General features: G+C 62.9%; 57 protein-coding genes, 2 tRNA genes and 1 pseudogene (1 of these 60 running past the window's edge). 18 read left to right on the plus strand and 42 right to left on the minus strand.

What is annotated here, in order from left to right:
* A pseudogene (locus Q0L30_RS01795) lies at positions 1 to 188 on the plus strand (ABC transporter ATP-binding protein); the annotation flags it as partial.
* 108 nt (positions 189 to 296) lie between these two features.
* Here Q0L30_RS01795 and Q0L30_RS01800 read toward each other — a convergent pair.
* The 3 genes from Q0L30_RS01800 to Q0L30_RS01810 form a co-directional block, all read right to left on the minus strand.
* Positions 297 to 773 (minus strand): GNAT family acetyltransferase, encoded by a 477-nt coding sequence (locus Q0L30_RS01800; RefSeq protein ID WP_296650393.1) that lies wholly within the window; start codon positions 771 to 773, stop codon positions 297 to 299.
* Between the two features lie 19 nt (positions 774 to 792).
* Positions 793 to 1,977, minus strand: a complete 1,185-nt coding sequence (locus Q0L30_RS01805; RefSeq protein WP_296650396.1) for an acetylornithine transaminase — start codon at positions 1,975 to 1,977, stop codon at positions 793 to 795.
* Between the two features lie 313 nt (positions 1,978 to 2,290).
* A complete protein-coding gene (locus Q0L30_RS01810; RefSeq protein ID WP_296650398.1) occupies positions 2,291 to 3,322 on the minus strand; it encodes a CDP-6-deoxy-delta-3,4-glucoseen reductase in 1,032 nt (343 codons plus the stop codon).
* A 75-nt stretch (positions 3,323 to 3,397) separates the two neighbouring features.
* Between Q0L30_RS01810 and Q0L30_RS01815 the strand changes: the two genes are divergently transcribed.
* Entirely contained in the window at positions 3,398 to 4,531 is a 1,134-nt protein-coding gene (locus Q0L30_RS01815) for an NAD-dependent epimerase/dehydratase family protein (protein ID WP_296650401.1), read from the plus strand.
* A gap of 34 nt (positions 4,532 to 4,565) precedes the next feature.
* Here the strand turns inward: Q0L30_RS01815 and Q0L30_RS01820 are convergent, their stop codons facing one another.
* From Q0L30_RS01820 to hemN, 17 genes are all read right to left on the minus strand, one after another.
* Positions 4,566 to 4,754 (minus strand): hypothetical protein, encoded by a 189-nt coding sequence (locus Q0L30_RS01820; RefSeq protein WP_296650403.1) that lies wholly within the window; start codon positions 4,752 to 4,754, stop codon positions 4,566 to 4,568.
* A gap of 220 nt (positions 4,755 to 4,974) precedes the next feature.
* Entirely contained in the window at positions 4,975 to 5,679 is a 705-nt protein-coding gene (locus Q0L30_RS01825) for a pseudouridine synthase (protein ID WP_296650406.1), read from the minus strand.
* 433 nt (positions 5,680 to 6,112) lie between these two features.
* Entirely contained in the window at positions 6,113 to 6,442 is a 330-nt protein-coding gene (locus Q0L30_RS01830; protein ID WP_296650408.1) for a hypothetical protein, read from the minus strand.
* A 1,038-nt stretch (positions 6,443 to 7,480) separates the two neighbouring features.
* The gene (locus tag Q0L30_RS01835; RefSeq protein WP_296650411.1) at positions 7,481 to 8,029 is read right to left on the minus strand and encodes a DUF6680 family protein; all 549 of its coding nucleotides are present in this window, start codon (positions 8,027 to 8,029) and stop codon (positions 7,481 to 7,483) included.
* A gap of 438 nt (positions 8,030 to 8,467) precedes the next feature.
* On the minus strand, positions 8,468 to 9,661 hold the full coding sequence (locus Q0L30_RS01840) for a PIN domain-containing protein (RefSeq protein ID WP_296650412.1): 1,194 nt from the start codon (positions 9,659 to 9,661) through the stop codon (positions 8,468 to 8,470).
* Positions 9,662 to 10,262: 601 nt separating this feature from the next.
* A complete protein-coding gene (locus Q0L30_RS01845) occupies positions 10,263 to 11,519 on the minus strand; it encodes a phage major capsid protein (protein ID WP_296650414.1) in 1,257 nt (418 codons plus the stop codon).
* Between the two features lie 117 nt (positions 11,520 to 11,636).
* Positions 11,637 to 11,894: a hypothetical protein gene (locus Q0L30_RS01850; protein ID WP_296650416.1), complete on the minus strand. Its 258-nt coding sequence runs from the start codon at positions 11,892 to 11,894 to the stop codon at positions 11,637 to 11,639.
* 71 nt (positions 11,895 to 11,965) lie between these two features.
* The gene (locus Q0L30_RS01855) at positions 11,966 to 12,178 is read right to left on the minus strand and encodes a hypothetical protein (RefSeq protein WP_296650419.1); all 213 of its coding nucleotides are present in this window, start codon (positions 12,176 to 12,178) and stop codon (positions 11,966 to 11,968) included.
* Positions 12,175 to 12,615, minus strand: a complete 441-nt coding sequence (locus Q0L30_RS01860; RefSeq protein ID WP_296650423.1) for a hypothetical protein — start codon at positions 12,613 to 12,615, stop codon at positions 12,175 to 12,177. The genes Q0L30_RS01855 and Q0L30_RS01860 overlap by 4 nt, the downstream gene beginning before the upstream one ends.
* Positions 12,612 to 13,949, minus strand: a complete 1,338-nt coding sequence (locus Q0L30_RS01865) for an AAA family ATPase (protein WP_296650426.1) — start codon at positions 13,947 to 13,949, stop codon at positions 12,612 to 12,614. The genes Q0L30_RS01860 and Q0L30_RS01865 overlap by 4 nt, the downstream gene beginning before the upstream one ends.
* Positions 13,946 to 14,125: a hypothetical protein gene (locus tag Q0L30_RS01870; protein ID WP_296650428.1), complete on the minus strand. Its 180-nt coding sequence runs from the start codon at positions 14,123 to 14,125 to the stop codon at positions 13,946 to 13,948. Before Q0L30_RS01870 ends, Q0L30_RS01865 begins: the two co-directional genes overlap by 4 nt.
* A gap of 226 nt (positions 14,126 to 14,351) precedes the next feature.
* Positions 14,352 to 14,615: an XRE family transcriptional regulator gene (locus tag Q0L30_RS01875; protein WP_296650431.1), complete on the minus strand. Its 264-nt coding sequence runs from the start codon at positions 14,613 to 14,615 to the stop codon at positions 14,352 to 14,354.
* Positions 14,616 to 14,759: 144 nt separating this feature from the next.
* On the minus strand, positions 14,760 to 15,077 hold the full coding sequence (locus Q0L30_RS01880) for a transcriptional coactivator p15/PC4 family protein (protein WP_296650433.1): 318 nt from the start codon (positions 15,075 to 15,077) through the stop codon (positions 14,760 to 14,762).
* Between the two features lie 3 nt (positions 15,078 to 15,080).
* Entirely contained in the window at positions 15,081 to 15,284 is a 204-nt protein-coding gene (locus Q0L30_RS01885) for an AlpA family transcriptional regulator (RefSeq protein ID WP_296650436.1), read from the minus strand.
* Positions 15,285 to 15,586: 302 nt separating this feature from the next.
* Complete coding sequence (locus tag Q0L30_RS01890; RefSeq protein ID WP_296650438.1) at positions 15,587 to 16,792, minus strand: integrase arm-type DNA-binding domain-containing protein; 1,206 nt, start codon at positions 16,790 to 16,792, stop codon at positions 15,587 to 15,589.
* A gap of 191 nt (positions 16,793 to 16,983) precedes the next feature.
* A tRNA-Leu gene (locus tag Q0L30_RS01895) sits at positions 16,984 to 17,068 on the minus strand.
* A 104-nt stretch (positions 17,069 to 17,172) separates the two neighbouring features.
* Positions 17,173 to 18,558, minus strand: a complete 1,386-nt coding sequence (gene hemN / locus Q0L30_RS01900; RefSeq protein ID WP_296650440.1) for an oxygen-independent coproporphyrinogen III oxidase — start codon at positions 18,556 to 18,558, stop codon at positions 17,173 to 17,175.
* 210 nt (positions 18,559 to 18,768) lie between these two features.
* Between hemN and Q0L30_RS01905 the strand changes: the two genes are divergently transcribed.
* The 3 genes from Q0L30_RS01905 (at position 18,769) to Q0L30_RS01915 (ending at position 20,643) form a co-directional block, all read left to right on the plus strand.
* Positions 18,769 to 19,071: a YkgJ family cysteine cluster protein gene (locus tag Q0L30_RS01905; protein WP_296650441.1), complete on the plus strand. Its 303-nt coding sequence runs from the start codon at positions 18,769 to 18,771 to the stop codon at positions 19,069 to 19,071.
* A gap of 55 nt (positions 19,072 to 19,126) precedes the next feature.
* The gene (locus Q0L30_RS01910) at positions 19,127 to 19,714 is read left to right on the plus strand and encodes a DUF1439 domain-containing protein (RefSeq protein WP_296650443.1); all 588 of its coding nucleotides are present in this window, start codon (positions 19,127 to 19,129) and stop codon (positions 19,712 to 19,714) included.
* 80 nt (positions 19,715 to 19,794) lie between these two features.
* Entirely contained in the window at positions 19,795 to 20,643 is an 849-nt protein-coding gene (locus Q0L30_RS01915) for an undecaprenyl-diphosphate phosphatase (RefSeq protein ID WP_296650444.1), read from the plus strand.
* Positions 20,644 to 20,700: 57 nt separating this feature from the next.
* Here the strand turns inward: Q0L30_RS01915 and trmB are convergent, their stop codons facing one another.
* The 4 genes from trmB to Q0L30_RS01935 all read right to left on the minus strand — a co-directional run bounded on the left by trmB (position 20,701) and on the right by Q0L30_RS01935 (position 23,352).
* Entirely contained in the window at positions 20,701 to 21,516 is an 816-nt protein-coding gene (gene trmB, locus Q0L30_RS01920; protein ID WP_296650447.1) for a tRNA (guanosine(46)-N7)-methyltransferase TrmB, read from the minus strand.
* 276 nt (positions 21,517 to 21,792) lie between these two features.
* A complete protein-coding gene (locus Q0L30_RS01925; RefSeq protein WP_296650449.1) occupies positions 21,793 to 22,002 on the minus strand; it encodes a hypothetical protein in 210 nt (69 codons plus the stop codon).
* A 208-nt stretch (positions 22,003 to 22,210) separates the two neighbouring features.
* A tRNA-Gly gene (locus Q0L30_RS01930) sits at positions 22,211 to 22,285 on the minus strand.
* Positions 22,286 to 22,443: 158 nt separating this feature from the next.
* The gene (locus Q0L30_RS01935; protein WP_296650452.1) at positions 22,444 to 23,352 is read right to left on the minus strand and encodes a restriction endonuclease; all 909 of its coding nucleotides are present in this window, start codon (positions 23,350 to 23,352) and stop codon (positions 22,444 to 22,446) included.
* Between the two features lie 198 nt (positions 23,353 to 23,550).
* On the opposite strand from Q0L30_RS01935, the gene Q0L30_RS01940 reads away from it, so the two are divergent.
* Both Q0L30_RS01940 and Q0L30_RS01945 read left to right on the plus strand, forming a co-directional pair.
* Positions 23,551 to 23,790 carry a hypothetical protein gene (locus tag Q0L30_RS01940; protein ID WP_296650456.1) on the plus strand — a complete coding sequence of 80 codons (240 nt, stop codon included), beginning with the start codon at positions 23,551 to 23,553 and terminating at the stop codon, positions 23,788 to 23,790.
* Entirely contained in the window at positions 23,787 to 24,062 is a 276-nt protein-coding gene (locus Q0L30_RS01945; protein WP_296650460.1) for a hypothetical protein, read from the plus strand. The genes Q0L30_RS01940 and Q0L30_RS01945 overlap by 4 nt, the downstream gene beginning before the upstream one ends.
* A gap of 334 nt (positions 24,063 to 24,396) precedes the next feature.
* Here Q0L30_RS01945 and Q0L30_RS01950 read toward each other — a convergent pair whose 3' ends face one another.
* From Q0L30_RS01950 to Q0L30_RS01965, 4 genes are all read right to left on the minus strand, one after another.
* Positions 24,397 to 24,768, minus strand: coding sequence for a type II toxin-antitoxin system VapC family toxin (locus Q0L30_RS01950; RefSeq protein WP_296650462.1), 372 nt, complete (start codon positions 24,766 to 24,768; stop codon positions 24,397 to 24,399).
* Positions 24,765 to 24,962 (minus strand): type II toxin-antitoxin system VapB family antitoxin, encoded by a 198-nt coding sequence (locus tag Q0L30_RS01955; RefSeq protein ID WP_296650465.1) that lies wholly within the window; start codon positions 24,960 to 24,962, stop codon positions 24,765 to 24,767. Before Q0L30_RS01955 ends, Q0L30_RS01950 begins: the two co-directional genes overlap by 4 nt.
* Positions 24,963 to 25,125: 163 nt before the next feature.
* On the minus strand, positions 25,126 to 25,689 hold the full coding sequence (locus tag Q0L30_RS01960; RefSeq protein ID WP_296650467.1) for a YggT family protein: 564 nt from the start codon (positions 25,687 to 25,689) through the stop codon (positions 25,126 to 25,128).
* Positions 25,690 to 25,737: 48 nt separating this feature from the next.
* Positions 25,738 to 26,058 (minus strand): EthD family reductase, encoded by a 321-nt coding sequence (locus tag Q0L30_RS01965; protein ID WP_296650470.1) that lies wholly within the window; start codon positions 26,056 to 26,058, stop codon positions 25,738 to 25,740.
* Positions 26,059 to 26,724: 666 nt separating this feature from the next.
* Between Q0L30_RS01965 and Q0L30_RS01970 the strand changes: the two genes are divergently transcribed.
* Positions 26,725 to 26,886: a hypothetical protein gene (locus tag Q0L30_RS01970; protein ID WP_293040787.1), complete on the plus strand. Its 162-nt coding sequence runs from the start codon at positions 26,725 to 26,727 to the stop codon at positions 26,884 to 26,886.
* A 406-nt stretch (positions 26,887 to 27,292) separates the two neighbouring features.
* Complete coding sequence (locus tag Q0L30_RS01975; RefSeq protein WP_296650472.1) at positions 27,293 to 27,589, plus strand: hypothetical protein; 297 nt, start codon at positions 27,293 to 27,295, stop codon at positions 27,587 to 27,589.
* A gap of 136 nt (positions 27,590 to 27,725) precedes the next feature.
* Here the strand turns inward: Q0L30_RS01975 and Q0L30_RS01980 are convergent, their stop codons facing one another.
* The 3 genes from Q0L30_RS01980 to Q0L30_RS01990 form a co-directional block, all read right to left on the minus strand.
* A complete protein-coding gene (locus tag Q0L30_RS01980) occupies positions 27,726 to 28,394 on the minus strand; it encodes a LysE family transporter (protein ID WP_296650476.1) in 669 nt (222 codons plus the stop codon).
* A gap of 152 nt (positions 28,395 to 28,546) precedes the next feature.
* Positions 28,547 to 30,019 (minus strand): NAD-dependent succinate-semialdehyde dehydrogenase, encoded by a 1,473-nt coding sequence (locus tag Q0L30_RS01985; protein WP_296650478.1) that lies wholly within the window; start codon positions 30,017 to 30,019, stop codon positions 28,547 to 28,549.
* A gap of 111 nt (positions 30,020 to 30,130) precedes the next feature.
* Complete coding sequence (locus Q0L30_RS01990; protein WP_296650480.1) at positions 30,131 to 31,699, minus strand: UbiD family decarboxylase; 1,569 nt, start codon at positions 31,697 to 31,699, stop codon at positions 30,131 to 30,133.
* A 640-nt stretch (positions 31,700 to 32,339) separates the two neighbouring features.
* Here Q0L30_RS01990 and Q0L30_RS01995 point away from each other — a divergent pair.
* On the plus strand, positions 32,340 to 33,476 hold the full coding sequence (locus tag Q0L30_RS01995) for a lytic transglycosylase domain-containing protein (RefSeq protein WP_296650482.1): 1,137 nt from the start codon (positions 32,340 to 32,342) through the stop codon (positions 33,474 to 33,476).
* Between the two features lie 115 nt (positions 33,477 to 33,591).
* Here Q0L30_RS01995 and Q0L30_RS02000 read toward each other — a convergent pair whose 3' ends face one another.
* The 4 genes from Q0L30_RS02000 to ribBA form a co-directional block, all read right to left on the minus strand.
* A complete protein-coding gene (locus Q0L30_RS02000; RefSeq protein ID WP_296650485.1) occupies positions 33,592 to 34,785 on the minus strand; it encodes a pyridoxal phosphate-dependent aminotransferase in 1,194 nt (397 codons plus the stop codon).
* Positions 34,786 to 34,881: 96 nt separating this feature from the next.
* Complete coding sequence (nusB, locus tag Q0L30_RS02005; protein WP_296650488.1) at positions 34,882 to 35,316, minus strand: transcription antitermination factor NusB; 435 nt, start codon at positions 35,314 to 35,316, stop codon at positions 34,882 to 34,884.
* A complete protein-coding gene (gene ribH, locus Q0L30_RS02010; protein WP_293034262.1) occupies positions 35,313 to 35,825 on the minus strand; it encodes a 6,7-dimethyl-8-ribityllumazine synthase in 513 nt (170 codons plus the stop codon). The genes nusB and ribH overlap by 4 nt, the downstream gene beginning before the upstream one ends.
* 67 nt (positions 35,826 to 35,892) lie before the next feature.
* Positions 35,893 to 37,059, minus strand: a complete 1,167-nt coding sequence (ribBA, locus tag Q0L30_RS02015; protein WP_296650493.1) for a bifunctional 3,4-dihydroxy-2-butanone-4-phosphate synthase/GTP cyclohydrolase II — start codon at positions 37,057 to 37,059, stop codon at positions 35,893 to 35,895.
* A gap of 293 nt (positions 37,060 to 37,352) precedes the next feature.
* Between ribBA and Q0L30_RS02020 the strand changes: the two genes are divergently transcribed.
* From Q0L30_RS02020 to Q0L30_RS02035, 4 genes are all read left to right on the plus strand, one after another.
* Entirely contained in the window at positions 37,353 to 37,631 is a 279-nt protein-coding gene (locus tag Q0L30_RS02020) for a type II toxin-antitoxin system RelE/ParE family toxin (RefSeq protein WP_296650496.1), read from the plus strand.
* An 11-nt stretch (positions 37,632 to 37,642) separates the two neighbouring features.
* Positions 37,643 to 37,948 carry a HigA family addiction module antitoxin gene (locus Q0L30_RS02025; RefSeq protein WP_293039117.1) on the plus strand — a complete coding sequence of 102 codons (306 nt, stop codon included), beginning with the start codon at positions 37,643 to 37,645 and terminating at the stop codon, positions 37,946 to 37,948.
* A 112-nt stretch (positions 37,949 to 38,060) separates the two neighbouring features.
* Positions 38,061 to 38,849, plus strand: coding sequence for a hypothetical protein (locus Q0L30_RS02030; protein WP_296650502.1), 789 nt, complete (start codon positions 38,061 to 38,063; stop codon positions 38,847 to 38,849).
* A gap of 400 nt (positions 38,850 to 39,249) precedes the next feature.
* Complete coding sequence (locus tag Q0L30_RS02035; RefSeq protein WP_296650504.1) at positions 39,250 to 40,806, plus strand: methyl-accepting chemotaxis protein; 1,557 nt, start codon at positions 39,250 to 39,252, stop codon at positions 40,804 to 40,806.
* A gap of 220 nt (positions 40,807 to 41,026) precedes the next feature.
* Here Q0L30_RS02035 and Q0L30_RS02040 read toward each other — a convergent pair whose 3' ends face one another.
* On the minus strand, positions 41,027 to 41,773 hold the full coding sequence (locus Q0L30_RS02040; RefSeq protein WP_296650620.1) for a glucose 1-dehydrogenase: 747 nt from the start codon (positions 41,771 to 41,773) through the stop codon (positions 41,027 to 41,029).
* A gap of 326 nt (positions 41,774 to 42,099) precedes the next feature.
* On the opposite strand from Q0L30_RS02040, the gene Q0L30_RS02045 reads away from it, so the two are divergent.
* On the plus strand, positions 42,100 to 42,354 hold the full coding sequence (locus Q0L30_RS02045) for a hypothetical protein (RefSeq protein ID WP_296650507.1): 255 nt from the start codon (positions 42,100 to 42,102) through the stop codon (positions 42,352 to 42,354).
* Positions 42,355 to 42,506: 152 nt separating this feature from the next.
* Here the strand turns inward: Q0L30_RS02045 and Q0L30_RS02050 are convergent, their stop codons facing one another.
* The 3 genes from Q0L30_RS02050 to hemL all read right to left on the minus strand — a co-directional run bounded on the left by Q0L30_RS02050 (position 42,507) and on the right by hemL (position 45,690).
* Entirely contained in the window at positions 42,507 to 43,142 is a 636-nt protein-coding gene (locus Q0L30_RS02050; protein WP_296650509.1) for a riboflavin synthase, read from the minus strand.
* 45 nt (positions 43,143 to 43,187) lie between these two features.
* Positions 43,188 to 44,321, minus strand: coding sequence for a bifunctional diaminohydroxyphosphoribosylaminopyrimidine deaminase/5-amino-6-(5-phosphoribosylamino)uracil reductase RibD (ribD, locus tag Q0L30_RS02055; RefSeq protein ID WP_296650512.1), 1,134 nt, complete (start codon positions 44,319 to 44,321; stop codon positions 43,188 to 43,190).
* 79 nt (positions 44,322 to 44,400) lie between these two features.
* Entirely contained in the window at positions 44,401 to 45,690 is a 1,290-nt protein-coding gene (gene hemL, locus Q0L30_RS02060) for a glutamate-1-semialdehyde 2,1-aminomutase (protein ID WP_296650514.1), read from the minus strand.
* Between the two features lie 437 nt (positions 45,691 to 46,127).
* Here hemL and Q0L30_RS02065 point away from each other — a divergent pair, with 437 nt between their 5' ends.
* The gene (locus Q0L30_RS02065) at positions 46,128 to 47,363 is read left to right on the plus strand and encodes a Bcr/CflA family multidrug efflux MFS transporter (protein WP_296650519.1); all 1,236 of its coding nucleotides are present in this window, start codon (positions 46,128 to 46,130) and stop codon (positions 47,361 to 47,363) included.
* A gap of 103 nt (positions 47,364 to 47,466) precedes the next feature.
* Here the strand turns inward: Q0L30_RS02065 and Q0L30_RS02070 are convergent, their stop codons facing one another.
* The 3 genes from Q0L30_RS02070 to zwf all read right to left on the minus strand — a co-directional run bounded on the left by Q0L30_RS02070 (position 47,467) and on the right by zwf (position 51,654).
* On the minus strand, positions 47,467 to 49,383 hold the full coding sequence (locus Q0L30_RS02070; RefSeq protein ID WP_296650521.1) for a bifunctional transcriptional regulator/glucokinase: 1,917 nt from the start codon (positions 49,381 to 49,383) through the stop codon (positions 47,467 to 47,469).
* The gene (pgl, locus tag Q0L30_RS02075; RefSeq protein ID WP_296650524.1) at positions 49,364 to 50,065 is read right to left on the minus strand and encodes a 6-phosphogluconolactonase; all 702 of its coding nucleotides are present in this window, start codon (positions 50,063 to 50,065) and stop codon (positions 49,364 to 49,366) included. Before pgl ends, Q0L30_RS02070 begins: the two co-directional genes overlap by 20 nt.
* A gap of 122 nt (positions 50,066 to 50,187) precedes the next feature.
* A complete protein-coding gene (zwf, locus tag Q0L30_RS02080; protein ID WP_296650528.1) occupies positions 50,188 to 51,654 on the minus strand; it encodes a glucose-6-phosphate dehydrogenase in 1,467 nt (488 codons plus the stop codon).
* A gap of 576 nt (positions 51,655 to 52,230) precedes the next feature.
* Between zwf and Q0L30_RS02085 the strand changes: the two genes are divergently transcribed.
* Positions 52,231 to 53,481 carry an ABC transporter substrate-binding protein gene (locus Q0L30_RS02085; protein ID WP_296650530.1) on the plus strand — a complete coding sequence of 417 codons (1,251 nt, stop codon included), beginning with the start codon at positions 52,231 to 52,233 and terminating at the stop codon, positions 53,479 to 53,481.
* Between the two features lie 120 nt (positions 53,482 to 53,601).
* Positions 53,602 to 54,422 carry the 5' portion of a carbohydrate ABC transporter permease gene (locus tag Q0L30_RS02090; RefSeq protein ID WP_296650533.1) on the plus strand. 121 nt of this gene lie beyond the right edge of the window, so 821 of the gene's 942 nt are visible here — the first part of the coding sequence; the start codon lies at positions 53,602 to 53,604; the stop codon falls past the right edge of the window.

Raw genomic sequence — 54,422 nt, forward strand, 5'->3', positions numbered from 1 at the left:
TCTTCGAAGTCGTGCGCACGATCTCGCAGGAGGGCATCACGGTGCTGCTGGTCGAGCAGAACGCGCGACTCGCGCTGCAGGCGGCGCACCGCGGTTACGTGATGGATTCGGGTCTCGTCACGATGGAAGGCGACGCGAAGCAGATGCTCGACGATCCGAAGGTGCGGGCCGCCTACCTGGGCGAATAACGCATCTGTCGACGTTGTAAATGCAAAGCCGCATTGGGCCTCGCGCCCATGCGGCTTTTTTTCATCGGTGCGCGGTGCGCGCGCTATGCGTTGGTGGGCGTGGCCGCCTCAAGGCTCCAGCCGCTTGCCGAGGCTCACGACGGCATCGGCGCGATAGCCGAGCGACGCGTAGAACGCGAGCACCTCGGCCTTGTCGTGCAACACCTGCAGGTTGAGCTTCGGGCAGCCGCGCGCGAGCAGCGCGGCTTCGGCGTGCTGCACGAGCCGCGTGCCGATGCCGAGCCGCCGCGCGCCGGGATCGACGGCGAGCGAGTACAGCCAGCCGCGATGGCCGTCGTAGCCCGCCATGACCGTGCCGACGATCGCGCCGCTTTCGTCGCTTTTGTCGCGTTCGGTGCTTTCGTCACCGTCACCGCGCGTAGCGACGAAGAACAGTTCCGGCTGCGTGCCGAGCTTGTTCTCGATCGACAGGCGCGGGTTGCGGTGAGGCCGGCTCGTGTCCTGATACTCGGGAAACGCCTGCATCCAGAGGCCGATCACCGCATCGGCATCGCCGGGTGAGAAGGGGCGGATCGTGACGGTCATCGGGCGCGGCCTCCCTGGCTTACAGCGAGTCCAGCACCGAGCGCAGCATCGCCATCATCTGGTCGATCTCTTCGTTCGTCACGTTGAGCGCGGGCATGAAGCGCAGCAGATTCGGGCGCGCGGCGTTGAGCAGCAGTCCGTCCGGCTGCATGACGCGCGCCTTTTCGACGATCTGCGGGCCGATATCCTTGCCGAGTAGCAGCGCGCGCAGCAGACCTTCGCCGCGCTCGCCTTCGAACCCGCGCTCCGCCGAAAGTTCGAGCAGTTTTTCACGCAGATATTGGCCGCGTGCGCGCACACCTTCGAGGAAACCGGGCGCAACCAGTTGCGAGATCACCGAATAGCCGACGGCCGTCATCAGCGGATTGCCGTTGTAGGTGCCGCCCTGATCGCCGGCTTCGAATACGCAGGCGTCGTTCTTCGCGAGCAGGGCCGCGAGCGGCACGCCACCGCCGATGCCCTTGCCGAGCGTCATGATGTCCGGCTCGATGTCCGAGAGTTCATGGGCGAACAGCGTGCCCGCGCGGCCGCAGCCGCTTTGCACTTCGTCGACGATCAGCAGGATACCGTGCTTTTTCGTGAGCGCGCGCAATTGCTGCATGAATTCGCGCGTTGCAGGGATCACGCCGCCTTCGCCCTGGATCGGTTCGAGCATCACGGCGACGGTCTTGCGCGTGACGAGCTTTTCGACCGATGCGATGTCGTTCAGGTCCGCCTTCGGAAAACCCGGCACCTGCGGCGCGTAGATCGTGTCCCAGCCGGCCTTGCCGCTCGCCGACATCGTCGCGATCGTGCGGCCGTGGAAGCTGTGATCGAACGTGATGACTTCGTACGCACCGTCGCGATGCTTCTTGCCCCACTTGCGCGCGAGCTTGATTGCGCCTTCGTTGGCTTCCGCGCCGCTATTGGCGAAGAACACCTTGTCGAAGCAACTATGTTCGGTGAGCAGGCCCGCGAGCTGTGCCATCGGTGCGTTGTAGAACGCCGGCGACGGATTGATGAGCAGGCGCGACTGCTTGTCGAGCGCTTCGATCATGCCTTCGTTGCAATGCCCGAGGCTATTGACGGCCCAGCCCTGAATAAAGTCGAGATAGCGCTTGCCTTCGTTGTCGTAGAGCCACGACCCCTTGCCGTGCGTGAAGACGATTTCGGGCCGGTTGGTGATGTACATCAGCGACTCGATCGGGTACTCGGAAAAATTCATGGCAGCGGGCTCCGCGCTCAGGACAGGAAACAGGGTTGGGAAAGCAGCCGCGGCGAAGCGGCGAGAAAAAACGAAAAGCCACGGCTGAGCGTGGCTTTTGCGATTCGAACTACATGCGCGTGAAAGTGAGACGCGCGTCCGCGATCAAGCCAGACCCAGCGAAGGGGGCGAGCGTCGACGTCGCAGAGCGGACTGGATGTGGTTCATGGGCGCAAGAATACGATATGCGCGACGGCGCTGTAAACCGTCAATTTGCGGGCGGCCGAAGAAATATTCGTGACGGCCGCCGCGCAAATCGGGCTGCAGGCGAGCTTCAGACCGGATTGGCGAGGTCCGCGGCGCTCGTGAACGAATCCGCGAAGAATTCGTTTTCCGGCAGGCCGTGGTGCTGCGAGAAGTCGCGCTGCGCCGATTCGACCATGACGGGCGCGCCGCACGCGTAGACCTGATAGCCGGACAGATCCGGCAGATCGTCGATCACCGCGCGGTGCACGAAACCCGTGCGGCCGGTCCACGCGTCGCTCGCCGCGGGCTCGGAGAGCACCGGCACGAAGCGGAAGTTCGGAACGTCCTTCGCCCACTGTTCGGCGAGATCCATCAGGTACAGATCCTTCTTCTCGCGCGCGCCCCAATAGAGCGTCATCGGGCGCTCCAGCTTCTGGTGAATGGCGTGCTCGACGATCGCCTTGATCGGTGCGAAGCCGGTGCCGGAGGCGAGCAGCACGATCGGCTTGTCCGAGTCCTCGCGCAGGAAGAAGGTGCCGAGCGGCGCCTCGAAGCGCAGGATGTCGCGCACCTTCAGCTGCTTGAACACGTGGTCGGTGAACGTGCCGCCCGGCATGTGGCGGATGTGCAGTTCGAGCGGTCCGTCCTCGTGCGGTGCGCTCGCCATCGAGTAGCTGCGGCGCGTGCCGTCCTTGAGGATGAATTCGAGGTACTGGCCCGCGAGGTACTGCAGACGCTCGTTTGCGGGCAGTTGCAGCTTCAGGACGATGACGTCGTCGGCTTTGTGCTCGATATCGGCGATTCGCGTGGGCAGCTTGCGCACCTGCACGTCGCCGACGCCCGCCACTTCGCGGATATCGATCTGGAGGTCCGACTGCGCGGTCGCGCAGCAGAAGAGGGCCATGCCGCGCGTCTTCTCGTCGTTCGAGAGCGCCGATGCGGCGTGCGCGCCTTGCTCGATTTCGCCGTTGACGACCGAGCCCTTGCACGAGCCGCACGCGCCGTTCTTGCAGCCGTACGGCAGACCGATGCCCTGACGCAGGGCGGCGTTGAGAACGGATTCGTCCGGCTCGACCTGGAATTGTCGGCCGCTTTGCTTGAGCGTTACGTTGAAAGCCATATTCGAGTAAAGGGTGAGTCCTGGATTCCTGAGGGCCGCCGCCTGCCTGCGCCGACGGCTTAAAATGGGTCCACCATGATTGCTACACGAACCTTGCGCCGTGCGCGCATCCTGATCGTCGGTTGCGGCGACGTCGGCTTGCGCTGTGCGGCGCTATTGCATTCCCCGCGCGTGTTCGCGCTCACGAGCCAGCCGGCGCGCGTTGCGCCGCTACGCGAAGCGGGCACGATACCGGTGCTCGGCAACCTCGACGTGCGTGCGAGTCTTGCGCGCCTCGCGGGGCTTGCGCCCGTGGTGCTGCATCTCGCGCCGCCCGAAACGTCCGGTGAAGACGACATGCGCACGCGCCGGCTGATTGCAGCGCTGAGCGCACGCCGCCGCTCGGCGGCGCGACCGGCCGGTACAGGCACGCACCTGCTTCGCGCCGATGCGGCCATGACGCTGCGGCCAGGGCTGCGCGGGGCGGCAAGGCCGTACGACACGGTCTCGAAGGCCCGAATGCGCGCAACCGCCGCGTCGTTCGTGCCCTCCAGCGCATGCGTGACGCGCGTGCCGGGATGCGGCAAAGCGAGGCATATTGTATCTGAGCACCCTGTCGGACGTGTGCCTCTTCACGCTGGCCGGCTACGGCTCGTTTACGCGAGTACGACGGGCGTGTATGGCGACTGCCAGGGCGCGCGAATCGACGAGACGCGCCCGGTGCGGCCCGCCAACGCGCGCGCGAAGCGTCGCGTGGCAGCCGAGCGGCTGCTGCGCCGGGCGACTGCGCGCGGTGCGCTCGTTGCCACGATCGCGCGTATTCCGGGTATCTACGCGGCCAATCGCCTGCCGCTTGCGCGGCTTGCGAAGGGCACACCCGCACTTGTCGAAGGCGACGACGTCTACACGAGCCATATCCACGCCGACGATCTCGCCGCGATCATGGTGCGGCTTGCGACGCATGGCCGGGCGTCGCGCGTGATTCACGCGTGCGACGACAGCGAGCTGAAGATGGGAGCGTGGTTCGATCGCGTCGCGGACACGTTCGGTGTGGCACGCGCGCCGCGCGTGAGCCGCGCCGAGGCCGAGCAAAGGCTCGATCCGGTGCTGCTTTCGTTCATGCGGGAATCGCGCCGGCTTGCGAATGACCGGCTCAAGCGCGAGTTGCGAATGCGGCTGCGCTATCGGACTGTCGACGACTTTCTGCGCACGCTGCCACCGCACCCTTGAGAGTGGGCGCGGCGGCATGGCGCAAGCGTGCCGTTCACGTGATTGCCGGCAGCGCCTCGAGCAGGAGGAAGCAGAGCAAGGCGCCGATGAGGGCACCGATCAGGTTCGGTTGATATTGATGCCGCCAATACATCGAAGCGGCCAGAGCGCCGATCAAAACCATCCCGAACACTACAAACGCCATCAACAGAGCGGGGATTTGGAATGTGCCGTTAATGATCATGCCGCCCCTCCTTGCATCGCTTGTAATCATTGTTTAAACGAGTATAGGGCGGAACGTCAGGAAGGGCATGCTGCAGCGCGGTGTAGATGACCGCTGTCCGTGCGTGATGGTGCCGCACTTCACGGTGCGGCGGCGGGGTGCAGTGCGCAAGGGCTTAGCTGCTTTTCAGCCGCTTCTCGCCCGTTTCTTATCCGCTTCTCAGTCGCTTTTCATCCTCTTCTTAGGTGGTACGCAGTGCGTCGATCTGGGCCGCGTCGAGCCATTGCCAGGTGCCCGGTGCCAGATCCGCAGGCAAGGCAAGGCCGCCGATGCGCTCGCGATGGAGCGCTTCGACACGGTTGCCCGCCGCCGCGACCATGCGCTTGACCTGGTGATACTTGCCTTCGAGCACCGTGAGTTCCAGCTCGCGTTCGCTGCGTGCGCGCGCCGCGACAGCCGCGATGGGCTCGCGTTCGCCGTGCAGGAGGACGCCGCTGCGCAGCGCGTCGAGCTGCGTGTCGTCGAGTGCGTGACGGGTCGTCGCGACGTACACCTTGGGCACCTTGCGCTTGGGTGACGTGAACGCGTGGACGAACTGGCCATCGTCGGACAGTAGCAGCAGGCCGGTCGTGTCCTGGTCGAGCCGCCCGACGCACTGGACGCCGCGCGTCGCGAACTGCTCCGGCAGCAGATGAAACACGCTCAGATGGTGCTGCGGGTCGCGCGAGCATTCATAGCCCTCGGGCTTGTTCAGGACGAGGTACGCGCGCTCGTGAAACGGCCAGACCTCGCCATCGACGCTGAACGTGAGCTCTGCGGTGTCGAATGACGCGAGCGGATCGGTGCAGGGCACGCCCGCGACGGCGACGCGCGCATCGGCGACGAGCGCCCGACACTGTCGACGCGAGCCGAAACCCTGGGAGAAGAGAATGCTTTCGAGATTCATGAAGACCGGCAGACGACGTCAAACCGCTGCATTCTAACCGGCTCGGCTGCTGTGACGCTGTGCGCGATGTTTCTCGTGTATGGCTGCGATTTTCCGAATCTCGACTTCCACTTGCAATACGCGGCCGGCGTGCGCGCCGGGCGCACGCTATTGGCGCATAGCAAGCGCAAGTCGGCTTTATCTTCAGTTTCGTTCTGCTGAATAACGGATGAACCGGATTCGTTGCGATGGAGACGCGCGGGCCGCGGGAAAACGGCGCGGAAACGGCTGCATTGCCGCGATGCCCGCTCAATGCCCGTTGTTGTCCCTCGATGCCACCGGCTGTCGACGCCCTTGGCCGGACGTCGCCGGAAATAAAAAACCCGCGAAGCCTTGTGCTGTCGCGGGTTTCTATGCTTCACCGGAACTTACCGGAAAATTCTTTGGTGCTCTATTAAGCCGTCGGGGCGTCGTATTCCAAGATTGCCGTTCCGGAACCGTTGCATTGACTCGAACACACTGCCGCAATCTTCGCGGCGCCGGACGGAGGCCAGTACCAATTGACACTGCCACCCGGGTACAAGGTCAGAGGGAGGAAATTGATCCCGTCATCCATCGGATTACCACTATCGTCCAAGCCCACAACGAACAGCGTACAGGAACCCGAATTGGCTGGATTGCCGAGCCCCCATTTCACCTGCCAAGGCGTATCAACAAGAATCACCAGGTTATCTTTGCTCCCTGGGCAGGGAACAGTAACACTCGCCCTAAAGGTGCTGCTCATGTCGTAATCTCCACAATCGCCAAAGCGCCCGTGAAAACCCGTCGTGTTGCGGGTTGCGCCGCAGTGCTCTCAGTCACGTGTGCTTTCGGGGCGCTGGTGCGCCGCGTGGCTGACTGATACAGGCGGGAGCACACCGGTGAGATCGCGCTGCCGATGATCCGCATTGTGAGGGTTCACAAAACGCGGGCCCCCTAAGCCCGAGAGCCGATCCAGAGTGCGAGCCCACGGATGCCGAACGTAGCGACGAGCAAGATTGCGATTCCCTCAAGGACCGACCACTGCGCATGAAACAGTGCGGCCACAATCGCGACAGGAACGATCCCAATGCCTGCCATCAACAATCCGATGGACAGCGACAATCCCCCAAAGTGAGACCGTCACGACTAGCGAAGCCATCCACAAGATAGCGCCGAAGACGAACGAAGCGACCAATAGCCCAACCGCTGAATACGTTCGCGTCCTGCGGAAGATTGCTAATGGACCGAGGATGATGATGCAAACGAGGAGGGTAAGCAGGAATGCGGGTCGAAGCCATGGCGCTAAAAGAAAGCAGACGCGTGTTAGGCCGAAGATAAAGATCAGTGGGACAAGCAGGGATGTAGCTAGGAGCAGGAGCACGCCAAACCCCATCCCCACCACCTTGACCTTTCGAGTCATGTTCACGTTGGTCTCCACACCGCGGGTGCGCCGCCCACACTAGAACGCTTGCTCAGTTGGACGGATTATAGAGCGAAACAAGGCGAGCGATGCCGCAGCGTGCGGGTGCAGGTGCAGACAGAAAGGAGAAGCGGATGAGACATCTGCATTCGTTGATTCCCTGACGCAAGCGCTCCCTCCCGTGGATCACGCGCAGGTGGTCGGCCTCGTACGCAGCGCAGCCAGTTCATGCGCGCGCAACTTCGAAGATTCGTCGCACAGACTTCGCTACGCGTATACGGTCGAGCACCTTCAGTGGATGAGGGCGGTCGGCGTTTCGCGACGAGAAGCGGCCGCAGGCGTCTCGATGTGGCTCTCTTGGTGATGTTTGGTCGCCATTGATTACCGCTGGCGCTGGACTGCGTTAGCTTGTTGGTTCTGCTGACCCTGCGGCTGCGTAACACCTTTCAGCCAAATCGGGAATTCCTTTTCGCCTAAACGCATTTCGTGGAAGAAATCCAGAAGTTCACCCTGCCGCGATTCCTTGTGCGCCCAGCCTTGAGGTGCATAGCCGCCCTTGAACAGATCAAGCGCAGGCATGTCGAATTTCAAAACCTTCGCCATTTCGAATAGGAGTTCAGCCAAGCGCCGTTCTTTTGTCTCGCCCCAAGCAGCCTGATCCTCTTGCGCGCGCACATCATTCAGATGACCCAGATACGACTTCCATGCAGCCTCGACATTCTTACACTTGTAGAAATCGACTTCGATCAAATTGAGCGCGTTCACATGGTCATTTGATATTCCGATTCTTCGAGTGGCCATGAGCGTTCGGAACACCCAAAATCGACGGTTGTACTTCTGCGTTCGCGCGTCACGCGCGAACGTGATGAGCAGGGCGGCTATCGGCCCGAAGAATGTAGCGAGGACAACGGCCCACGTATCCGCGTGCATGGCGATTCCTTCTTGTGTTTGGGAATTGCCGCAGATTGTACCGAATTGAACGAAGCCCCCAGGACCGGGGAGCCAGCCGTTTACGCACGCAACCTTAGCCGCTTGCGGACTCTCTGTGGGGAGTAAGGCGCCGCCCTACTGCACGCGCATACGGGCTTTTCCGGTAGGAAAAGCACCTTCCGCAGAAATTGCGGAAAAGCTGCGAAGTCTGGAGAGGTACGGCCTAAGTCTGGAGGCGCAAAGCCGAGACTGACGCCTTTAGAATGAATTTCTTGTAATTTTTGGTGCTCGGGCCGGAATGAAATACCGGCCTTAGCGCCAGTGCTGGCAGGGAATTCTTGCTTTGGCACTTAAAATGTGCCCCCATAAGTGCCCCCAAGCCTGCTGAATGCGAATCCGTAACGTGCTAGGGCACCGCTTCACGCACGCGAATGTACATCATTGAGCAGCATTTGACGCAGCTGCCGTAACGAAATCAATCGCGTCAATGGTCGCATGCGTGAGCGTTCTATGACGCGAAAACGTCGCACTCCAGCGAATGGAGATCTTGTCCTTCTCCCCCTTAGGATATTGCTTCCATTCTCCCGCCGCTGGAGTCTGAAGCCATCCCAAAAGGCCAAGCGTCGAGACTTGCTGATTGGCAACCGGCTGACCGTCGGGGGACAAATTTGCCAGCGACGCAAGCTGATTAACTGGCGTATCTTGCGACACATTCGCCGCTGGAACCCAATATCGGAACCCGGATTCGACTGCATATACCGATTCGAAATGGACTCGCCCGCCATTCTTCGATGCAAGTCGAGGGTTCCAAATTTCGTGCCCGATGAAGACATACTCAAATCCCATGGGAACCTGCTTCAGTCGTTCTCCGAATTGGACCATGATTTTTTCGTATAGCTCCTCCCTCTTCCAAAGGCACCTAGGGTCGACCGGGTTTCCCCCGGGATAGAACAACCGCTGCGCGCTCTGCTCGATAAGCGCCTGAGTGTTCTCGTCGACATTCGCAACGCGAAGCTGAATCTCATCGTCCAACGCCTTTAGATCATCTACGACACGCGCTCTGTTCCCCTGAACTCCGCGAGACTCGATGTATTGCTTGATCAGGCGATCGTTGGAGACCAACACTGCTGTATCGCCGCCGACTAGATCCGTCGCCAACTGGACGAAAGTCTCGCAAACCACCGCGTCACGGAATCCTTTCTCAGTCTGCCCCCGCTCAAAGGGAGGCTCGCGAAAGCAAGCACGACGCATCACATCGGCCCAATCCACACGCCCCGTGTCGCAAGGCACGACTTCGATACGTTGCGCAGTCAACTCCTCTGTAATGCGCGCAGCAATACGCTGCTCCACGGCCTCCTGGGTAATTCCCCATTCTTGTCCAAACAGACTTTCTGCCCTGGTCACGTGCGAACTAATGCCGCGATATTCATTTCGCATCTGATACTCACGCTCGCCGCGCACGATCTCTGGAATCACCCATCGGACGCCCAAGTCCCCGTGATTCGAATGTTGAGCTATCACATCCCTCGTGGCTTGACTGACGAGCGCGTCAAACTCTTTGTTGAAGATGGCATTAGTATCGAAAACTACGCTAAGAACCCTGCGCCTGCGTGGCCTGCCCCGAGCTGCCATTTCGTCCCCCGCGATAGGTAATGGTGGAGATGATTTTAGGGGCCTTTTGACGCCAGCCACAACGGCAAAGGCTACCTGAACCCAATGAGAAACGGGCTGCGCGGATTGCTCCGGCGGCCCGTCCTGTCAGTGCCTTGGGGGGTGACGGCGAGCACAGCTCGACGGAACCCAATCACGGACTGCACGGGTTTTTGTATGCAGGACACTCCGCGCTTGTCCTGTCCGGAATTCCCCTTGCGAGACCCGTCCGGCCCCGGGGGGGAAACTCTGTTAAAGGCCGTTGCGTGGCGGGAAGTCAAAAATGGCGAGCAAACTGCCCTCAAAGCCTTATCTGGCGAGGCTTTCAGTGAGAATCGCCTATTGGCTGCGATTAACATCGCTTTAGCAGCATGTTAACGAGACGAAAACCCGCCAAAGCCCCGTTGGACGGGATTTTTAGCCCGTTGTTAACATCGGCGTTAACACTTTTCAAAAACGGGATTTTTTCTGCGCGTGCGGGAGCGGTCGGTCTTTCGGATTGTGAAGTGCCATACATTTCACCCCCCCTGCCCCTGCCGTCGCGTACCAGCACGCGGACGGCATGAGGGGAGATCAACCCGCGTTAGCTCGTCACGCCTTCAATCACCGTGATTGCTTGCGGGTAGTTCGCCACCACGTCGAAACGTGCGTGAGCGATGAACGCGAGTTGACCGTTCGAACCCGGCAACTCCGGCAACAGGCGCACGTTGAAGTTTTCGCGCATCACGAATTGAACCGTGTTGAAGTTGCCGATAAACGCCAGCGACTCGTCAGCGCCATCGCCCAAGTTGGTGGGAACGCCAGTGGACGGTCGGCGCACCACGCCATCCAGCAGAGCCGGAGCGTTGAGCGGTTGGCCAAGCGTATCGACCAAACCAGCAAGGCCGGTCAGCGTGCGCGGAGCCATGATGATCGACGTAGGCGCGGGTGCGTCCGCGTCCAGTTGCGCTTGATACGCGGCCAGCATGTCGGCATACGCGAACGCGGAGCCGGTTTGCTTGATCTTTTGTACGTTCTTCATTCCGTACAGGCCCAACGGCTCGGGAGCCGTACCGGAGCCAACCAGCGCGGCGCGGTCGAATGCCTTGGCGAACGCTTGCGCGATCGCTTGGCGCACGGCGCGGTCCATATCCACGGCATCGGCCAGCAATTCACGGCTGATCGGCACCACGATTGCGAGCGAACGCGGCGTGGCCGTCACGGGGCGGAAAGTCGGCCCGCCGGTTGCCAGCGGGTCATTCTCGTTGCGCCATGCCGGTTTCGGCAGTTGATCCACAGCCGGAATGGTCACACTCTTTGCAGCGCCAAGCGGCAGGATGCTCGCGCCAGCGGCCAGCACCGCCGATGCTCTCACCATCGCATCCAGAATCGTGGGCATCACCACGTCCGGCACCGCGTAGCCGCCATCGGTGCCCACGCCTTCCGACAGAGCCGCGCGCACGCCCTCGCTCACGCCCGACATACCAGCAGCGCCGCGAATGAAGTCCGCAATACCGAAATTGGCACGCGGGCCGAACGCGCCACCAGCCGATGCTTGAATGCGTTGGCTATAGAACGCGCCGATTTGCGAGCCACGGAGGCCGGTCGATGCGTGGACGGGCTGTTCTTCTCGCGTCTGTGCGGCGCTCGCGGTTGGGTCACCCATTTTCATTGCTGCCAGCCGCACGGCATGAGAATCGAGCTCTGCCATGATCGCGGCGCGTTCTTCGTCATTCTTTTTCTTGAAATCAGCGAAAGCCGTGTTGAGACCATTAATCACCGCCGCGATGTCAGGGGTGCCACCTTGAGCATAGACAGCTTGAATGCCGCGCGGAACTTGATTCGAGTTAGTTGCTTGCATACGACGCTTTATAAAGTGAATTTAGGAACGCGGTATCGCACAGGAATACCGCCTTATGCATCGTCCCAATGTAGCGATGACGCATACATTAGGATTCTTTTTAAAAACTAGGAGTGCTTAGTGAGTAATGATATCAGGCCATACTCCACACACTTCCGCTGACTCTCCCGCCGCATCTACGACGCTGATAACCGTCTCCAGCACGCCGCCAGCCATCGCACAACTGCGCAACTCGATCTTGCCGCCAGAATTCAGCACGAGCGAGCATCCCGCGTAGTTCTGCGGATTCTCGACGCGCAATTGATCGAACGCGGCTTGAAGCAGGTTCTTCACGGCGCGCTGATACTCGGCAATGGTCTTTTCGGTTGTATTCACCGGCCAAATCTCCAATTACGGGAATTGCTATGTTTTCCCAGTGTTTTGCTATGTGTTTGGCGGTACGAGAATTACTCGCCGGAGTCGTTTCCCGCATTACTGACGCGCTTATCTTCGTTTGCAGCCTCTCCGAAGCGCTGCCCCACCTGATCTAGACCGCCGAATACCACGGCATTCGCATACGGAACCGGGCGCTGTCGCTTGCCGTGTGCGCTGTGTTTTCCGCTACCGCTGTTTCTCACGGTCGCTTGATGCCCGGTTTGGGTCTCTTCGGTTGTGTTCATCGGTCAAATCTCCATGTGCGTTTCTCGGCGGCTGCGCGTGCCGCTGCTGCTGCGGTGGCCTCCGTCAATTTTTCTTTGAAGTGGTGCAGGTTCGGCAGGAGGTCAGCGAGCGGGCCGCGCACGGCGCGCGTCAGCACATCGTCGCGGTCTTCGTCCGGCCAGCTCCCCATGTCCGCCAGCCGCTCGATGATTCCGACCAGCTCCGTTCGCATGCGTTGGACGTCGTCGGCACCGAGGTAGGGTGCCCACGGCCAGAACTCACCAATGGCGCGCTCGGCGCTTTGTAGGTAGGCGAGAATTTCGGCCTTGTGCGGTGCGAGCTTCGGGCGCAGCGCTTTCATGGCTTCTGCGTTGCCGCTTAGCTTGACCTTGTCGCCATCCAGATACAGGCGAACGCCAGCGGCTTTGGCTTCGGCGAAAAGTGATTGGACGTTCACAGTTCCTCCGCCGGTTCGCTGTCGCCAGATGCAGATAAATTTTGCGAAGGTGACACTCCCTTTGCGTTGGCATCTTCGGCGCGTGACCCAAAATCGACCGCCCGCAAACCCGCGTGGTTACGGAAGATGCCACGCTCTCCCGAAGATGCCACCGTATAGAGAGTGGCATCTTCGGTGGCACGTTCGGGGCTTGGCATCTTCGGCAGCGCCCATTGCCAACCTTCTTTCATGCCGACCTTGCGTTTCTCGACGTTGAGGGCGTCCGCCGCTCGGTGCATCGTTCGCCATGCAAAACCGGCTTCGTCTGCATCCTTGCGAATCTGTTTCGAGGAAACCGGGCCATCGGAAAGCAGCCCCTCCAGAAACTCAGCAGCCTCCATTCGCTCGCTCTTGGCTTCGTCGTCTTGATGTTCAACTTCGCCAAGGATTTCGCGAGCGGAGCCGTCGATAAGTTCGCCCCACACGACACGGCTGGCCTGTATGCCGTTCGCGTCCGCCAGTTCAAGCGTGTAGCTCACACCGCCTTCGTCCGGTGCGATATTCGATTTTGCGCGGGCCAGAATCCTTCGCTCGGCGGCCTCATCCTTGCCAGCCACCAGCACCATCCGGGCCAGTGCAACGAACGCTTGCGAGCCGATGACGCGCTCAGCGGGCGAACTGCCCTTGGTGCCCTTCGCAAAGTGGCTGATTCCGAGCACGGCGCACCGATGGCTTGCCGCCATGTCTACCAGCGCTTGCAGGTTGCGCCGCACATCATTGACGCGGTGCGCGTCTCCCGATACGGCGGAAACAATCGGATCGACAATCAGCATTGCCGCGCCACCCATTTCCGAGAGGCGTTCCGCCAGCAGCGGAATATCGTTGGACGGGTCGAATGGCTGCATTTCGCCGTTTGCGTCGGTGCTGCCCGTTACGATATGGATTCGATCCATATCCGCGCCTGCCGCCATCAAGCGCGGCACAATCGTATCGGCGGGATTGTCTTCACCCGACCAGACCAGGACGTTTCCCGTGCGGTTGCAGACCGTTCCGTCCGGCCACTTACCTCCGTGCGAGATCGTCGCGGCAAGGGCGAGCGCGAGCGTTGTCTTGCCAGTGCCCGGTGAGCCTGCCAGGAGCGTCAATTTCCCTTCGGGTAGCCAGTCCGGCCACAGCCAGCGAATTGCCTCCGGGACAATGTCCGATGCGCGTGTGAGCAGGACTTTGGGGCGCGCGGTCGTGTCTGGTTTGGAAAAAAACTCCGCGCGCACCTGTGCGACGCGTTGACGATCCTTTGCCGCCTCGTTCACCACGAGCGCTTCGTCAATGTCGAAATCGTCGAGATACGTGGTCACAGGCGTCCCTCCGTCGCTTGTTGCGTCATCCACTGCTTGGCCAGCGCGACGATATATGCCGTTACCCATTCGTCGTGCTTCTTCCATTCAGCGTCGCCCATTGCGATACGGCTGCGGTCGCGGTCACGTTCGATCATTTGGCTCACGCGAGCCTTGATTGCTTGGCCCTTGCTCATGCGTTATCTCGTAAGGACAACTTATCGCCGTGAATACGCCGAAATCCGCAGGGTGCTTTCGTGGTAGCTCCTTCGAGGGGTGCGAGTGCGGCCAGCGCGAGCAGGGCGTCCGCCAGCACGTCGAGGGCGTCGATGTAGGTCGGTGCGAGTGCCGCGTCGCGGAGCGCGCGATTGACGACTTCGGGGAGGGCTTGCGGGGCGCTGCGGGTTGCCGCGCCCGCGAGGGTTACGGCGCTTCCAGTTCTATCGTTGCGCCCAATTCGCGCATTGCCGATAGCACTTGTTCGATTGTTTCCGGGCTGAGCTTCAGACGGGCCATCGCAAAGAACAGCGTTGATGCGCTCACTGACCGAATGTCCGCCCCCCCGGTGTATGAGCGCCAATGCCGTCCGCTCGATAGGCCAAACAATTCCGCCATCTGCACGCTGGAGAATCCCAGCGCATCTTTGAGTCGTTGCAGGCTCTCCGGTGTGGGTGGTGTGTAATTCATGGGATGAGCGAGCGCACACGCCCGCAATAAAAATTGCGTTCACGGATGGATTCCTTCTCGGAGTTATGGCCACGCGGGCGCGCGTCCAAGTGAGATGATTATTAGGCACATTGTGCCTATGCGTCAACATAGAAGTAGAGGGCATTAGTTCGCCCCCAGCTGTTCGGACGAGCGCGCCGCAAGCGAAAGCCCGCGCATCAGCTCTGCCGCCAGCGTCGGTTTGATCATGATGCCCTTGCTCGACGGGCGGTATTCGCCGCCCTCTGCCGCGTACCAGACGCGAATGTCGATGTAGGTGTTGCCCCGGTATTCCTTCACATCCACGCGCAGACGCTCGCGCCGGTTCTTCACTGTGTCGAGAAAGCGCACCAGATGGCCGGAATCGGTGTTAACATCTGCGCCGGTCGTCGGGGTCGTGAGCGTGTCAGCGCCACGGCCCCTTTCATTTTGGGTCGTCGTCATCGCTTAGACCCCTGCGTTAGATGCACGCGTGACCTGCTCGCGAGCCTCAAGCCATGCATCAATGTCCGCCGCCCGCCAGCCGACAGAGCGCACGCCAAGACGGACCGGCGCGGGAAATGCGCCATCCTTGATCCACTGGTAGATAGTCGTCTTGCCGACGCCGATTGCGCCGATAACGCCGGAGAGACGCAGAATTTTCACCGCCATGTTCGAACCCCATAGGTGTAACCGATATTGCCGGACGATGTCTCATTAGCACCGGTCCGGCCCTGTTGATAAAACTGTCGGCGCGTCCAATGGAGCGCTGTGCAGTTCATCTGGGTTCACATCATGAGAGTTCATAAACCAGTGCCAGAGCACGCACATGGTCCGCGTAGAGCAACCTAACCTTTTGTTTTAAATGGATTAAATTTGTCGATGGCGCGTCAATTCGAGGTATTTGCAGGAATTCGAGGTGTTTATGGAAAGTGTAAATATTTATTACAGGAGACGTGTGGCTTCTTCACATTTCACCTTATCGGGACGATTTCCGCACCGATCCTCAGGCGGTTGAGGTAATCCGCCCACTGCTGCATCATCGCGCGGCGCTCTTTGATGAATCGTGTCCGGTTGTACGCACCACCAAGGTTATCCGGCACGACGTGCGCGAGCTGGTGCTCGATCACCTCTGGTTTCTGTTCCAGTTCTTCGTGCAGGATCGTTCGCGCCATCGCTCGAAAGCCGTGGCCTGTGATTTCGGTTCGCGTGTCGTAGCCGAGACGACGCAGGGCAGCGTTGATCGCCGCTTCGCTCATTGGTCGATTTCGGTCACGAGCGCCCGGGAAAACGTAGCGGCCAGCTCCAGTCAGAGCGTGCAGCTCTCGGAGAATCGCGACAGCTTGAGTAGCAAGCGGCACCAGATGGTCTGTTTTCGTTTTTGAGACGCGATACCGCCAGTCACCTCGATCTAGGTCAAAGTGCTCCCACTCGGCCGTGCGCAGCTCTCCGGGGCGTACAAAGAGCATGGGCGCGAGGCGGAGTGCGCACAGCACGGGAAACGTGCCGGTGAACCCATCAAATGCACGCAACATTTCGCCGACCTTTGCGGGTTCGATAATTGAGGCGAAGTGCGTTGTCTGCGACGGAGGGATAGCGCCCAACAAATCGCGAGCGGGGTCCGTCTTGCACACGCCCTCCTTGATGCCATGCCGGAAGACGCGGCTTATCTCCCCCCGTAGCCGGTGAGCGGTAAAGCGAGCGCCCCGGCTATCGACGCGTTTCAGGACGTCCAGAATCTCCGGTGCCTCGATTTCGGCGATAGGGCGCTTGCCTAGCCATGGGAAGGCGTCATTTTTGAACCGAGCGAGTGTCTTCTCGTGCTGCGCTGGCTCGACATACGATTTCCGCTCTTCCATCCACGCAAGGGCGACGGCCTCAAATGTGTTGATCGCGCTGAGCCGCGCCGCGCGCCTGTCCGCTTTCTTGGCTTCTCCCGGATCGGTGCCTGCCGCTAGCAGTTCGCGAGCGGCATCACGTTTCTTGCGCGCGGCGGCTAGTCCTACGTCGGGGTAGACGCCCAATGCGAGACGCTTCTCTTTGCCGTCAAAGCGGTACTTGAGCCGCCAATACTTGCCCCCAGCCGGGGCGATTTCGAGGTACATGCCCCCACCATCAGCAAGGCGGTAAGCCTTGTCGCGCGGGGCTGCGTTGCGGATTGCTGTGTCAGTGAGTGGCATATCGAAGGGGGCATTTGCGGGGGCATTAATCCCGCTGGGAATGGCTGTTAGGCCGTCATGCCCCCTAAAATGCCCCTTGATGCCCCCGGCTGTCAATGCTCTGTATCGAACTTCGCCGGAAACAAAAAACCCGCGAAGCCTTTAGCTGTCGCGGGTTTCAGGTCTTTTCCGGTTTTAAGCGGACTCGTAAGTGGTGCCTCGGGCCGGAATCGAACCGGCACTCCTTTCGGAACCGGATTTTGAGTCCGGCGCGTCTACCAATTTCACCACCGAGGCGTCTTCCAGACGCTATCCGCCGCCGTTGGCAGCTGATAGCGCGTGAAGTAGCCGAAGATTATGACGCAATTCGGCTCGCCCGGCAACCGGGGCAGCTACGTCGCTCAAACGGTGCGGGAGAACCGCTCCGAGCGTTGCGTGCCGAGATACTGGTCGAACACCATCGCAATATTGCGCACGAACATGCGTCCGGCCGGCAACACGTCGATGCGGTTCGTGCCGCGCGCCACGAGACCGTCCTCTTCGAACGCGCGCAGGCGCTCCAGTTCGGACGCGAACGCGGTCGCAAAACGGATGCCGTACTGCGCTTCGAACACGTCGAAACGCAGTTCGAGGTTGCACATCAGCTGGGTGATGATGCCGCGGCGCAGACGGTCCTCGGCGCTCAGTTTCACGCCGCGGACGATCGCGAGGCGTTCGTCGTTGATCGCCGCGCCGTAGCCCGGCAGATCCTTCGCGTTTTGCGCGTAGAGGTCGCCGACCTTGCCGATCGCCGAGGCGCCGAAGCCGATCAGGTCGCAGTCCGCACGCGTGCTGTAGCCCTGGAAATTGCGATGCAGCGTGCCCTGCTTCTGCGCAATCGCGAGTTCGTCGGTGGGCAGCGCGAAGTGGTCCATGCCGATGTAGACGTAGCCCGCTTCGGTCAGCTGCTCGATCACGAGCTGCAGCAGCGCGAGCCGCGTGTCCGGCGTCGGGAGCGTGTTGGCGTCCATCTGCCGCTGCATCTTGAAGAGCTGCGGCAAGTGCGCGTAGCCGAAAACGGAAAGACGATCGGGTGCGAGCAGCAGGATCGTTTCGAGCGTGCGGCGAAAGCTTGCCACCGTCTGATGCGGCAGGCCGTAGATCAGGTCGACGCTGATCGACTCGAAGCCGTTTGCACGCGCTGCGTTCATGCAGTCGACGGTCAGTTCGAGCGGCTGGATGCGGTTGACCGCGCGCTGCACGACCGGATCGAAGTCCTGCACGCCGAGGCTCATGCGGTTGAAGCCGAGCCCGCGCAGATGAGCGATCGTTGCCGGCGAAGCCTCGCGCGGATCGATCTCGATCGAATATTCGCCTTCGTCGTTCGGGAGCAGCCTGAAATGCTCGCGCGTGGCGGCCATCAGCGTGCTCATTTCCTCAGGCGAAAGGAACGTCGGCGTGCCGCCGCCCCAGTGCAGCTGCGAAACCGGACGATTCGTGTTGAAGAGCTTCGCCTGAAGTTCCACTTCGTGGATCAGCTGCTTCAGGTACGGCTTGGCGCGCCCGCGGTTCTTCGTAATGACTTTGTTGCAGCCGCAATAAAAACAGACGGTGTCGCAGAACGGAATGTGGAAGTAGAGCGAGAGGTCGGTTTCTTCGGCGCCCGGATCGGAGGCGGCACGGCGGTATTGGGCCAGATCGAAGTCGTCGCGGAACTGGAGGGCCGTGGGGTAAGACGTGTAGCGCGGACCGTTCGTACCGTATTTGGCGATCAGGTCGGGGCGGAAAATCAGGTCGGCGTCGCTCATGCAAGGGCTCTCATAGGTGGCGCGCCGTAAAATTGCTCCCTGCGCCGCACCGGACGGCACATCGGACCACAAACTTTCTGGCGCCGGTTTGATCTAGTTTAAAAGGGCACACGTTGCTCCGATTGTGTAAAAAGGTCGCATTGTGCAGTGGCACAATGCCGTCTGGTCCGTCGCACGGCGGCGGACCGGTTCAATCGCTTCAGGAAACAGATGGTCAGTTCCGCTTCCCCTTTCAACGTGCCTGGGCACGCGTGCCGCCCTGGCTGCGGCGCGTGCTGTATCGCACCCTCAATTACCGGCCCGATTCCGGGCATGCCTCACGGCAAGCCCGCGGGCGTGCGCTGCGTGCAGCTCGGCGACGATCTGCAATGCGCGATCTTCGGCTCGCCGTTGCGGCCCGCGTGCTGCGACGGACTGCAGCCGCAAGCCGACATGTGCGGCGCGTCGCGTGAGGAGGCGATTATATGGCTCACGTGGCTCGAAGCCGAGACGCAGCCGTCGCGCCAGGCCTGAATCCATTCCACATTATTATGCTGCGGCGTTGCGCCGCCCATCAGGGAGATTTCGCATGACCCACTCCGCAACGCGCGTTTCCCGGCGTGCCTTCCTCCTCGCGGCCTGCGCCACGGCGGGAACGGTCGTGTCGCTGGGCGCGTGTGCGACGGGGATCTTTCCGTTCATCCCCGATCACTACACGTTCTCGCAGCAACAGGTACAGGCCGCGGTCGAGCGCAAGTTCCCGTACCGGCGCGAGGTGCAGCAGCTCTTCGATGTTGCGCTGACGAATCCGGTGGTCGCGCTGCAGCCCGAGCGCAATCGCGTCGCGGTGCGGCTCGATGCGCGGCTCGAAAGTCCGCTCATGCAGCAGCCGGTGAGCGGCGTGTTCACGCTGTCGAGCGAACTGGCATGGGATGGCGAGCGCCGCGCCGTCGTGCTGAAGCAGCCGTCGGTCGACAGCGTCGACATGCAGGGCGCCGCCGCAGCTTATGGCCAGCAGGTCGGCGCGGTGGCGGCCCTCGCTGCGGCGCAGTTGCTCGACCACTACGCCGTCTATACGTTCAAGCCCGAGCAACTGCAGTTCGCCGGAGTCAGCTACGAACCGGGTACAATCTCGGTCCTTACAAATGGCATACGCGTGCAGATCGTCGAGAAATGAGCTGACGAAAGGCCGCTGCGCGCAGCCGTCGGCGGGCGCGTGCGTGGTCCGTCCGGCGCGAACCTTCGCGAGGAGAACGGATGGACTGGTTGATGATCTGCAAGGCCCTGATTCTGGGCGTCGTCGAAGGGCTGACTGAATTCTTGCCCGTTTCCAGCACCGGTCACCTGATCGTGGCCGGCAGCGTCCTCAAATTCGAGGGCGACTACGCGAAGAGTTTCGACGTCGTGATCCAGCTCGGCGCGATTCTCGCGGTCTGCTGGGAATTTCGCCGCAAGATCGGCAGCGTGATCGTCGGTCTGCCCGCGCGTTCCGACGCACGGCGCTTCACGTTGAACGTGATCGTCGCAACCGTGCCGGCCGTCGTGCTCGGCCTGCTGTTCGAGCGGTCGATCAAGTCGGTGCTGTTCGCGCCGCTGCCCGTCGCGCTCGCGCTCATCGCGGGCGGGATCGTCATTTTCTGGGTGGAACGGCATCAGCGCCGCAACGGCGCGCCAGTTGCGCAGACAAGCGCACGCGTGCGCTCGATCGACGAAATCTCGCCCATCGATGCGCTGAAGGTCGGCTTCGCGCAGTGCTTCGCGTTGATTCCGGGCATGTCGCGCTCCGGCTCGACGATCATCGGTGCGATGTTGTTCGGCTTCGAGCGGCGCGTCGCGACCGAATTTTCGTTTTTTCTCGCGATCCCCGTGATCTTCGGCGCGACCGTCTACGAACTGCACAAGAACTGGCACGGGCTCCCGACCGACTGGCTCGGTGTTGTCGGTGTCGGCTTCGTCGCCGCGTTCGTGAGTGCGTTTCTGTGCGTGCGCTGGCTGTTGCGCTTCGTCGCCTCGCACGATTTCACCGCATTCGCCTGGTACCGGATCGCGCTTGGCCTCGTGATTCTGTTGGCCGGTTACGGCGGCTGGCTCGGCTTCGACGCGTAAACGAAAACGGGGCGCCGTTCACTTCAGGCGCCCCGTTTTTTATCGTGTGAAGAACGATCAGTCCGCTGCGCGGCGGCGGAACACCAGGTCCCATACGCCGTGGCCGAGGCGCAGGCCGCGGCGCTCGAACTTCGTCACCGGACGATAGTCCGGGCGCGGCGCGTAGTCGGCGGCCGTATTCGCGAGCCCGGGTTCGGCGCTCAGCACCTCGAGCATCTGCTCGGCGTAGTTCTGCCAGTCGGTTGCGCAGTGCAGGTAGGCGCCCGGTTTCATGCGTGACACGAGCAGTTCCACGAACTTCGGCTGGATCAGACGGCGCTTGTGATGGCGCGCCTTGTGCCACGGATCCGGGAAGAAGATGTGGACGCCGTCGAGGCTCCCCGGCGCGATCATCTGTTCGAGTACCTCGACCGCGTCGTGCTGGATGATGCGGATGTTCGAGAGGTTGTGCTCGCCAATCAGCTTGAGCAAAGCGCCCACGCCCGGTTCATGGACCTCGACGCCGAGAAAGTCGTCGCCCGTGCGCAGCGCTGCGATTTCCGCCGTGCTCGCGCCCATCCCGAAGCCGATTTCCAGTATGCGCGGCGCGCTGCGGCCGAACACGGCATCCCAGTCGGCCTGCTCAGGCGTATACGGCACCACGAAACGCGGACCGAGTTCGTCGAGCGCGCGGCGCTGGCCCGGCGACGTGCGGCCCGCGCGCGTTACGAAGCTGCGGATGCGGCGGCGGTGCAGGACGTCGCCGGCAGCATTTTCTTGCGCTTCGTCGTGCGGTTCGTCGTGCGCTTTATCGTGCGCTTCGTCGTGCGGTTCGGCAGACGCGTCGGAGGGCAGGCAGTCGGACGGGACTGCGTCGTTCGGATCGTGAATCATGTTCGAGGATGGGAGGGTGGGGACAGCGGGTACGGCATCGAACGGCGAGCCTTGCGTTCGCTGCTGCCTGACACGGGATCGGGCACAGGCGGCGGTTGTGGCCTGCGGCGGACCGGAACTTGCGAGTCTCGCACGCGCGCCGCGCGCGAGGCGCGGCCGGTCCTGAATTCGACGCGCATTATAGCAGCGCTGGCGCATACGTCCGGCGCTGCTGCGGGTGCTTGTTCGGCGCCTGGTCGGCATTCACCGGGCGCCCGGCGAGTGCCCTTCGGGCGTTCAGTCAGCGGAAATCCAGACGTGAATATGCGCCGGGTGATGCAGCTCGAATTCGTTGATCCGGCCGGCACGAATGTCGAGCAACAGACGCTCGAGTTGGGCAGCCGTTTCGTTAAGGGGCTGGGCGTCGGCCGGAATTCGCTCGGCGGCGTGCGAGAGCAGATCGTTGCGGGCGCCCACGATCAGCGCGATGGCGCGCTTGCGAGGCATGAAAAATCGTTCCATCGATGACGGCCCCGCGGCATGCGCCAGGCGAGTCGCTCAAGAGAGGGAAATGGGGCAGGCCAGTGGGCGGTAGACGCCGGAGCAGGAACGTGCGACGGGGGAATTCAGGTCGACCTGGCGTGCCCGCGCTGCGCTCCCGCAGTGCTCCCGTTGAGGTTCCGTTTTGGTCCGTTGGGAGGCTGGCAAGCCGATGTGGAGCGGGCGATGGGAATCGAACCCACGTCTCCAGCTTGGGAAGCTGGGGTAATGGCCATTATACGACGCCCGCAGAACCCGTGATTCTACAGGGATTTTGAAGGTTTGGGCAGTGGCGTCGATTGGATGCTGGCATCGAAACTGTCACGGCTTGGAATGTTCTTGCTGTCATCGCTCGTTCTCCACGAGCGATGACAGCAGACGCGATCAACCGAACATGGCCACCATCGTTCAGATCGAATCACCTTCGAAGTAGTCTGTATCGATTTTCTTGATCTCGTAGGTGCTGGCGGTCGAAACTCCCACACCATGATCGACCAAGAGCTTCACGAGTAGAGCACCGTCCACGAGGATAATCTTCGCCGTGATCGATTTTGCGTAATCTCGGGCTTCGCGGCTGAAGTCTGATGTCGTGAGAAATACCCCTTTGCTTGCATGCTGTCCCTGAAGGGCGCCCGCAAATCTCTGGATATCGGGACGTCCAACCGTACCCTCCCACCGCTTGGCTTGCACGTAAATCACATCGAGTCCGAGCTTGTCTTCCTTGATGGTCCCGTCGATACCGCCATCACCGGTTCGGCCAAGGACACTTCCCGCGTCTTGGCGCGATCCGCCGTATCCCATTGCTACCAGAAGATCGATTACCAAACGCTCAAAGAACGCGGGCGTCGAATTCATGATCTGGTCGAGCAACTCGGCTTCAAGGTTGGACCGCAACTGTTGATACGCCTGATCAAACAATTCCTCTGGCGTGGTCTCTGCCGCAGAAGGAGCGTCCTGACCCGAAGGAGCGTCACTCGGCTCGTTCTGGGGTGCATCGACTCTCCTCTGTCGAAAGGCGACGAACTCGGGAAACTGATTGAGCAACGGAATATCGATCCTCGCAGGCTGCTTTGCAAGCATATCGAGTCCGCGAGGTGTGATTTTGAAATGACCACGTTTCGGCAATTCAAGCAATCCGGCTTGCTTCAGGTAGGTGCGAGCCCAGCCAACGCGGCTATCAAACACCGGGACTGTGCCGCTAGGAAGCATTTCGTTCTGCTCGTCGTCGGTCAATTGGAGCGTTTTCGCCAGCGTTTCGACAACGTCGCGAAGTCGGTGCTCTTGCAGGTCGGCTGCCAGTTTCAGCATTGGCAGCATGAGGTCCTGAAACCCGGGAATAGGCATGATGGTTACGATTCATCCACTGGTGAGTGATGGATCATAACAAGGGACAGGTCTCAGTGTGTCGGGTAATCTCTGTCGCATCCTTCGCACGAAGCATATCCGTCGAGCGACCGCATACCCGCATCAGGTAGGGCTGTTGTGCGAAACGGGTAGGGGTCGGATAGTCGTCGTATGGACAATATCAATTCCAACAACGACTTCTCTTTGCTGACCGCTGACCAGATTCAGGGGCTGGTGGAATCTATTCAAGATGCGTTCGGTGGGGATTTTTCCCGACCAGTATTCTCAAACCATCTACTGGCACTGCTCGAAGACATTCCCGGATTCGAGACTGGCGACGCACCTGCCTCGCTGATTGAAGCCGCGTGGGCGCTGTATCGCACTGCCGAAGCGCCGGGTGGTTGTGAATGATGCGACCGCTCTTCCATCTGGGCCAGGTCGTTGCGACGCGGGGCGTCTTCGTACATCTTGAACATCACGGCATTGCACCCGTTCAATACCTGACACGTCACGTCTGCGGCGATTGGGGAAGTGTGTCAGCCGAGGATGCGAAGACAAACCAGCTCGCTATCGCGCATGGCGCACGCATTCTGTCGAGCTACGACATTGCAGGAAAGCGCGTCTGGATCATCACCGAAGCAGATCGAAGCATGACGACACTGCTGTTTCCGGACGAATATTAACGATGAAGGGTATGGTCCACGTCAGGTCAGACCGACTTGCAGCTTTTTAGAATTGGTGCTGGCGTGAAAACTGGCATCGCTGTGAACCCCGCATGAACAGTGGGGTTCCGTGGAGCCGAGAGAAAAACTGACGAGAGAATGCGCGTGGATCGTGGTGTTGCTTAACGCGCTGGGGCTTGGGAAGCTGGGGTAATAGCCATTATACGACGCCCGCAGAGCGCGCTATTTTACAGGGTTTGACGTGATTACGGTAGACGGGATTTCTGGATGCTGGCGTGGAAATTGCCACTACGCGTCGCTTTCATGTCGTCAACGTGCTTTTTGCGATCGTTCGTCAATGCTCCAGCACCGGGCAGAGATTCATTTCGGCGGCGACTTTCTCCAACCGCTTATCGCGCGTCCAGATCGTGACGCCGGGTTGCAGGCGCGCAGATGCCAGTAACGACGTATCAACGTAGCCAATGCCCCGGTTGAACAGGTGTTCCATCTCGATCAGGTGCATCGTCTCCTCCGGGGTAGCAACCGGCGCGCGCGGCAAATCTAGCAAGGCGCCAAGCACCTCGTCGCGGTCGCGCAAACTACCGAGCGAAATCTCACCTACGACATACGGATGAGCCAGCACCCGCTCACCCATAAGCAGGTCAATCAGAACGGGATCCGAATGGCTGAGATGATCGATCCAGATTGATGTATCGACAAGGATCATTCGACGTCCTGCCGACGACGCGGTGCTGCCTTGATCCCCGGTTGACTGCCACCGAGGTTCGCGAGTCGTTTTGCGGCTTCGCGCTGGATCAGCGCCTTCAGCGCTTCGCGTACAAGAGCCGTTTTCTCTTCGACACCCGTGTACGCTTGAGCCTTCATGACCAGGTCGTCGTCAAGGGAAATGGTGGTGCGCATGGGAACCTCCGCGCAATGGAGACGCACTGATTATGGCATCAAATGATGCCCAATCTTTGTGCGCCAGGGCGTTGTCGCAGCCCCGGCGGGCATTTGCTGGTCGCGCCATCTGGTCCCTGAGCGCGCCGCGGCGCGCGCAGCGCGCACCGCAAGGCGATAGCGATCAGATCCCGAAGAGCGTAAGCGAGACGACGGCGCGCGTGATCACCATCAGCAGCACCTGCACGATCACGAACAGCAGGATCGGCGAAAGATCGAGTCCGCCCATTTGCGGCAGGATGCGCCGCAGCGGGTTCAGGAACGGCGCGGTCAACTCGAACAGCACCGGCATGGCGGGCGAGCGCGGATTGAGCCACGACAGCAGCGCCATGAGGATCGTCAGCCAGAAAAGCAGGTTCAGCGCCCACTTCACGACCGTCAGCACTGCGACGATCACGAGCATCGGCAACTGGCTGACCAGATCGATGCCCCCGAGCCAGAACATCAGCAGTACGTAGACGATGGCCGCGATCAGCGCGGCCACGATGCTCGCCCAGTCGATGCCGCGCAGACCCGGGATGACGCGCCGCAACGGCAGCACGATCCAGTTGGTGACCTGTTGTACGGCGTGAGTCACGGGGTTGTAGGCGGGTACGCGCACGAACTGCAGCCACGCGCGCAACAGCAGGGCGGCGCCGAACAATGTGAAGATCGTGTTGAGCAGAAAACGGGCGATATCGCCGAACATCGGTGTCCTTTCCTTCGTGTGGTTGAGGCCGCGCGAGCGGAGCTGAAATCAGACCGATACCTTGATTTCGCTGATCAGGATCGTGCCATTTCCGCCGTCGGTGTAGTTGGGAATGTCGTCGAGAAGCGTCTGCGCGTGCGGCTGGAATGCGGCGTAGAACGCGTCGACCGTATCGAACAGGAAGTGTCCTGCGGCAACGTACGGCGGCGGTGTGTCCGGTGGCCCCGCATTGATGCTGATGTCGACCGGCCACCCCCGGAGCGCATCGCCGAAAAGACGCGCAGCGAGCGGCATGTGCCGCGTGGTGTAGTACTCGCTGTCGAAGCGCCCGTTCTGACGGTGCGGATAAAGGATGCTGACCTTGATCATTGTGCGTTCTCGTCGGTGAATCCCCTGGCGTAGCGGGCGCCGCGTGGTCCGGCGGCGCGCGCGCCGTTGCCACATTACCACGGCTTTTGCCGGTGCAGTGCGCTTCGGCGTGCGGCGTCGCGCCGGCGCCCTTTTATCGAGCATCAAGCTCGACCTTTTTTGAGGTAACCGGGTAAAGTTGTTCCACTCCGTCGCGTTGGAGCGCCGCTGTGGAAGCGGCCGGACGAAGCCGGCACAAAGCGCGCACAAAGCACTGGCAAGGCGCCCCAGCCACGCTCTGTTCGCTGTCGTACCGATGCGCGGCGCCGGGTGCGGCTAAAACGATTATTCGGGAGAGGCACCATGGGCTGCCGCCCACGCCGGATGGCAGTCCGGCGATCAGGGAAAAAGAACGGTGCGCGGTGCATCGGTGGCACAAGGCGCGGCGCGCGCCGAGATTGCTGACAGGATGCAGTCGCGACACGGGAGATGACGGCATGAACGCACGCGCGGCGTGGACGACGCGCGTGCGGCATGCGGATGGGTACACGGGGTGCTTCGGTGCGGCTATCTCGCAACACTGCAGCCGACGCCCCGGATTTTGCGCACAATACTTTCCAGGGTTTCGGTTTTTGCTGTCGGAGTCGTGCGTTGTTTCCTGTCGGTAGTCCGATTCGGGAGTCCACCATGAGCATCTTTGCTTACCGGAAGCATCTGCGGTTTCTTACACCTGGCCAGCGCCGCCGTTGGTGGGATCAGAAAAAGCGCCTGAAGCCCAGGGTGCAGATCAGCGGCGCCTATGTTCCCCCGAACGTCATACGCGAGTTCACCTATGTGAAGGTCGGATGACGCCGGATGAGCGGCCCGCCGCCGCCGTCTGCGCAAACAAGCGATGCCCGGTTCCCGACCGGGCATCGTCGTTTATGCGCCACGTTACGGGCTACATTTGCCACCGGTTCGGGCCGATTTTGTAATCAATCTTTACCGCACTGGTTGCCACGCCGCGCCGTTTTGACCGCCACAACGACCGCGCCGCACCACGGATGACAATCCAGGCCTCGGCAGAGCCTTTCCAGGGGCTTTCACGGATGACGTTGCGCCGCTTCGCTGGGGCGGCGCGCCGCGAGGCATGAGGACGGGATTGCAATTTGCAACAAATGGCCAGCGCTGGCACGCTGCGTTTTCGATACATTGGAATCGCAAGTTGTGCCCGTCATGTGAATTGGCGCCGTTGTCGGCTGTCAGGAGAAGGGAAGTGAAAAAGACCGTTTCGTTTATCGTTGCCGCTGCGCTGGGTCTGGGGCTCGTCAGCGCAGCCGAGGCGCATGTTTCGGTGGGCATCGGTATCGGCATTCCGGTCGCGCCTGCGTATCCGGTGTACGCCGAGCCGGTCTATGTGCCGCCGCCCGTCGTCTATGCCCCGCCGGTCGTCTACGCGCCGCCTGGGGTGGTGGTTGGCGGTTACTGGGGCGGGGGTCCGTACTGGCATCGTCCGTACGGCGGCTACTATCGCGGCTATCACGGCTATCGCGGTCACTACCGTCGTTGGTGACATGTCGTTGGTGACATGGGCGGCGGCTGCCGCCCTGCACCATGTGCTGTGCGCTACGGCGTAACGCAGGCTCGTGCCGCGTTGCGCCGTTTGCTTTTTTCCTCCGCGTAGTTGTGGTTGCGCCGGTCGCGTGCGCTCAGGACGCGCCCTGGAGGATCAGATCGCGATAGCCGTGGACGATCACGCTATACGAGAAGTACGCGAACAGCAGCGCCGAAAAGACATGGCACGCGCGCAGCAATCCGGCGCCGGCGCGTTTGCGCCCGTGGCTCGCGAGGCCGCAGACAAAGCCTGTCCAGCCGAGTCCGCCGAGAAAGAACCCCGAGAGGAACAGGGCGGCCGAGCCCGCGCTGGTTGCGCCTGTTTTGGCGATCAGCGCGCCGCCGACGGCCGCGAACCAGAGAATGGCGCTCGGCGACGAGAGCGCGAGCAGCACGCCGCGTAGAAAGCTGCGCCACGGATCCGGATTGGGCGAGGCCGGATCCGCTTCCCCTTCGACAGGCGGCGCGGCCGCCGGATTGAGCGCTTCGCGCGCCATCTTCCAGGTGAGCATCAGCAAAATGGCCGAGCCGCCGATCCACACGATCCAGCGCACCGCGTCGAACTGCAGCAGTGCCGCCATACCCGCAAGCGCGAGCGCGGCATAGATGAGATCGCCGAAACACGAGCCGAGGCCGAGCCAGAAACCCGCGCGAAAGCCGTGCGAGAGCGTGAGCGAGATGATCGCGACGTTGACGAGACCGATATCAAGGCAGAGCGAAAGCGAGAGAAAAAAGCCGTCGGAAAGCAGGGAAAGATGGTGCATTAAAGCGATTTCTTGTTCGTATGAGCGAGGCGTTCGGTCGCCCGGATTTTGTTGTGTCCGCCACGATATCGCAACGATATCGCACGCGTGCGCTCCCCGCCGCGTCTGCGGGCGCGCGCGTTACGGCAGCGCCGATAGTAAGCGTTCAGTCCTCAAACGCCGATACACAGGTATTTCAGTTCGACATACTCGTCGATGCCGTATTTCGAGCCCTCGCGGCCGAACCCCGATTGCTTTACGCCGCCGAACGGCGCCACCTCGTTCGAGATGAGTCCCGTGTTGATGCCGACCATGCCGTATTCGAGCGCCTCGGCCACGCGCCACACACGGCCGATGTCGCGGCTGTAGAAATACGCGGCGAGACCGAATTCCGTGTCGTTCGCGAGCGCGACAGCTTCCGCTTCGTCGCTGAAGCGGAACACCGCGGCCACCGGGCCGAACGTCTCTTCCCGCGCGATCAGCATGTCGCGTGTGACGTTCGCGAGCACAGTCGGTTCGACGAAACGGCCCTCGCGCACGCTGCCGCCGGTGACCAGCGTCGCGCCTTTCGCACTCGCATCGTCGATATGCAGTGCGACTTTTTCGACTGCGGCGTCGTCGATCAGCGGGCCTTGCGTCACGCCCGCCTCGAAGCCGTTGCCGACGCGGATCCTGCGCGACGCCGCAGCGAGCTTTTCGACGAACGCGTCGTAGATTGAATCGTGCGCATAGAAACAGTTCGTGCAGACGCAGGTCTGGCCCGCGTTGCGATACTTCGAAATCACGGCACCTTCGACGGCTGCGTCGATATCGGCGTCGTCGAAGACGATGAACGGCGCGTGGCCGCCGAGTTCGAGCGCGATTTTCTTGACCGTCGGCGCGCATTGCTGCATGAGGATGCGGCCCACCGGCGTCGATCCGGTAAACGACAGATGCCGCACGACGTCGCTCTCGCACAATGCCTGGCCGACCTCGATCGAATTCGCCGCGTCGGCTGTCACGACGTTGAACACGCCGCGCGGCACGCCCGCGCGCTGCGCGAGTTCCGCGAGCGCGAGCGCGCAGAGCGGCGTTTGCTCGGCGGGCTTCACGACGATCGTGCAGCCCGCCGCGATCGCGGGTGCGACTTTACGCGTGATCATCGCGATCGGGAAATTCCACGGCGTGATGGAAGCGCACACGCCGATCGGCTGCTTCAGGACCATTAACTTTCTGTCGGCGGCGGGACTCGCGAGAACGTCGCCGTTCACGCGCTTCGCTTCTTCAGCGAACCATTCGAGGAACGACGCGCCGTAGGTGACTTCGCCGCGCGCTTCCGCAAGCGGCTTGCCTTGCTCGGCGGTCATGATCGTGGCGAGGTCGTCGGCGTGTTCGATCACGAGATCGAACCAGTGGCGCAGGATCGCCGCGCGCGCCTTGCCGGTTTTCGCGCTCCACGCGGGCAGGGCGGCGTGCGCGGCGGCGATTGCGCGTTTTGCCTCGTCGGCGCCGAGGTCAGGGACGCGCGCGATCTCCGTGTTGTCGGCGGGGTCGAGCACGGCGAAGTCCGTCGTGCTGCCGCTCCATTCGCCGTCGATGTAGGCGCGTGTCTTGAAGAGGGCGGGGTCCTTCAGCTGCGTGAGGCGCTCCGTTGCGGACAGAATCATCTTCGTGTCTCCTGAGTGCGTCGGCGGCGCGGCGGCTGTCGCGTCGTCTGTCGATACGTGCCGTGCCCGGTGCGCGGCGCATATCGACGCGGCTCAAAGACGCGCTTCGCCTCAGAGCCCCAGTTCGTCGTAAAGCCGGTCGACGCGCGCCTTCACGCTGGCGTCCATCGAGATGGCGCGGCCCCATTCGCGCGTGGTCTCGCCGGGCCACTTGTTGGTCGCGTCGAGACCCATTTTCGAGCCGAGCCCGGCCACCGGCGACGCAAAGTCGAGATAGTCGATCGGCGTGTTCTCGACGAGCACGGTATCGCGCGCGGGGTCGATGCGCGTCGTGATTGCCCAGATTACTTCCTTCCAGTCGCGGATATTCACATCATCGTCGACCACGACAATGAACTTTGTATACATGAATTGGCGCAAGAAGCTCCAGACGCCGAACATCACGCGTTTTGCGTGCCCGGGATAGCTCTTCTTCATCTGCACGATCGCCATGCGATAGCTGCAGCCCTCGGGCGGCAGATAGAAGTCGGTGATCTCGGGAAACTGTTTCTGCAACAGGGGCACGAACACTTCGTTGAGCGCGACGCCGAGCACGGCGGGCTCGTCGGGCGGCTTGCCGGTGTAGGTGGAGTGATAGATCGCGTCGCGGCGCATGGTGATGCGCTCGACCGTGAAGACGGGGAACCACTCCTGTTCGTTGTAGTAACCCGTATGGTCGCCGTAGGGACCTTCGAGCGCATGCTCGTAAGCGGCGCTCGCGCCTTTCGACGGGCGCGGCGGCGCACCGGCGGGCGCCGGAGCCGGTGCGCCGGCCTGCGGATGGATGAAGCCTTCCAGCACGATTTCGGCGCGCGCGGGCACCTGCAGCGTATCGACGCCCGGCGTCAGGCACTTCGCGAGTTCGGTGCGCGCGCCGCGCAGCAGGCCGGCGAACTGGTATTCGGAGAGCGTGTCGGGCACGGGCGTGACCGCGCCGAGGATGGTCGCCGGATCGGCGCCGAGCACGACGGCAACCGGATACGGCTTGCCGGGGTTCTTCAGCGCGAACTCGCGGAAGTCGAGAGCGCCGCCGCGGTGCGCGAGCCAGCGCATGATGAGCTGGTTGCGGCCGATGAGCTGCTGGCGGTAAATGCCGAGGTTCTGGCGCGTCTTGTTCGGCCCGCGCGTGACGGTGAGGCCCCAGGTGACGAGCGGACCCGCGTCGCCGGGCCAGCAGGTCTGGATCGGGAGCCTGTTGAGATCGACATCGTCGCCTTCCCAGACGATTTCCTGGCAGGGCGGCGAGCTGACCGTCTTCGGCGCCATGTCCCACACGGCTTTCACGAGCGTGAAGAGCTTGCCGGTGTCTTTGAGACCGCGCGGCGGCTCGGGCTCCTTCAGCGTGGACAGCAGACGCCCGACGTCGCGCAGCGACTCGAGCGCGGCGCCGTCGCCAGCGCCCTCCGGCGTATCGATGCCCATGCCGAGTGCGACGCGGCGCGGCGTGCCGAACAGGTTGCCGAGCACCGGGAATGCATGGGTCGAACGGTTCTCGAACAGCAGTGCCGGACCGCCCTTGCGCAAGACGCGGTCGCACAGTTCAGTCATTTCCAGCACCGGGGAGACGGCTTGCGGCACGCGGCGCAATTCGCCGAGCGTCTCGAGGCGACCGACGAAGTCGCGCAGGTCTTTGTATTTCATCTGGAGCGAGTGAATGGCCGGGGCCGCATGAGGCGGCTGGGGCTGCGGGTTGGGCTGCGGGTTGGGCCGCGGATTGGGCCGCGGATCGGGCCGCCGTCGCCGGACGTGGCAGGCAGACGCGGCAATTCGATTGTCGATTTTACATGTGTTGGCTGGCACACGCTGCCGGACACAATGCGTAATGGGCCGGAAACGCGCTTGGGGTATCGGCCCCGACGGAATGAACGCTGTTCATTATTACAAATAGTCATAACTACGAGGTTCTATAGTATTGACGATCTATAAAACGCTGCTAGAATCCGCACACACTGGTTGCAGGGCTTGCAATTTTTAACCACCGTCCCGGTCCTTCAGACGCGATGCGTCGCCGTCAAGCCGACTCCCTGCACGGCTTCATACGGTCTAGATAAGTAGTCTTCGCCAGCGCGCCTTTGCGCTGGCTGTTCGCGTGAGAACTCCTGAGCGCGCCCCTGGCGTGCCGCCGTATGTAATACAGGAGGAGTTCCACCCACGGCGTACTTGCCGTTTTCCCGACGCCGCTGCCGCACCAGCCAGGGCGCGCGGCGTCTTGATCCTGCAATGGGTAGTTGGCGATTGGCCGCCCCGTCTGCCGGATCATGCACCATGGGGAGATCTGTAGATGAATACCTGGTTAATGTGGTGGCGTGCCGACGGACGTCTGTCGCAAGGCTTCCGCGCGCTGCTCGAGCGCGGCACCCGCCTGAGTCGTAACCTGTTCAGCCTCGTTGGCTGCTGTGCCGTTCTGCTTGCACTCGCTCTCTGGCTGCTGCCCACGTGGCGCGGCACGCTGGCCGCGCGCCTGATGCCCTTCGTATCGGCGGCCGTGCAGGCCGGTCCGGCGCGCCTGCTGCAAGGCAATCCGCTGCCGTCCTTCGCGCCCCCGGGTGCGGCGACCGACGACAACGACGGCGCGAACCTGCCGGTGGCGCTCGTACCCGATGCCGGCAGCGCTGGCGCAAGCGTCGCTGCTACCGCACAAGCGGGCATGGCGACGACGCTGAATGCGGTCACCCTCAACGGCCTCGATTCGCATTCGCTGCCGAGCGTGGGTTCGCTCGCACGCCTGATTCCGTCGCAGCGCATCACGCCCGATGCCCGCGACGACCGCGTCATAGTGTCTCAACGCGAGCAGTCGCTCGTGTCCGGCTATCTCGCGCGCCGCTATCGCGTGGCGCAAGGGCCGGTCGGCGAACTCGTGAAAGCGGCGTTCGATACGGGCCGTGAAGTGGGTCTCGATCCGTTGCTGTTGCTTGCCGTGATGGCAATCGAGTCGGGCTTCAATCCGTATGCCGAGAGCGGTGTCGGTGCGCAGGGGCTGATGCAGGTGATGTCGAAGGTCCACTCGGACAAGTTCCAGTACTTCGGCGGACAAAGCGCAGCGCTCGATCCGCTCGCGAACATCAAGGTCGGCGCGCTCGTGCTGAAGGACTGCATCGCGCGCGGCGGTTCGGTGCCGGGCGGGCTGCGTCTGTACGTCGGTTCGACGTCGCAGGACGATGGCGGCTACGGCGCCAAGGTTATGGCCGAGCGCGGACGTTTGCGCGATGTCGCTCGCGGCCGGAACGTGCCGATCAACGCGCCGCAGGCGCCCGTCCAGACCGCGTCGGCCAACGCAGCGCCGAAGGCGGCGGGTAACAAGCGCGTGCAGGTGACGCTCGACGGCGCGCATTCGATCGCGGCCAAGGCGGTATCGGAGCAGGACGATGCCAGCACGACCACGCAGAAGCACGGCTCGTCGACCGAAATTGGGGCGTAGTCGGTATCGTAGTTGGCACGACACGCGGCAGGTCCGCTGGAAATGAAAAAAGCACCCTCGGGTGCTTTTTTGTTGCCTGCCGCTTTGTTGCCTGCCGCAATTGCGGATGCGGCGTCTAGCGATTGAACAGCTTGTGCAGCCGTTCGACCGCTTCTTCGAGCCGCTCGTAAGCGGTCGCGTACGAGAGCCGTACGTACTGATGCGGCGCGGCGACACCGAAATCCATGCCCGGCACCATCACTGTGCCCGCATCGTGGAGCATCGCGCGGGTCAGCGCATCGCTGTCGCCTGCGGCCGGATGTGCAACGTGCGTGCAATCCGCGTAGACGTAGAACGCACCGTCGGGCATCACCGGCACCTTGAACCCCAGCGTTTCGAGTGCAGGTGCAATGAAGTCGCGGCGTCGTTTGAACTCGAGGCGGCGTGACTCGTAGATGGCGAGCGTATCCGGCTCGAAGCACGCGAGCGCCGCGTACTGCGCGAGCGCCGATGCGCAGATGAACAGGTTCTGCGCCAGTTTCTCGAACGCGCCGACGAGCGCGGGCGGCACGACCAGCCAGCCGAGACGCCAGCCCGTCATATTGAAGTACTTCGAGAAGCTGTTGACCGTCACGACGTCGTCGCCGAACGAGAGCGCCGAAACGGGCGGCGCGTCATAGCTCAGACCCTGGTAGATCTCATCGACGATCGTGAAGCCGCCGCGCGCACGCACGGTCTGCACGATCCGTTTCAATTCGGCCGGATCGATCGACGTGCCCGTGGGATTCGACGGCGACGCGAGCAGCACGCCGCGCGTGTGTTCGGTCCAGTGGCGTTCGACGTCGGCGGCGGTCAGCTGGAAGCGCGCCTGCGGGCCGCTCGGCACGAGCACGGGCTTGCCTTCAGCAGCCGCCACGAAGTGACGGTTGCACGGATAGCACGGGTCGGGCATCAGCACTTCGTCGTCGCGATCGACGAGCGCGGTGCACGCGAGCAGCAGCGCCGCCGAAGCGCCCGCCGTGACCACCACGCGCGCAGGATCGATCGTGAGCCCGAAGGCGTGCTGGTAATGCGCGGCGATCGCCTCGCGCAGTTCGTGAATGCCGAGCGCGCTCGTGTACTGCGTGACGCCGCGGCGCAGGGCGGCGGCAGCAGCCTCCACCACGGGCTCCGGGGCCGTGAAGTCCGGCTCGCCGATGCCCATGTGGATGATGTCGCGTCCGGCGCGTTCGAGTTTCGCCGCCTCCTTGGCCAGTTCCATGACGTAGAACGGCTGGATTTCGTCGACGCGCGCGGCAAGCCGCAAGAGCGGTTCGGCAACGGTGTTCATGCGGGTGATTCCAGTTCTTTCATACCGGCAGGCGGGCAGGGTAAAGGCAAAGGCCAGGGCCGCGCGTATGCGTCGCAGCCCTGGCCCCCGGCCTCATCAGGACCTGCGCGCAGCCTGAATTTCCGTGGCGCGCAGTTGCACCGACAGCTTGTCGAGCACGCCGTTGACGTACTTGTAGCCGTCCGAGCCGCCAAACGTCTTCGCCAGTTCGACCGCCTCGTTGATCACGACGCGGTACGGGATGTCGACGTGATGCGTGAGCTCGTAAGTCGCGACCAGCAGCACGGCGCGCTCGACGGGCGAAAGCTGCTCGATCGGACGGTCGAGGCATGGCGCGATGGTGGCCGACAGCGTGTCCGCGTCGCGGATCACGCCGTGCAGGATTGCGTCCAGATGCTCATGATCGGCCTTGTCGTAGCCCTGCGAACCGCGCAGCTGGGCGTCGATTTCGCCGGCGGGCACACCCGACAGCAGCCACTGATACAACCCCTGCGTGGCCAGTTCGCGGGAGCGTCGGCGCGCGCTCTTCATCGTTGTTCCTCTTCGTCTTCCTCGTCTTCTTCGTCGTCGCCGCCGTCGAGCTGTTCGAGCGCAACCGTGAGGTTCGCCATCTCGACTGCGACGCGCGCTGCGTCACGACCCTTTTCGGTCATGCGCGCGACGGCCTGCTCTTCGGTTTCGGTCGTCAGCACGGCATTGGCGACCGGCACGCCGAAGTCGAGCGAGATGCGCGAGATGCCCGCGCCGCTCTCGTTCGAAACGAGTTCGAAGTGATACGTCTCGCCGCGCACGACCGCGCCGAGCGCGATCAGTGCGTCGAACTGGCCGCTTTCCGCGAGCTTTTGCAGCGCGAGCGGGATTTCCAGTGCGCCGGGCACGGTGACGAGCAGCACGTCTTCGCCCGTTACGCCGAGGCGTTCGAGTTCTTCGATGCACGCATCCGCGAGGCCGTTGCAGACGGGTTCGTTAAAGCGCGACTGGACGATGCCGATGCGCAGTCCGTCGCCGTCGAGGTTCGGTTGGTATTGTCCGATTTCCATGTGATGTCCGTAGGTTCGGTTGAGCGTGGTGACGGGTGTGAGTGGGCGCGCCCGGGGGCCTGGCCGGTCAGGCGCGCGTCGCGGTGCGCTCGGCGCCTTCCGGCGGGCAGGGCGCTTCAGTGCTGCTGCCGGGCATCGGCACGAAGCCGGTGACTTCGAGCCCGTAACCCGACATGCTGCCGAGGCGGCGCGGTTTCGACAACACCTGCATGCGGCCGACACCGAGTTCGCGCAGGATCTGCGCGCCGATGCCGTAGGTCTTGAAGTCGACCGGACGGCGCGCGAGTGCCTCCGCGCGCTCCTTCTGGTCGAACGCCGTGAAGACGTCGATCAGATGTTCCCTGGTGTCGCCGCAGTTGAGCATCACGATGACGCCGAGATCGCGCCCCGCGATTTCGCGGATGGCGGCATCGAGCGTCCATGAGTGCGTGGACGCGCCCGTTTCGAGCAGATCCAGCACCGAAAGCGGCTCGTGCACGCGCACCGGCGTGTCGACCTCGGGCGTGGGCTTGCCGCGCACGAGCGCGATATGGGGGGTGCGCGTCGGGTGATCGACGTACATGATCGCGCGGAAGGTGCCGTGCGCCGTTTGCATGGTGCGTTCGGCAACGCGCTCGACGATCGACTCGGTGCGGCTGCGATAGTGAATCAGATCGGCGATCGTGCCGATCTTCAGGTTGTGCTGCTGCGCGAATTCGATGAGATCGGGCAGGCGCGCCATCGTGCCGTCGTCTTTGATGACCTCGCAGATCACCGCAGCCGGCGTGAGGCCCGCGAGCGCCGTGAAGTCGCAGCCCGCCTCGGTGTGACCGGCGCGTACGAGCACGCCGCCAGGCTGCGCCATGATCGGGAATACGTGGCCCGGCTGAACGATGTGATCGGCGCGCGCGTCGTGCGCGACGGCGGTCTGGATCGTGCGCGCGCGGTCGGCGGCGGAAATGCCCGTCGTCACGCCTTCGGCGGCTTCGATGCTGACCGTGAACGCGGTGCCGTACTGCGTGCCGTTGCGGTACGTCATGAGCGGCAGGTTGAGCTGCTTGCAGCGCTCTTGCGTGAGCGTCAGGCAGACCAGGCCGCGGCCGTACTTCGCCATGAAGTTGATTGCCTCGGGCGTCACGAATTCCGCTGCAATGACGAGGTCTCCCTCGTTTTCCCGGTCTTCTTCGTCGACGAGGATCACCATCCGGCCGGCTTTGAGCTCGGCGATGATCTCGGGGGTGGTGGCGAGGGTCATTATGGGGATCTGGTCTGGAAAGCCGGTATTTTACGCCACGCGGGCGTGCGCGTCGCCGTCGGCAGGGGCAAGAAATCGGAAGAGACCCGCGCCGTTCCGCGGCGGGCACGCTGCGCGCGTTGCGCCGCGCAGTTGCCGCACAGTTGTCGCGCAGTTGCCCTGTACTGGCTCGATGTCCGGCGCCACGCCCGGGTTGGCACGGAGGTTGGCCGAACGGCTGGCTGGGCGGCGGAAAACACCCTCGGCACAATAGTAACGGTTGATGTTATTAACGCGCTACGTTACTATTTGCGATGATTACTTCGTTTGCTTGCCGGGATACCGAGGCGCTCTTTTTAGGGCGCCGGGTCGCACGCTTCGCGCTCATCGAGCGGGTGGCGGTGCGCAAAATGCAGCAGATCCATGCCGCCGCCACGCTCTCGTTTCTGCGGGTGCCGCCGGGCAATCGCCTCGAGCGGTTATCCGGCGACCTGGCTGGCTATTACAGCCTGCGCATCAATGTGCAATGGCGGATCTGCTTTCATTTCGCAGACGGCGACGCATCGGAGGTCCGTATCGTCGACTACCACTGAGGAGCATCACCATGGCACGCGAAGTTCCGCTTGCGACACCGGGCGAGATTCTTTCGGAAGATTGGCTCAAGCCTCTCGGCATCAGCCAGTACGCACTCGCCAAGGCGATTGACGTGCCGCCGCGCCGCGTCAATGAGATCGTGCTCGGCAAGCGCGCGATCACTGCCGACACGGCGGTGCGCTTCGCCGTCTTTTTCGGCACCGACGCGCGCAGCTGGATGGAACTGCAGGCCCATTACGACACCGAACGCGCGCGCGAACAGCTTCAGGACGTGCTCGCGCGCATCAAGCCGTTTGTCCGGGCCGAGCACGTCTGAGCGCGCCATGCGGCGTTTGCCGTATCCATATCCCGTTCGCAACCGGCAGAGCGGGGCATGGAGCAATGCCCTGCCCGGGTGCGAACGGCTGTTACCCACAGAGACCAGAACAATGAAACGCATTGGCAGTGCATTGGGGGCCTTGCTGATTGCCGCGCACGCAGGCGCGGCACCGCTCGACCACGGCGATCTCGTGACGTTGCCCACGCGGCCAGGCGTCACGCAGAGCATCTTCATCACGACGCCGGAGCAGGCGACGCCCAAGGCCGTGCTTCTGCTGTACGCGGGCGGCGAAGGCGTTCTCAGGCTCAGCGACCACGGCCCCACGAACATGCGCGGCAACTTTGTGATCCGCACGGCCAGCTATTGGGTCGATCACGGCTACGCCGTCGTTCAGGTCGATGCTCCTTCCGACCATCAGGACGATTTGGGCATGAACGATTATGTGCGTCGCTCGGCCGATACGCTCATCGACCAGAAGGCCGTGTCCGTGGAAGTGCGCAAGCGTTTTCCGGGGGCAAAGATCGTGCTCTACAGCACGAGTCGTGGAACGGTCACGGTGGGCTCGATGCTCATGCATGCGAGCGACCTGGCCGATATCTACGTTCTGACTTCGCCAAAATCAGTCGCGAATCGCGAGCCCGGTATCTCGGACCTGGATGTGCCGCTGGCGTATCGCGACAAGACCATGATCATGTCGAACGAGCACGACGGCTGCAAAGTGGCGATGTATTACGGAGCCAGGCGGCTCGCCGAAGCGAATCATGTGGCTCTTGTCACCGAATCCTCCGACGCGGACTCGGGCAACGCGTGTGGCGCGCGATCTCCCCACGGCTATCTCGGCATCGAACAGAAGGCACTGGACGATTCCAGTGCATGGATTGAAACCAGGCTTAATTAGCCGTGGCTGTGTGCAAGACCGCCGCCAGGCGGAATGCGATTGCCAGGTAAACCGAGGCGCGACCTGGTGTAGTAAGTCGCACCCAATCGTATTAAATCGCACCCAATCGCGCAATAAGGCAGGGCCGTCCGGCACGTCCTGTTGTCACAGCCGTTACGAACGATGACGGTGTACATCAGCCGACGCCAAACGTTTCGTGCCGATCAAAGCAATGCGTATTCAGGCCTGGAAAATCGCCCTTATACGTTTTAGTATCGATCGACGGGAGCGATTCACCTCGAACCAGGCCAACGTAGCTACACAAAAGAAATCGAAAATAATCTCCAATGACATGTGCTGATCGTGCCGGCACAGATGGTTGTATTGACAACTGTCATGGGCGAAGACATTCGGGGAAACCATGAAACTGACTTTTCGCGCAAAGCTCTTTGCCCCTCTGTTCGTTTGCTGGATCAGTTTATGGGCGGTGACGGGAGCGGGCCTCTACCACAACAAAGTGCGTCTGCTGGAAGAGCGGCAGCTTGCGATGAAATCGGCCACCGAAATCGGTGTCTCGATCGCAAAGGATTATGCGGCGATGGTGGCCGCCGGAAAACTTCCCCTGGCTGAAGCGCAACAGCAAGCGCTGGCACGCATCAGAGCGCTGCGCTTTGGGAAGGACGGCTACCTTTTTGTGATCTCCTCCGAGCCTAAAGTCCTGCTGCACCCGATCAAGCCCGAGATGGAGGGGCAAAACGTCGCGGATTATAAAGATCCCAAGGGACACCACCTGTTCAGGGACATGGCGGACATCGCGAGAAGCAAGGGCGAAGGGTGGGTGGAATATGTCTGGCCCAAGCCAGGCAATCCGGATCAATCCAGGGTATTTCCCAAAGGCACCTATGTCTTGACGTACAAGCCATGGGACTGGACGTTCGGAACAGGCGTCTATCTGGACGACCTGACCGACGCGACGATCAAGGACTTCTGGCTCGCTTTTCTCGCGCTGAGCGTGGTCGGCGTTTTCCTGAACGGCGCAAGCCTGCTGGTCATTCGAAGCTTGAACAAGGCGGTTGGCGGAGAACTGGAAGCCGCCGCAGATGCTGCGCGGCGAATTGCCGCCGGTGACCTGTCCGAAACGGTCAAGGTCAAACCCGGTGACGACTCCAGCCTGCTGCATACGATGAAAACCATGCAGGATAACCTGCTGAGTATCGTCACCAAGGTGCGCTCGGGAGCCGACGCGATCTCGGGCGCCGCGAGCGAAATGACTGCGGGCAATGTTGACCTGTCGTCACGGACCGAGCAACAGGCAGCGGCATTGGAACAGACCGCCGCGTCGATGGAGGAACTGACGGCGACCGTGAAGGAGAATGCCGACAACGCGCATCAGGCCAGTGAGATGGCGGTTGCAGCTTCGCATGTCGCGGGACAGGGCGGGGACGCCGTGGCCGAAGTGGTGAGCACCATGGCGGCCATTAACGTGTCGTCGAGGAAGATCGTCGACATCATCGGCGTTATCGACGGCATTGCCTTTCAAACCAACATCCTCGCACTCAATGCGGCCGTGGAAGCGGCACGCGCTGGCGAGCACGGTCGTGGATTTGCGGTTGTTGCAGGCGAAGTACGTACGCTGGCACAACGCTCCGCCGTGGCCGCCAAAGAAATCAAGGCCCTGATCGACGATTCCGTCGGCAAGGTGGATGCCGGGACTTCACTCGTCGAGCAAGCTGGCGCGAAGATGAAAGAAGTCGTGGAGAGCATCCAGCGCGTGTCGGACATCATCGGCGGGATCGCCGCAGCCGGGCACGAGCAGACGAACGGCATCGAACAGGTCAACCAGGCCGTCGCTCAAATGGATCAAACGACGCAGCAGAACGCCGCGCTGGTCGAACAGGCCGTCACCTCGGCGGATGCATTAGACAAGAAGGCTGGCGAATTGACTCAGGCAGTCAATGTGTTCAGGTTGAAAAATTGACATCCCGAACAGGCCTAACTGCGCGGTCCAACCGCTCGGCCCGGCTGTGCGGTTTTGACTTCGCGATGGCGTGTCCACTTGCCATCGGTCAGGACGCGCGCCGCCGGTCGTCAGTACACGGGATCTCAATCGCTGTAGCCCGATTCAACGTAAACGGGCACGTCGGCAAAAGCTGCCGAACGTGCCTCTTTTCTCAGAGCGGTTTCACCGCCAGTGCGCGTTACCGCAGTCCCCCGCTGGCAACGATATGCTCGCCTGTCAGCCATTTAGCGTCGTCCGACGCAAGAAAAACCACTGCCGATGCGATGTCGTCCGACTGCCCAACGCGGCCGAGCGGCGTCTGGCTGATTGCAAACTTCTCGAAATCCGATCCGATCAACCCCGCGGTATGCGTACCTTCGGTCACGACCACGCCCGGATTGATTGCGTTCACGCGGATCTTCTTCGGCCCGAGCTCACGTGCGAGCACGCCGGTGATCGCATCCACCGCGCCTTTCGTCCCGCTATAGACGGCACTTCCCGGTGGCGTGATGGTCGTTACGACCGAGCTGACGTTGATGATGCTCGCACCTTCGCCAAGATGCTTGACGGCAGCCTGCGTGGTGAGCAGCACGCCGAGCACGTTCGTGTCGAACTGCTTGCGGTAATGGGCTTCCGTGACTTCTTCGATCGGCGCCATCTCGTAGATGCCGGAGTTATTGACGAGTATGTCGAGGCGACCGTACGTTTCGATTGCCGTGCTGACGATGCCTTGCGCTTCGGCGGCCTTCGACACGTCGCCGCCCACGGCAACTGCCTTCCCTCCGGCTGAAGTAATGGCGGATACAACGGTATCCGCACCTGCCTTGCTGCTCGCGTAGTTGACGACCACCGCAGCGCCTTCGGCCGCGAGTGCCTTCGCAATACCGGCACCGATGCCTTTCGATGCGCCCGTGACAATGGCTACTTTCCCTGCAAGCTTGCCCATGATGTATTCCTCAGCGTAAATCGCACCATTAATCGAAACCGGCGTTTTGACTTGCATGAAGTAATCGGCCGGTGCTGAGCGTGAATGTAGAGGTCCGCGGCACCGCGATAAAGCGTCCGGAAACGAATTGACTGGCAGGATCAGCCGAACAATCGGTGTAAGCGGTCGTAGAATTTTCAACCGCATTGACCGCAATGATGAACGGATTAGGTCTGTGATGTACCCGGGAGGCTATATCCGTGGGACGAGCGCGTTCAGAGCGCTTCCAGCATCGGGTAGGTATATTGCTCTTTGTAGTGACATGTCGATTCCGCACGGAGGACGAGATGAACAAAGTGTCCCTTGCAGTTCTGATTTCCCTTTCGACGCTGACGGGTGCTGCTTACGCGCAGACGGAGAACGGCGTCACGATGAGCACCGACCCGCAGAAGGTTGCGGAATTCGAGCAGCACGCACAGGAAGTGCAGGCGCACCAAGGCGAAGCGCAGCCGGCACGGATGGCGCCGGCGAGGGTGACGAGAGAGCATCCCTGGGTGAAAAAGCATCATCCGTACGTCGGGAAGTCTGCGCCGGCGCAGTGACAGGGCGCGTGCCGAAGAGGGGAGTCTTTAAACGCGTGACGGTATACGAGCCGCAGAAAGCGGTCGTATACCGTCAGAAATATCGTCGCAAAGTCGAAGTTGCGGCGAATTTGGGCGAGACGATAGCAAACTGCCAATCCGCTAAAGCCGAATTACTTCACGGGCTTGGCGGCGTCCTGAGAAGTGCTGAGCATCCTTTCCACATACCGCGCAATCAGGTCGATCTCCAGATTCACCTTCGAACCGGCCTGCAAATGCCGGAGCGTCGTCACCTCGACGGTGTGCGGAATCAGGTTGATCGAGAATTCACAGCCGTCCGCGCGGTCGTCGACCGAGTTCACGGTGAGGCTCACGCCATTGATCGTCACCGAGCCCTTGTATGCGAGGTAGCGGCCGACATCGGCGGGCGCGAGGATGCGAAGTTCATGCGACTCGCCCACCGGCGCAAAGCGCGTAACGGTGCCGAGGCCATCCACGTGGCCCGACACGATGTGCCCGCCGAGGCGGTCGTGCGCGTGCAACGCCTTTTCGAGGTTCACGTCGCCGGTCGCGGCGAGGCCCACGGTGTGGTTCAGGCTTTCGCGCGAGACTTCGACGTCGAAGCGCGTTGCCGACTTTTCGATCACGGTCATGCACGCGCCCTGGATCGCGATGCTGTCGCCGATCTGCACGTCGTCGAGATCGAGGCTGCCCGCATCGACGGTGAGGCGCACGCCCGCGTCAGCACCGGCGCCGAGCGGCTTGATCGATTCGATGCGGCCCACCGCCGCGACGATTCCGGTAAACATCGTGCTGTTCCTTGTGTTCGTTTCGTGAGTGAGATGCGCGGCGGCTTACGGCGCATCCGCCTGCAGGTTCTCGCCGCGCACCACGCGCGCGAGGATGCGTAGATCGTCGCCGATGCGCTCGACCGCATGGAAGGTCAGGCGCGTGCGCTCGTCGAGGCTCTCCGGCGCGGCGATGTCGATCATGCCGAGCGCGTCGGTGCCGAGCAGCGACGGCGCGACGTAGAGCAACAACTCGTCCACGCAGCCCTCGCGGAGCAGCGAGCCGTTGAGCTTGTTGCCCGCCTCGACGTGAAGTTCGTTCACGCCGCGCGCCGCCAGTTCGGTCAGCATCGCGGGCAAATCGACCTTGCCGTGTCCGTTGCCGAGCGCCACCAGTTCGGCGCCACGCGCACGCAGTGCTTCGGCTCGCTCGGCATTGCGATCGTCGAGCGAAGCGCAAAACACGAGTGTCGGTGCGCCAGCGAGAATCTGCGCTTCGGGCGACACTTCGAGCCTGCTGTCGACCAGGATGCGCTTTGGCTGGCGCGGCGTGTCGACCGCGCGCACGGTCAGGCGCGGATCGTCTTCCTTGACGGTGCCGATGCCCGTGAGAATCGCCGACGCGCGCGCGCGCCACGCGTGGCCGTCCGCGCGCGCTTCGGCGCCCGTGATCCACTGGCTCACGCCGGAGGGCAGGCCCGTGCGGCCGTCGAGCGACGCCGCGATCTTCATGCGCACCCACGGGCGCTTTCTCGTCATGCGCGAGACGAAGCCGATGTTCATCTCGCGCGCTTCATTCGCGAGCAGCCCGCAGCGCACGTCGATGCCCGCGTCGCGCAGCATCGTGAGGCCGCGCCCCGATACGAGCGGATTCGGGTCTTCCATCGCCGCGATCACGCGCGCGACCTTCGCTTCGATGAGCGCGCCCGCGCAGGGCGGCGTGCGGCCGAAGTGACTGCACGGTTCGAGCGTCACATAGGCCGTTGCGCCGCGCAGTTCATGGCCGCGCGCGCGCGCGTCCTTCATCGCCTGGATTTCGGCGTGGTCCTGGCCGGCCGGCTGCGTGAAGCCTTCGCCGATCGCCACGCCGTCCTTCACCAGCACACAGCCGACGCGGGGATTCGGATCGGTCGTGTAAAGGCCGCGCGCCGCGAGGGCGAGCGCGCGCTCCATATGGACGAAATCGGTTTGCGAGAACATCGTCATGCACTTCTGAGCAACGGTTCGGGTGAGCCGGGCGAGGTGCCCGGCGCTCTCTCGGGGCGTGCGTCGCGCGCGTTTATGCTTCGGCGAACGCGCGGCGTGCGGCGGCGATGGTCTCGTCGATGATCGCGTCGTCGTGCTTGATCGACACGAAGCCCGCTTCATAAGCCGACGGCGCGAAGTACACGCCCGCGTCCAGCATCTGGTGGAAGAAGCGGTTAAAGCGCGAGACATCGCTCTTCGTGACTTCGGCGAAGCTCGTCGGGACCTTCTCGGCGAAGTAGAGGCCGAACATGCCGCCCACGGAATCGGCGACGAACGGCACTTTCGCTTCGTGTGCCGCCTCGGTGAGGCCCTGCGCGAGACGCGCGGTCTGCGCCGTGAGGCGATCGTAGAAGCCGGGCGCCTGGATCAGCTGCAGCATCTTGAGACCGGCTGCGACCGCGACAGGATTGCCCGAGAGCGTGCCCGCCTGGTACACGGTGCCGTTCGGCGCGAGGTGATCCATGATCTCGCGACGGCCGCCGAACGCCGCTGCGGGCATGCCGCCGCCGATCACCTTGCCGAGACACACCATGTCGGCCTCGATGCCGTAGAGCGCCTGCGCGCCTTTGAGGCCCACGCGGAAGCCGCACATCACTTCGTCGAAAATCAGCACGGCGCCGTGCTTAGTGCACAGGCTGCGCAGTGCGCCGATGAATGCCGGCGAGGCCTTCACGAGATTCATGTTGCCCGCGACGGGCTCGATGATCACGGCGGCGATTTCGTCGCCGAACGCCTTGAACGCTTCTTCGAGCGCCGCGACGTTGTTGTACTCGAGCACGGTGGTGTGCTTCGCGATGTCGACGGGCACGCCCGCCGACGTCGGGTTGCCGAACGTGAGCAGGCCCGAGCCGGCCTTCACGAGCAGGCTGTCGGCGTGGCCGTGGTAGCAGCCTTCGAACTTCACGATGCGGTCGCGCTTCGTGAAGCCGCGCGCGAGACGCAGCGCACTCATGGTCGCTTCGGTGCCGCTCGACACCATGCGCACCTGTTCCATCGACGGCACGATCTTGCAGATTTCCTCGGCGATCTCGATCTCGGCCTCGGTCGGCGCGCCGAACGAGAAGCCCTTCGAGAGCACGCGCTGCACGGCGTCGAGCACTTCGGGATGGACGTGGCCGAGGATCATCGGGCCCCACGAGCCGATGTAATCGATATAGCGCCGGCCGTCGGCATCCCAGAAGTACGGCCCTTCGGCGCGTTCGACGAAGCGCGGCGTGCCGCCGACCGAGCGGAAGGCGCGTACGGGCGAGTTGACGCCGCCGGGAATGGTTTGCTGCGCGCGTTCGAAGAGGGCCTGGTTCCTGGACTGAGTGTTGGACATGAGTGCTGAACCTGCGTGAGTGATGTGGCGCGCGGCGTACGATCTCGCGCCGCGTAGGGGTAATCTGGCGAAATTGTACCGGACTCGCGGGGATAGGTCCGGGGTGCAGGTTGCCGCGGCAGCCGCGCGCGCCGCGCCGGCGCAAAAGCGGCCAGCCGGGTCCGAGGGCGGTTGGGCGAGGCGCTACGTCGCGACGAAACCAGCCACAAAAGCCGCCACAAGAGCTGCCGTTACGGACGATTTTTCCGGTTTTGGAGCCGTTTTCGCGGCTCTTTTTGCAGCGCTAAAGACCCGAGCCTGCCTCGGGTACAATGACTCGCTCCGATGCCGCGCGCGCCACCCGCGCTGCGGCTCATGACCGATACGGCCGCGGCTTGACGCTGCTCGAACGCACGCGGCCCGTTTCTGCCCGTTTTTGCCCGTTCCCGCCCATTTCCATGCCTCATTCGCCACGCCGCCGGCCTGATATCCGGCTGATTCTGCTGCTCGGCGCGCTCGCGGCCTGCGGCCCGCTCGCCACCGACATGTACCTGCCGAGCCTGCCGAGCATCGCGCAGACGTTCGGCGTATCGGCAGCCGCGGCGTCCGCGACCCTCACGAGCTTCATGGCTGGTTTTTCGGTCGGCATGCTGCTTTACGGCCCGGTGTCCGATGCCTATGGCCGCCGGCCGGTGCTGCTGGGCGGCATCGCGCTCTTCACCGTGGCGAGCATCGCGTGCTGGCTGTCGTTCTCCATCGGCGAGCTGGTGATCGTGCGCTTTTTGCAGGCGCTCGGCGCGGGTGCGGCGTCGGTGCTCGCGCGCGCCATCGCCCGCGATGCACACGATCCATCCGATGCCGCCAGGGTGCTTTCGATGGTCGCCATCGTCACGTCGATCGGGCCGCTGCTCGCGCCGCTGATCGGCGGGCAGTTGCTGCTGCTTGGCGGCTGGCGCGTCGTCTTCGTTGCGCTCACGCTGTTTGGCCTCGCGTGCGCCGTCGCGGCCTGGCTGCGCGTGCCCGAGACCTGGCCGGCCGAAAAGCGCGAAAGCGCGGCGGTGTTGCGCTCGTTCGCCGCCTATGGGCGCCTGCTGCGCGATCCGCTCGTGTGGGGGCACATGCTGTGCGGCGGCATGGCGTTCGCGTCGATGTTCACCTATATCTCCGCCACGCCGTTCGTCTACATCGAGTATTTCCACGTTTCGCCGCAGCACTACGGGCTTTTCTTCGGCGTGAACGTGTTCGGCATCATGCTCGGCAACGTTCTGAATACCCGGTTCGTCGGGCGGCTCGGCGTGCTGCGCATGGTGTCGATGGCGTCGACGCTCAGTTGCGTCGCGTCGCTGTTCGTCGCGCTGATGTGCCTGACCGGGTGGGGCGGGCTGTGGTCGATCGTGTTCGGGCTGTTCTTCGTGGTGAGCGTGGTGGGCGTGCTCGGCGCGAATTGCGCGACCGACCTGATGCACCGCTATCCGATGAACGCAGGCGCGGCGGCGGCCGTGTTCGGCGCGGCGCAGCTTGGCCTCGGCGCGCTCGCGAGCGCCGTGGTCGGCATGTTTCCCGGCGTCTCGCCGTTCGGCATGGGCGTCACGATCGGCGCGTGCGGCGTGCTGGCCTACGTCGGGCGCATGCTCGTGGTGCGCTGGCACGGGCATCCCGCGCCGGGTCAGGCGCGGCAGCCCGCTTCGACGTAAGCGAAGCGGGCAGCGGCAGCCGCCATGAAAAATGGGACGCCTCGGCGTCCCATTTCTTTGCACATGCGGTTGCGCGCGCAAGCGGTGCGCGTGCAGGCCGCAATCAGTCGCGCGCGGTCGACGACGCTCCGTGGCTGAGCCAGTCGAGCACGGCCGACGCATCGTCGTCGGCCTGTGCGCGCACGCGTTCCATCGCGTCGTGCATGTCGCCTTCCGAAGACGCGCGGCGGATCGCGACGCCCACCGCGAGAATGTCGATCATCAGCAGATGCAGGATGCGCGAGATCATCGAAAGCTGCGACTCGCGCATTTCGATGTGATCGGTTTCGAGCGCAACGTTCGCGCGGCGCGCGAGCGGCGTGTTGCTCGACGTGATGGCGATCACCTTCGCGCCGGCCTGCATCGCGACGTCGAGTACGCGCAGCAGCTCGGGCGCGCGGCCCGATTTCGACACGGCCACGATCACGTCGCCCTTGCCGAGCAGCGCCGCCGAGGCCGCCTGCATGTACAGGTCGCCGTAGGCGATGGTCGGAATGCCGAAGCGGAAGAACTTGTAATGCGCGTCCTGCGCGACGATGTGCGAATTGCCGAGCCCGTAGAACTCGATGCGGCGCGCGCCGTTGAGCAACGAGATAGCCTCTTCGACGTGCTCGAAGTTCAGGTGCTCGCGCAGCTGCAGAATCGCCGAGACCGTGTTGTCGAGCACCTTCGCGCCGAAGTCGGTCGCCGCGTCGCCCAGATGCACCTGGCTGTGGCTTACGGGAATCGTGCCCGTGAGGCCGGTCGCGAGCTTGAGCTTGAAGTCGGAGAGCCCCTGGCAGCCGAGCGAGCGGCAAAAGCGGATCACCGTCGGCTGGCTCACGTCGGCCTTGCGCGCGATGTCGACGATCGGATCGTTGATGATCGAGCGCGGATGGTTGAGCGCGAGGTCGGCCACGCGGCGCTCGGCGGGCGTGAGCGCGTCGCGCATCTGGCGGATGCGCTCGAAGACGGCCGACGAGCCGCCGCCCGCGCGGTTCGACAACTGCTCGGCGAGGATCGCGGAGACGCCGAGGAACGCCGGATATTCGGCGGTGATGACGTAGGTGGGGACATTCGCGAGATACGCGTCGAAGCGCCCTTTGGCCTCGAAGCGCTGGCGAAACGACGAGCGCGTGAACAACTCGCCAAGTCGCGGCACGACGCCGCCGCCGATATAGATGCCGCCGAGCGCGCCGAGCGTCATTGCGATGTTGCCCGCGAAGCTGCCGAGAATGCCGCAGAAGCATTCGACGGCTTCCTGCGCGAGCGCTTCGCCTTCGTGGGCGCGCTTCGCGACCTCGGCCGGATCGAGGTTGGCGACGACGCGCTTTTTGTCGCGCGCGGCGAGCGCACGATAGATCAGCTCGAGCCCCGGGCCCGCGCACACGCGCTCGAACGAGACGTGCGGCCACTTCTTGCGGGCGAACTGCAACACGAGGTCTTCGCGCTCGTCCTGCGGCGAGAAGCTCGCGTGGCCGCCTTCGCTGCCGAGCGCGATCCAGCGGTCGTCGGCGGGAATCAGGCCCGAGACGCCGAGACCCGTGCCCGGCCCGAGCAGGCCGATCACGCTGTTCTGGCGGCGCGTGCCGCCGCCCACCTGCATGCGCTGGGTGTCGGTGAGGCCAGGCAGCGCCATGGCGAGCGCGGTGAAGTCGTTCACGACCAGCAGCGTGTCGAAGCCGAGCGCGCGGCGCGTGGCCTCGATCGAGAAGGTCCAGTCGTGATTGGTCATGCGCACCTGGTCGCCGTCGACCGGGTTCGCAATCGCGATCGCCGCGTGATTCACGCGGCCGATCTTCACGTCGGCCAGGTACTGCTCGATCACTTGCGCGACGCCAGGATACTCGGCGCACGGATACACGCGCACCTGACCGATTTCGCCCGTGCCGGTTTCGAGCGCGAAACGCGCGTTGGTTCCGCCGATATCGGCGAGGAGCCTCGGTCCGTCGGCGTGCTGGCCCGCGGACGGGCCAGCTTTGTTAGGCACACCAGTAGACATCGAGTCTCACTCCCTTGTCGTTCGCCAATTTAGATATGGCGTTGTTCTGTTCGGCCGCGGCGGCCTGTTGCAAAACTTCAAGCTTACGTTGTCCCGCGATCAGCAGGAAGAGGCGATCGATCTGGCGCAGCGCGCGCATCGACCACGACACGCGCGCATGCGGCGCCGCCTGCGGATGCACGGCGACGAACGGGCGTGCCGTCGTGATCGCCTCATGCCACTCGGGCGCGTCCGCGAAGATCGATGCCGTGTGGCCGTCCTCGCCCATGCCGAGCACGGCGACGTTGGGCAACAGGCGCTGCGGATCGGCGTTGAGCGCGGCGACGTGCGCATCGAGCGTGGCGGACACGTCCACGAGTGGCAGGAAACGTGCGAGCGCGGCCTCGTTTTTCAGCAGTGTCTCGCGCACGAGGCGCGCGTTGCTGGCGGGATCGGATTCCGGCACCCAACGGTCGTCGACGAGCGTGACGTCGGTGCGGGCCCAGTCGAAGCGATGCGTCGACAGCGCCTCGAGGAACGGGCGCGGGCTCGTGCCGCCGGAGACGGCGAGCGTCGCCCGGCGCGTGCCGGTGCCGGGGGCGGCCTGCTGAGCGGCGAGCGACGCATGTAGCGCATCGCCCACGGCTCGTGCCAGCGCGTCGGATTGGACGCGCGGGTCATCGAATACATGAAGCTCGATCACTTCTCCTCCGTGCAGCTATTGCGGAGATCCTTGCGGATCTCGTGCATATTCCATCGGCCCATCAGCCCATCAGTCGTGTACGGGCGGCCGCGCGGCGCGTGGCCGCCGTCCTGCATCCAGCGTCAGTTTTCCTCTTCGAGCCAGCAGGTGCCATGCTGCGCGAGCATCGCGCCCGACGCGGCAGGCCCCCACGTGCCGGCCGCGTAGGGCTTCGGCGGACGCAGCGAGGCCGCCCATTCGTTCAGGATCGGCTCGACCCATTTCCAGGCCGCTTCCTGCTCGTCGCGGCGCACGAAGAGCGCGAGCCGCCCGTGGATCACGTCGAGCAGCAGACGCTGATACGCCTCCATCTGGCCTTCGCGGAAGAACTGGTCGAACGCGAGATCGAGGTGCACGCTAGCGAGATTCATCCCTTCGCCCGGCTGTTTCGCGAGGCAGTAAAGACGAATGGTCTCATTCGGCTGCAGACGGATCACGAGGCGGTTCGCGCCGGGACGCAGTGCGGGCGCGCCGAGCGCCGAGTGCGGCACGGGGCGGAAGTTCACCACGATTTCCGCGACGCGGTCCGCGAGCCGCTTGCCGGTGCGCAGGAAAAACGGCACGCCGGCCCAGCGCCAGTTCTCGATCTCCACCTTGAGCGCGACGAAGGTCTCGGTGCGGCTGTCTTCCTTCACGCCCGGTTCGGTCGCGTAGGCCGGCACGGCCTGGCCGCGGATCACACCCGCATGATACTGGCCGCGCACCGCAACCTTGCTGATGTCGCGGGTATCGATGGGCTTGAGCGCGCGCAGCACGCGTAGCTTCTCGTCGCGCACCGAGTCGGAATCCATCGAGTGAGGCGGCTCCATGGCGACGATCGACAGCAGCTGCAACAGGTGATTTTGCACCATGTCGCGCAGCGCGCCCGTATTGTCGTAGAAGTCGCCGCGCGCCTCGACGCCGAGTTCCTCCGCGATGGTGATCTGGATGCTTTCCACCCATTCGCGGCGCCACAGCGGCTCGAAGAGCGCGTTGCCGAAGCGCAGCGCGAGCAGGTTCTGCACCGGCTCCTTGCCGAGGTAGTGATCGATCCGGTAGATCTGGCCTTCGGCGAAGATTTCACCGACAGCATCGTTGATCGCATTCGACGACTGAAGGTCGTAGCCAAGCGGCTTTTCCAGCACGATGCGCGCGTTGGTGTTCAACCCGACCGAGGCGAGCGCGCGGCAGATCGGCACGAACAGCGACGGGCCCGTCGCGAGATAGAACACGCGGATGCCCGGCAACGGCGCAATGGCGTCGCGCAGCGTCGTGAAATCTTCGGCGCGCGACAGGTCGAGCTTCACGTAGTCGATGCGGGTGAGAAAGCCGGCCCACGCGGCCTCGTCGAGACCGTTTTTCGAGACGTGCGGCCGCACATGCGCGTCGACCCACTGAAGGTACTGCGCGCGGTCGTCCTCTTGCCGCGCGACACATACGATCTTGCCCGACGCCGCGAGCATGCCTGAGCGATGCGCTTCATAGAGGGCGGGGAGGATCTTGCGCATCGACAGGTCGCCGGTGCCGCCGAAGAGAACGAACGTGAAGCCCGAATCGGTCTGGGATTGCATAGTCTCCGTCACATTCCTGGGGGGCCGCTGCAGGGGGAAATCGGGCGGCCGTAGTTCGACAAAATTTTTTTTGACACTGAATTGTAGTTTAACTACAATTCAAATCAAGAGGTAACGTTCAATCGATGGAAAATGCATGCCGGAGCGCGGTATAAAGGCGCCACCGTCCCATGAATCCCCGGGCGGACGGAACATTCCTCATGGTAATGGACAATGAATTTGTCCACGTGAGCCGTGGTGGACGGGTCGCGATTCCGAGGGACGTTGGGCTGCTTTACGCGAGATGCGATGAGCGGCGCCTCGACCAGCTGCAGGTGCGGGCGATCCGCGCGTTGCCCGCCGGCCGGTGAGAATCAGAAAGAAGAGGAGACAGTCAGTTGCATTCCAAGCCACTCATCTCTTGAGCGTACAGCGGCCGTACACCGGCACGCGGCCCGCGCGCATCCAGCGAAAACGCATGCTCGCGCGGCACTCCGGCGCCCGACCGTCCAGTGTTTTGCCTGTTTGAACCACAACCGCACCCTGGCGACATCAGGGGCCAATCGTTTTTTTTCAGGTGTCTGGAGGAGATAAGCAATGAAATTCCGAGCGATCATGGGCGCCCTGTGCGCCGCAGGTCTGTTGGGCAACGTCGCGGTCACCGCGCAGGCAGCCGAATCCCTCGAAGTGCTGCACTGGTGGACGTCGGGCGGCGAATCGAAGGCCGTTGGCGTGCTCAAGGACGACATGCAGAAGCAGGGCTATGTGTGGAAGGACTTCGCTGTTGCCGGCGGTGCGGGCGCGGCGGCCATGACCGCACTGAAGACCCAGGTGATTTCGGGCAATGCGCCGAGCGCTGCCCAGATCAAGGGGCCTCTGATCCAGGAATGGGCTGACCAGGGCGTGCTCGCGCCGATCGATTCGTCCGCCACCGACTGGAAGGCGCACCTGCCGCCGCAGATCGACAAGATCATGCGCGCAGACAATCACTACGTCGGCGCGCCGTTCTCGGTGCACCGCGTGAACTGGGTGTGGATCAACAAGGCCGCGCTCGAAAAGGTGGGCGGCAAGCCGCCGGCCACGTGGCCGGAATTCTTCGCGCTCGCCGACAAGCTGAAGGCTGCCGGCTATCAGCCGGTCGCAGCGGGCGGCCAGCCGTGGCAGGACCTGACGCTGTGGGAAGACGTGGTCCTTTCGCAAGGCGCAGACTTCTACAAGAAGGCGCTCGTGGATCTGGACCAGAAGACGCTCACGTCGCAGCAGATGGTCGGCGTGTTCGATACGGTCCGCAAGATCGAGTCGTACATGGATAACGGCCGCACGGGCCGCGACTGGAACCTCGCGACGGCGATGGTCATCAACGGCAAGGCCGGCATGCAGTTCATGGGCGACTGGGCGAAGGGCGAGTTCGCGAACGCGAACAAGCAGCCCGACAAGGACTACGTCTGCGCGCCCGTGCCGGGCACCGAGAAGGCCTACACTTTCAACGTGGACTCGTTCGTGTTCTTCCAGCAGAAGGGCCAGAAGGCCGCGACGCCGGGCCAGCTCTCGCTCGCGAAGACCATCATGAGCCCGTCGTTCCAGGAGCAGTTCAGCCTGTACAAGGGTTCCATCCCGGTCCGTCTGGGTGTGGACATGAGCAAGTTCGACGCATGCGCGAAGCGCTCGTACGCGGATGAGCAGACCGCCATCAAGGTCGGCGGCTACGTGCCGTCGCTCGCGCACGGCATGGCTCAGCCCGATGCCACCGCCGGTGCGATCACCGACGTCGTGACGAAGTTCATGAACTCCAACCAGGATTCGAAGAGCGCAGTCGCAGCGCTCGCGAAGGCGGCGCAAACGAAGTAAGCAGGGTGAATTCCGCGCGCGGCGAAGAAGTGCGCCGCGCGCGGCACCCTGGGCATGACGGTTCGAGCTGAACCCCTTCATCGTGCGAAGCCTCTTTCGCACCGTACCAGGAGTTGCGCAGTGACTGCTTCTCTTAGCGGCAATGGCAAGGCGGCGACGCCAACCGCCAGCCGCGTGTCGCCCCTGGCGGCGCTCGCAGACCGCTGGATCCCGAAGCTGGTGCTTTCGCCCAGCATCCTGATCAGCCTTGTGTTCGTCTACGGCTTCATCATCGTTACCGGCTATCTGTCGCTGTCCAATTCGAAACTGATGCCGCGTTACGAATTCGCCGGGCTCGCGCGTTACAGGGAACTGTTCGCGAACGATGTCTGGTGGACGTCCGCACAGAATCTCGGCTGGTTCGGCATTCCGTTCATCGGCATCTGTGTCGGGCTCGGCCTGTTCCTCGCGATCCTGCTCGACCAGCAGATTCGCCAGGAAGGTGCGCTGCGCGCGGTGTTTCTCTATCCGATGGCGCTGTCGTACATCGTGACCGGCACGGCCTGGCAATGGATCATGAATCCCGATCTCGGCATCCAGCGCGTGATGCACGACTGGGGCTGGACGAGCTTCGCGTTCGACTGGCTCGACAATCCGGACCGGGCGATCTTCTGTATCGTGATCGCGGCCGTGTGGCAGTCGACGGGCTTTTGCATGGCGCTCTTCCTTGCCGGGCTGCGCGGTGTCGATGCGGAAATCTTCAAGGCCGCCCAGGTGGATGGCGCGACGCTGCCGACGATCTATCGCAAGATCGTGATTCCCAGCATGCGTCCGGTGTTCTTCTCGGTGCTGCTGATTCTCTGCCACATCGCGATCAAGACCTTCGACCTCGTCGTCGCGTTGACTGCGGGTGGTCCGGGCACGGCGTCGTCGCTTCCGGCCATCTTCATGTACACGTTTTC

The sequence above is a fragment of the Paraburkholderia sp. genome (assembly GCF_024281035.1).
GTDB lineage: Bacteria > Pseudomonadota > Gammaproteobacteria > Burkholderiales > Burkholderiaceae > Paraburkholderia.

Excerpts from the sequence above, each read along its gene's own strand:
- Q0L30_RS01800 (WP_296650393.1), bottom strand. The coding sequence starts at position 773 with ATGACCGTCACGATCCGCCCCTTCTCACCCGGCGATGCCGATGCGGTG.
- Q0L30_RS01805 (WP_296650396.1), bottom strand. The coding sequence starts at position 1,977 with ATGAATTTTTCCGAGTACCCGATCGAGTCGCTGATGTACATCACCAAC.
- Q0L30_RS01810 (WP_296650398.1), bottom strand. The coding sequence starts at position 3,322 with ATGGCTTTCAACGTAACGCTCAAGCAAAGCGGCCGACAATTCCAGGTC.
- Q0L30_RS01815 (WP_296650401.1), top strand. The coding sequence starts at position 3,398 with ATGATTGCTACACGAACCTTGCGCCGTGCGCGCATCCTGATCGTCGGT.
- Q0L30_RS01820 (WP_296650403.1), bottom strand. The coding sequence starts at position 4,754 with ATGATCATTAACGGCACATTCCAAATCCCCGCTCTGTTGATGGCGTTT.
- Q0L30_RS01825 (WP_296650406.1), bottom strand. The coding sequence starts at position 5,679 with ATGAATCTCGAAAGCATTCTCTTCTCCCAGGGTTTCGGCTCGCGTCGA.
- Q0L30_RS01830 (WP_296650408.1), bottom strand. The coding sequence starts at position 6,442 with ATGAGCAGCACCTTTAGGGCGAGTGTTACTGTTCCCTGCCCAGGGAGC.
- Q0L30_RS01835 (WP_296650411.1), bottom strand. The coding sequence starts at position 8,029 with ATGCACGCGGATACGTGGGCCGTTGTCCTCGCTACATTCTTCGGGCCG.
- Q0L30_RS01840 (WP_296650412.1), bottom strand. The coding sequence starts at position 9,661 with ATGGCAGCTCGGGGCAGGCCACGCAGGCGCAGGGTTCTTAGCGTAGTT.
- Q0L30_RS01845 (WP_296650414.1), bottom strand. The coding sequence starts at position 11,519 with ATGCAAGCAACTAACTCGAATCAAGTTCCGCGCGGCATTCAAGCTGTC.
- Q0L30_RS01855 (WP_296650419.1), bottom strand. The coding sequence starts at position 12,178 with ATGAACACAACCGAAGAGACCCAAACCGGGCATCAAGCGACCGTGAGA.
- Q0L30_RS01870 (WP_296650428.1), bottom strand. The coding sequence starts at position 14,125 with ATGAGCAAGGGCCAAGCAATCAAGGCTCGCGTGAGCCAAATGATCGAA.
- Q0L30_RS01875 (WP_296650431.1), bottom strand. The coding sequence starts at position 14,615 with ATGAATTACACACCACCCACACCGGAGAGCCTGCAACGACTCAAAGAT.
- Q0L30_RS01880 (WP_296650433.1), bottom strand. The coding sequence starts at position 15,077 with ATGACGACGACCCAAAATGAAAGGGGCCGTGGCGCTGACACGCTCACG.
- Q0L30_RS01885 (WP_296650436.1), bottom strand. The coding sequence starts at position 15,284 with ATGGCGGTGAAAATTCTGCGTCTCTCCGGCGTTATCGGCGCAATCGGC.
- Q0L30_RS01890 (WP_296650438.1), bottom strand. The coding sequence starts at position 16,792 with ATGCCACTCACTGACACAGCAATCCGCAACGCAGCCCCGCGCGACAAG.
- hemN (WP_296650440.1), bottom strand. The coding sequence starts at position 18,558 with ATGAGCGACGCCGACCTGATTTTCCGCCCCGACCTGATCGCCAAATAC.
- Q0L30_RS01905 (WP_296650441.1), top strand. The coding sequence starts at position 18,769 with ATGGTCAGTTCCGCTTCCCCTTTCAACGTGCCTGGGCACGCGTGCCGC.
- Q0L30_RS01910 (WP_296650443.1), top strand. The coding sequence starts at position 19,127 with ATGACCCACTCCGCAACGCGCGTTTCCCGGCGTGCCTTCCTCCTCGCG.
- Q0L30_RS01915 (WP_296650444.1), top strand. The coding sequence starts at position 19,795 with ATGGACTGGTTGATGATCTGCAAGGCCCTGATTCTGGGCGTCGTCGAA.
- trmB (WP_296650447.1), bottom strand. The coding sequence starts at position 21,516 with ATGATTCACGATCCGAACGACGCAGTCCCGTCCGACTGCCTGCCCTCC.
- Q0L30_RS01925 (WP_296650449.1), bottom strand. The coding sequence starts at position 22,002 with ATGCCTCGCAAGCGCGCCATCGCGCTGATCGTGGGCGCCCGCAACGAT.
- Q0L30_RS01935 (WP_296650452.1), bottom strand. The coding sequence starts at position 23,352 with ATGCTGCCAATGCTGAAACTGGCAGCCGACCTGCAAGAGCACCGACTT.
- Q0L30_RS01940 (WP_296650456.1), top strand. The coding sequence starts at position 23,551 with ATGGACAATATCAATTCCAACAACGACTTCTCTTTGCTGACCGCTGAC.
- Q0L30_RS01945 (WP_296650460.1), top strand. The coding sequence starts at position 23,787 with ATGATGCGACCGCTCTTCCATCTGGGCCAGGTCGTTGCGACGCGGGGC.
- Q0L30_RS01950 (WP_296650462.1), bottom strand. The coding sequence starts at position 24,768 with ATGATCCTTGTCGATACATCAATCTGGATCGATCATCTCAGCCATTCG.
- Q0L30_RS01955 (WP_296650465.1), bottom strand. The coding sequence starts at position 24,962 with ATGCGCACCACCATTTCCCTTGACGACGACCTGGTCATGAAGGCTCAA.
- Q0L30_RS01960 (WP_296650467.1), bottom strand. The coding sequence starts at position 25,689 with ATGTTCGGCGATATCGCCCGTTTTCTGCTCAACACGATCTTCACATTG.
- Q0L30_RS01965 (WP_296650470.1), bottom strand. The coding sequence starts at position 26,058 with ATGATCAAGGTCAGCATCCTTTATCCGCACCGTCAGAACGGGCGCTTC.
- Q0L30_RS01970 (WP_293040787.1), top strand. The coding sequence starts at position 26,725 with ATGAGCATCTTTGCTTACCGGAAGCATCTGCGGTTTCTTACACCTGGC.
- Q0L30_RS01980 (WP_296650476.1), bottom strand. The coding sequence starts at position 28,394 with ATGCACCATCTTTCCCTGCTTTCCGACGGCTTTTTTCTCTCGCTTTCG.
- Q0L30_RS01985 (WP_296650478.1), bottom strand. The coding sequence starts at position 30,019 with ATGATTCTGTCCGCAACGGAGCGCCTCACGCAGCTGAAGGACCCCGCC.
- Q0L30_RS01990 (WP_296650480.1), bottom strand. The coding sequence starts at position 31,699 with ATGAAATACAAAGACCTGCGCGACTTCGTCGGTCGCCTCGAGACGCTC.
- Q0L30_RS01995 (WP_296650482.1), top strand. The coding sequence starts at position 32,340 with ATGAATACCTGGTTAATGTGGTGGCGTGCCGACGGACGTCTGTCGCAA.
- Q0L30_RS02000 (WP_296650485.1), bottom strand. The coding sequence starts at position 34,785 with ATGAACACCGTTGCCGAACCGCTCTTGCGGCTTGCCGCGCGCGTCGAC.
- nusB (WP_296650488.1), bottom strand. The coding sequence starts at position 35,316 with ATGAAGAGCGCGCGCCGACGCTCCCGCGAACTGGCCACGCAGGGGTTG.
- ribH (WP_293034262.1), bottom strand. The coding sequence starts at position 35,825 with ATGGAAATCGGACAATACCAACCGAACCTCGACGGCGACGGACTGCGC.
- ribBA (WP_296650493.1), bottom strand. The coding sequence starts at position 37,059 with ATGACCCTCGCCACCACCCCCGAGATCATCGCCGAGCTCAAAGCCGGC.
- Q0L30_RS02020 (WP_296650496.1), top strand. The coding sequence starts at position 37,353 with ATGATTACTTCGTTTGCTTGCCGGGATACCGAGGCGCTCTTTTTAGGG.
- Q0L30_RS02025 (WP_293039117.1), top strand. The coding sequence starts at position 37,643 with ATGGCACGCGAAGTTCCGCTTGCGACACCGGGCGAGATTCTTTCGGAA.
- Q0L30_RS02030 (WP_296650502.1), top strand. The coding sequence starts at position 38,061 with ATGAAACGCATTGGCAGTGCATTGGGGGCCTTGCTGATTGCCGCGCAC.
- Q0L30_RS02035 (WP_296650504.1), top strand. The coding sequence starts at position 39,250 with ATGAAACTGACTTTTCGCGCAAAGCTCTTTGCCCCTCTGTTCGTTTGC.
- Q0L30_RS02040 (WP_296650620.1), bottom strand. The coding sequence starts at position 41,773 with ATGGGCAAGCTTGCAGGGAAAGTAGCCATTGTCACGGGCGCATCGAAA.
- Q0L30_RS02045 (WP_296650507.1), top strand. The coding sequence starts at position 42,100 with ATGAACAAAGTGTCCCTTGCAGTTCTGATTTCCCTTTCGACGCTGACG.
- Q0L30_RS02050 (WP_296650509.1), bottom strand. The coding sequence starts at position 43,142 with ATGTTTACCGGAATCGTCGCGGCGGTGGGCCGCATCGAATCGATCAAG.
- ribD (WP_296650512.1), bottom strand. The coding sequence starts at position 44,321 with ATGTTCTCGCAAACCGATTTCGTCCATATGGAGCGCGCGCTCGCCCTC.
- hemL (WP_296650514.1), bottom strand. The coding sequence starts at position 45,690 with ATGTCCAACACTCAGTCCAGGAACCAGGCCCTCTTCGAACGCGCGCAG.
- Q0L30_RS02065 (WP_296650519.1), top strand. The coding sequence starts at position 46,128 with ATGCCTCATTCGCCACGCCGCCGGCCTGATATCCGGCTGATTCTGCTG.
- Q0L30_RS02070 (WP_296650521.1), bottom strand. The coding sequence starts at position 49,383 with ATGTCTACTGGTGTGCCTAACAAAGCTGGCCCGTCCGCGGGCCAGCAC.
- zwf (WP_296650528.1), bottom strand. The coding sequence starts at position 51,654 with ATGCAATCCCAGACCGATTCGGGCTTCACGTTCGTTCTCTTCGGCGGC.
- Q0L30_RS02085 (WP_296650530.1), top strand. The coding sequence starts at position 52,231 with ATGAAATTCCGAGCGATCATGGGCGCCCTGTGCGCCGCAGGTCTGTTG.